This window comes from Microbacterium sp. K24 (assembly GCF_004794465.1).
GTDB lineage: Bacteria > Actinomycetota > Actinomycetes > Actinomycetales > Microbacteriaceae > Microbacterium.
The window spans coordinates 1-53,974 of the sequence record NZ_SSDJ01000068.1 but is presented as its reverse complement, the minus strand read 5'-3'; the positions used below and the strand labels follow the sequence as shown (position 1 = coordinate 53,974).

General features: G+C 63.9%; 60 protein-coding genes and 1 pseudogene. 29 read left to right on the top strand and 32 right to left on the bottom strand.

The window, feature by feature from the left end:
- From DW306_RS05500 to DW306_RS05485, 4 genes are all read left to right on the top strand, one after another.
- Window positions 1-615 (top strand): hypothetical protein (locus DW306_RS05500; protein ID WP_205814102.1); only part of this gene is annotated, 615 nt, incomplete at its 5' end.
- Between the two features lies 1 nt (window position 616).
- A complete protein-coding gene (locus DW306_RS05495; RefSeq protein WP_136054611.1) occupies window positions 617-1,018 on the top strand; it encodes a hypothetical protein in 402 nt (133 codons plus the stop codon).
- Between the two features lie 57 nt (window positions 1,019-1,075).
- Window positions 1,076-1,393, top strand: coding sequence for a metalloregulator ArsR/SmtB family transcription factor (locus DW306_RS05490; protein ID WP_136054610.1), 318 nt, complete (start codon window positions 1,076-1,078; stop codon window positions 1,391-1,393).
- Window positions 1,390-2,346: a hypothetical protein gene (locus tag DW306_RS05485; protein WP_240747073.1), complete on the top strand. Its 957-nt coding sequence runs from the start codon at window positions 1,390-1,392 to the stop codon at window positions 2,344-2,346. Before DW306_RS05490 ends, DW306_RS05485 begins: the two co-directional genes overlap by 4 nt.
- Here DW306_RS05485 and DW306_RS05480 read toward each other — a convergent pair.
- The 7 genes from DW306_RS05480 to DW306_RS05450 all read right to left on the bottom strand — a co-directional run bounded on the left by DW306_RS05480 (window position 2,328) and on the right by DW306_RS05450 (window position 8,419).
- A complete protein-coding gene (locus DW306_RS05480) occupies window positions 2,328-3,014 on the bottom strand; it encodes a winged helix-turn-helix domain-containing protein (RefSeq protein WP_136054609.1) in 687 nt (228 codons plus the stop codon). The two genes, DW306_RS05485 and DW306_RS05480, sit on opposite strands and share 19 nt — an antisense overlap.
- Entirely contained in the window at window positions 3,011-3,886 is an 876-nt protein-coding gene (gene pstB, locus DW306_RS05475) for a phosphate ABC transporter ATP-binding protein PstB (RefSeq protein WP_136054608.1), read from the bottom strand. Before pstB ends, DW306_RS05480 begins: the two co-directional genes overlap by 4 nt.
- 4 nt (window positions 3,887-3,890) lie before the next feature.
- Window positions 3,891-4,805, bottom strand: coding sequence for a phosphate ABC transporter permease PstA (gene pstA / locus DW306_RS05470; protein WP_136054607.1), 915 nt, complete (start codon window positions 4,803-4,805; stop codon window positions 3,891-3,893).
- Window positions 4,805-5,761: a phosphate ABC transporter permease subunit PstC gene (gene pstC / locus DW306_RS05465; protein WP_136054606.1), complete on the bottom strand. Its 957-nt coding sequence runs from the start codon at window positions 5,759-5,761 to the stop codon at window positions 4,805-4,807. Before pstC ends, pstA begins: the two co-directional genes overlap by 1 nt.
- 23 nt (window positions 5,762-5,784) lie before the next feature.
- Window positions 5,785-6,747 (bottom strand): PstS family phosphate ABC transporter substrate-binding protein, encoded by a 963-nt coding sequence (locus tag DW306_RS05460; RefSeq protein WP_240747072.1) that lies wholly within the window; start codon window positions 6,745-6,747, stop codon window positions 5,785-5,787.
- A gap of 161 nt (window positions 6,748-6,908) precedes the next feature.
- Window positions 6,909-8,042 carry an MFS transporter gene (locus tag DW306_RS05455; protein ID WP_168429241.1) on the bottom strand — a complete coding sequence of 378 codons (1,134 nt, stop codon included), beginning with the start codon at window positions 8,040-8,042 and terminating at the stop codon, window positions 6,909-6,911.
- Window positions 8,043-8,077: 35 nt separating this feature from the next.
- Window positions 8,078-8,419, bottom strand: coding sequence for a metalloregulator ArsR/SmtB family transcription factor (locus DW306_RS05450; RefSeq protein ID WP_136054603.1), 342 nt, complete (start codon window positions 8,417-8,419; stop codon window positions 8,078-8,080).
- 83 nt (window positions 8,420-8,502) lie between these two features.
- Here DW306_RS05450 and DW306_RS05445 point away from each other — a divergent pair, with 83 nt between their 5' ends.
- Entirely contained in the window at window positions 8,503-9,804 is a 1,302-nt protein-coding gene (locus DW306_RS05445; RefSeq protein WP_136054602.1) for an FAD-dependent oxidoreductase, read from the top strand.
- Between the two features lie 51 nt (window positions 9,805-9,855).
- Here the strand turns inward: DW306_RS05445 and DW306_RS05440 are convergent, their stop codons facing one another.
- The gene (locus DW306_RS05440; protein ID WP_136054601.1) at window positions 9,856-10,257 is read right to left on the bottom strand and encodes a low molecular weight phosphatase family protein; all 402 of its coding nucleotides are present in this window, start codon (window positions 10,255-10,257) and stop codon (window positions 9,856-9,858) included.
- A 126-nt stretch (window positions 10,258-10,383) separates the two neighbouring features.
- Here DW306_RS05440 and trxB point away from each other — a divergent pair, with 126 nt between their 5' ends.
- From trxB to DW306_RS05415, 5 genes are read left to right on the top strand one after another with little or no spacing between them, the layout of a single operon-like run.
- Window positions 10,384-11,361, top strand: coding sequence for a thioredoxin-disulfide reductase (gene trxB / locus DW306_RS05435; RefSeq protein ID WP_136054600.1), 978 nt, complete (start codon window positions 10,384-10,386; stop codon window positions 11,359-11,361).
- Window positions 11,358-11,684, top strand: a complete 327-nt coding sequence (gene trxA, locus DW306_RS05430; protein WP_136054599.1) for a thioredoxin — start codon at window positions 11,358-11,360, stop codon at window positions 11,682-11,684. The genes trxB and trxA overlap by 4 nt, the downstream gene beginning before the upstream one ends.
- On the top strand, window positions 11,681-12,781 hold the full coding sequence (gene arsB / locus DW306_RS05425; protein WP_136054598.1) for an ACR3 family arsenite efflux transporter: 1,101 nt from the start codon (window positions 11,681-11,683) through the stop codon (window positions 12,779-12,781). The genes trxA and arsB overlap by 4 nt, the downstream gene beginning before the upstream one ends.
- Before the next feature lie 2 nt (window positions 12,782-12,783).
- Window positions 12,784-13,776 (top strand): metalloregulator ArsR/SmtB family transcription factor, encoded by a 993-nt coding sequence (locus DW306_RS05420; protein ID WP_136054597.1) that lies wholly within the window; start codon window positions 12,784-12,786, stop codon window positions 13,774-13,776.
- Between the two features lie 25 nt (window positions 13,777-13,801).
- Window positions 13,802-14,209 carry an arsenate reductase ArsC gene (locus tag DW306_RS05415; protein WP_136054596.1) on the top strand — a complete coding sequence of 136 codons (408 nt, stop codon included), beginning with the start codon at window positions 13,802-13,804 and terminating at the stop codon, window positions 14,207-14,209.
- A gap of 25 nt (window positions 14,210-14,234) precedes the next feature.
- Here the strand turns inward: DW306_RS05415 and DW306_RS05410 are convergent, their stop codons facing one another.
- Both DW306_RS05410 and DW306_RS05405 read right to left on the bottom strand, forming a co-directional pair.
- Window positions 14,235-14,714, bottom strand: a complete 480-nt coding sequence (locus tag DW306_RS05410) for an HAD domain-containing protein (protein ID WP_136054595.1) — start codon at window positions 14,712-14,714, stop codon at window positions 14,235-14,237.
- 80 nt (window positions 14,715-14,794) lie between these two features.
- A complete protein-coding gene (locus DW306_RS05405; RefSeq protein ID WP_136054594.1) occupies window positions 14,795-15,397 on the bottom strand; it encodes a hypothetical protein in 603 nt (200 codons plus the stop codon).
- A gap of 234 nt (window positions 15,398-15,631) precedes the next feature.
- Between DW306_RS05405 and DW306_RS05400 the strand changes: the two genes are divergently transcribed.
- Window positions 15,632-15,991 carry a hypothetical protein gene (locus tag DW306_RS05400; protein ID WP_136054593.1) on the top strand — a complete coding sequence of 120 codons (360 nt, stop codon included), beginning with the start codon at window positions 15,632-15,634 and terminating at the stop codon, window positions 15,989-15,991.
- Window positions 15,992-16,135: 144 nt separating this feature from the next.
- Here DW306_RS05400 and DW306_RS05395 read toward each other — a convergent pair whose 3' ends face one another.
- On the bottom strand, window positions 16,136-17,740 hold the full coding sequence (locus DW306_RS05395; protein ID WP_136054592.1) for a DUF262 domain-containing protein: 1,605 nt from the start codon (window positions 17,738-17,740) through the stop codon (window positions 16,136-16,138).
- A 50-nt stretch (window positions 17,741-17,790) separates the two neighbouring features.
- Window positions 17,791-18,270: a hypothetical protein gene (locus DW306_RS05390; protein WP_136054591.1), complete on the bottom strand. Its 480-nt coding sequence runs from the start codon at window positions 18,268-18,270 to the stop codon at window positions 17,791-17,793.
- 297 nt (window positions 18,271-18,567) lie between these two features.
- On the opposite strand from DW306_RS05390, the gene DW306_RS05385 reads away from it, so the two are divergent.
- The 4 genes from DW306_RS05385 to DW306_RS05370 all read left to right on the top strand — a co-directional run bounded on the left by DW306_RS05385 (window position 18,568) and on the right by DW306_RS05370 (window position 22,348).
- Complete coding sequence (locus tag DW306_RS05385) at window positions 18,568-19,122, top strand: SLATT domain-containing protein (RefSeq protein WP_205814101.1); 555 nt, start codon at window positions 18,568-18,570, stop codon at window positions 19,120-19,122.
- Complete coding sequence (locus DW306_RS05380; RefSeq protein ID WP_136054589.1) at window positions 19,119-20,423, top strand: nucleotidyltransferase; 1,305 nt, start codon at window positions 19,119-19,121, stop codon at window positions 20,421-20,423. The genes DW306_RS05385 and DW306_RS05380 overlap by 4 nt, the downstream gene beginning before the upstream one ends.
- 597 nt (window positions 20,424-21,020) lie before the next feature.
- The gene (locus DW306_RS05375) at window positions 21,021-21,590 is read left to right on the top strand and encodes a TlpA disulfide reductase family protein (RefSeq protein ID WP_136054588.1); all 570 of its coding nucleotides are present in this window, start codon (window positions 21,021-21,023) and stop codon (window positions 21,588-21,590) included.
- On the top strand, window positions 21,587-22,348 hold the full coding sequence (locus DW306_RS05370; RefSeq protein WP_194239347.1) for a cytochrome c biogenesis CcdA family protein: 762 nt from the start codon (window positions 21,587-21,589) through the stop codon (window positions 22,346-22,348). Before DW306_RS05375 ends, DW306_RS05370 begins: the two co-directional genes overlap by 4 nt.
- Window positions 22,349-22,445: 97 nt before the next feature.
- Here the strand turns inward: DW306_RS05370 and DW306_RS05365 are convergent, their stop codons facing one another.
- From DW306_RS05365 to DW306_RS05300, 14 genes are all read right to left on the bottom strand, one after another.
- Window positions 22,446-23,804, bottom strand: a complete 1,359-nt coding sequence (locus DW306_RS05365) for a M23 family metallopeptidase (RefSeq protein ID WP_058631461.1) — start codon at window positions 23,802-23,804, stop codon at window positions 22,446-22,448.
- Between the two features lie 193 nt (window positions 23,805-23,997).
- Window positions 23,998-24,681, bottom strand: a complete 684-nt coding sequence (locus DW306_RS05360) for a copper resistance CopC family protein (RefSeq protein WP_168429240.1) — start codon at window positions 24,679-24,681, stop codon at window positions 23,998-24,000.
- Complete coding sequence (locus tag DW306_RS05355) at window positions 24,678-26,447, bottom strand: cytochrome c oxidase assembly protein (RefSeq protein WP_168429239.1); 1,770 nt, start codon at window positions 26,445-26,447, stop codon at window positions 24,678-24,680. Before DW306_RS05355 ends, DW306_RS05360 begins: the two co-directional genes overlap by 4 nt.
- 125 nt (window positions 26,448-26,572) lie before the next feature.
- Window positions 26,573-27,088 carry a DUF3515 family protein gene (locus DW306_RS05350; protein ID WP_058631458.1) on the bottom strand — a complete coding sequence of 172 codons (516 nt, stop codon included), beginning with the start codon at window positions 27,086-27,088 and terminating at the stop codon, window positions 26,573-26,575.
- Window positions 27,073-28,536 (bottom strand): apolipoprotein N-acyltransferase, encoded by a 1,464-nt coding sequence (gene lnt, locus DW306_RS05345; protein WP_232762584.1) that lies wholly within the window; start codon window positions 28,534-28,536, stop codon window positions 27,073-27,075. The genes DW306_RS05350 and lnt overlap by 16 nt, the downstream gene beginning before the upstream one ends.
- Before the next feature lie 124 nt (window positions 28,537-28,660).
- The gene (locus DW306_RS05340; protein WP_058631457.1) at window positions 28,661-29,611 is read right to left on the bottom strand and encodes a cytochrome c oxidase assembly protein; all 951 of its coding nucleotides are present in this window, start codon (window positions 29,609-29,611) and stop codon (window positions 28,661-28,663) included.
- Window positions 29,612-29,636: 25 nt separating this feature from the next.
- The gene (locus tag DW306_RS05335; RefSeq protein ID WP_045278974.1) at window positions 29,637-29,972 is read right to left on the bottom strand and encodes a DUF6804 family protein; all 336 of its coding nucleotides are present in this window, start codon (window positions 29,970-29,972) and stop codon (window positions 29,637-29,639) included.
- Window positions 29,969-30,475 carry a signal peptidase II gene (gene lspA / locus DW306_RS05330; protein ID WP_327036725.1) on the bottom strand — a complete coding sequence of 169 codons (507 nt, stop codon included), beginning with the start codon at window positions 30,473-30,475 and terminating at the stop codon, window positions 29,969-29,971. Before lspA ends, DW306_RS05335 begins: the two co-directional genes overlap by 4 nt.
- Before the next feature lie 19 nt (window positions 30,476-30,494).
- Window positions 30,495-31,163 carry a copper resistance protein CopC gene (locus DW306_RS05325; RefSeq protein WP_058631455.1) on the bottom strand — a complete coding sequence of 223 codons (669 nt, stop codon included), beginning with the start codon at window positions 31,161-31,163 and terminating at the stop codon, window positions 30,495-30,497.
- Entirely contained in the window at window positions 31,156-32,070 is a 915-nt protein-coding gene (locus DW306_RS05320) for a cation diffusion facilitator family transporter (RefSeq protein WP_058631454.1), read from the bottom strand. The genes DW306_RS05325 and DW306_RS05320 overlap by 8 nt, the downstream gene beginning before the upstream one ends.
- An 8-nt stretch (window positions 32,071-32,078) precedes the next feature.
- The gene (locus tag DW306_RS05315; RefSeq protein WP_058631588.1) at window positions 32,079-33,065 is read right to left on the bottom strand and encodes an NAD(P)-binding domain-containing protein; all 987 of its coding nucleotides are present in this window, start codon (window positions 33,063-33,065) and stop codon (window positions 32,079-32,081) included.
- Window positions 33,065-33,730: a thioredoxin domain-containing protein gene (locus tag DW306_RS05310; protein WP_058631453.1), complete on the bottom strand. Its 666-nt coding sequence runs from the start codon at window positions 33,728-33,730 to the stop codon at window positions 33,065-33,067. The genes DW306_RS05315 and DW306_RS05310 overlap by 1 nt, the downstream gene beginning before the upstream one ends.
- Window positions 33,731-33,800: 70 nt before the next feature.
- Window positions 33,801-34,274, bottom strand: coding sequence for a hypothetical protein (locus tag DW306_RS05305; protein ID WP_153002304.1), 474 nt, complete (start codon window positions 34,272-34,274; stop codon window positions 33,801-33,803).
- Window positions 34,275-34,340: 66 nt separating this feature from the next.
- Window positions 34,341-35,345: an acyltransferase family protein gene (locus tag DW306_RS05300; protein WP_058631452.1), complete on the bottom strand. Its 1,005-nt coding sequence runs from the start codon at window positions 35,343-35,345 to the stop codon at window positions 34,341-34,343.
- A gap of 129 nt (window positions 35,346-35,474) precedes the next feature.
- Here DW306_RS05300 and DW306_RS05295 point away from each other — a divergent pair, with 129 nt between their 5' ends.
- From DW306_RS05295 to DW306_RS05235, 11 genes and pseudogenes are all read left to right on the top strand, one after another.
- A complete protein-coding gene (locus DW306_RS05295) occupies window positions 35,475-35,834 on the top strand; it encodes a metalloregulator ArsR/SmtB family transcription factor (protein ID WP_058631451.1) in 360 nt (119 codons plus the stop codon).
- Window positions 35,831-37,747 (top strand): cation-translocating P-type ATPase, encoded by a 1,917-nt coding sequence (locus DW306_RS05290; RefSeq protein WP_058631450.1) that lies wholly within the window; start codon window positions 35,831-35,833, stop codon window positions 37,745-37,747. The genes DW306_RS05295 and DW306_RS05290 overlap by 4 nt, the downstream gene beginning before the upstream one ends.
- Window positions 37,747-38,355, top strand: coding sequence for a cadmium resistance transporter (locus DW306_RS05285; RefSeq protein WP_058631449.1), 609 nt, complete (start codon window positions 37,747-37,749; stop codon window positions 38,353-38,355). The genes DW306_RS05290 and DW306_RS05285 overlap by 1 nt, the downstream gene beginning before the upstream one ends.
- A complete protein-coding gene (locus DW306_RS05280) occupies window positions 38,352-38,885 on the top strand; it encodes a signal peptidase II (RefSeq protein WP_227751395.1) in 534 nt (177 codons plus the stop codon). The genes DW306_RS05285 and DW306_RS05280 overlap by 4 nt, the downstream gene beginning before the upstream one ends.
- An 8-nt stretch (window positions 38,886-38,893) precedes the next feature.
- Window positions 38,894-39,868, top strand: a complete 975-nt coding sequence (locus DW306_RS05275; RefSeq protein ID WP_240747071.1) for a bile acid:sodium symporter — start codon at window positions 38,894-38,896, stop codon at window positions 39,866-39,868.
- A 669-nt stretch (window positions 39,869-40,537) separates the two neighbouring features.
- Window positions 40,538-41,197 carry a TlpA disulfide reductase family protein gene (locus DW306_RS05265; RefSeq protein ID WP_307861170.1) on the top strand — a complete coding sequence of 220 codons (660 nt, stop codon included), beginning with the start codon at window positions 40,538-40,540 and terminating at the stop codon, window positions 41,195-41,197.
- Entirely contained in the window at window positions 41,194-41,943 is a 750-nt protein-coding gene (locus DW306_RS05260) for a cytochrome c biogenesis CcdA family protein (protein ID WP_058631446.1), read from the top strand. Before DW306_RS05265 ends, DW306_RS05260 begins: the two co-directional genes overlap by 4 nt.
- Window positions 41,944-42,067: 124 nt before the next feature.
- Window positions 42,068-43,642 (top strand): cytochrome c biogenesis protein ResB, encoded by a 1,575-nt coding sequence (locus tag DW306_RS05255; protein WP_307861169.1) that lies wholly within the window; start codon window positions 42,068-42,070, stop codon window positions 43,640-43,642.
- A 335-nt stretch (window positions 43,643-43,977) separates the two neighbouring features.
- Window positions 43,978-44,995, top strand: a pseudogene (gene ccsB, locus DW306_RS05245) (c-type cytochrome biogenesis protein CcsB).
- A 191-nt stretch (window positions 44,996-45,186) separates the two neighbouring features.
- A complete protein-coding gene (locus DW306_RS05240) occupies window positions 45,187-45,654 on the top strand; it encodes a signal peptidase II (protein ID WP_058631443.1) in 468 nt (155 codons plus the stop codon).
- 301 nt (window positions 45,655-45,955) lie between these two features.
- Window positions 45,956-46,147 (top strand): hypothetical protein, encoded by a 192-nt coding sequence (locus tag DW306_RS05235; protein WP_136054584.1) that lies wholly within the window; start codon window positions 45,956-45,958, stop codon window positions 46,145-46,147.
- A 646-nt stretch (window positions 46,148-46,793) separates the two neighbouring features.
- Here DW306_RS05235 and DW306_RS05230 read toward each other — a convergent pair.
- From DW306_RS05230 to DW306_RS05205, 6 genes are all read right to left on the bottom strand, one after another.
- Window positions 46,794-47,639, bottom strand: a complete 846-nt coding sequence (locus DW306_RS05230) for a F510_1955 family glycosylhydrolase (RefSeq protein ID WP_058631439.1) — start codon at window positions 47,637-47,639, stop codon at window positions 46,794-46,796.
- Between the two features lie 143 nt (window positions 47,640-47,782).
- Complete coding sequence (locus tag DW306_RS05225; RefSeq protein ID WP_136054614.1) at window positions 47,783-48,376, bottom strand: DUF305 domain-containing protein; 594 nt, start codon at window positions 48,374-48,376, stop codon at window positions 47,783-47,785.
- Window positions 48,377-48,462: 86 nt separating this feature from the next.
- Window positions 48,463-48,897 (bottom strand): DUF6153 family protein, encoded by a 435-nt coding sequence (locus tag DW306_RS05220; protein ID WP_058631437.1) that lies wholly within the window; start codon window positions 48,895-48,897, stop codon window positions 48,463-48,465.
- A 53-nt stretch (window positions 48,898-48,950) separates the two neighbouring features.
- A complete protein-coding gene (locus DW306_RS05215; protein WP_240747074.1) occupies window positions 48,951-51,005 on the bottom strand; it encodes a heavy metal translocating P-type ATPase in 2,055 nt (684 codons plus the stop codon).
- 139 nt (window positions 51,006-51,144) lie between these two features.
- On the bottom strand, window positions 51,145-51,468 hold the full coding sequence (locus DW306_RS05210; RefSeq protein WP_060921756.1) for a heavy metal-associated domain-containing protein: 324 nt from the start codon (window positions 51,466-51,468) through the stop codon (window positions 51,145-51,147).
- 30 nt (window positions 51,469-51,498) lie between these two features.
- Window positions 51,499-51,780, bottom strand: a complete 282-nt coding sequence (locus tag DW306_RS05205) for a metal-sensitive transcriptional regulator (protein ID WP_053095982.1) — start codon at window positions 51,778-51,780, stop codon at window positions 51,499-51,501.
- Between the two features lie 215 nt (window positions 51,781-51,995).
- On the opposite strand from DW306_RS05205, the gene DW306_RS05200 reads away from it, so the two are divergent.
- The 3 genes from DW306_RS05200 to DW306_RS05190 form a co-directional block, all read left to right on the top strand.
- A complete protein-coding gene (locus DW306_RS05200; protein ID WP_136054583.1) occupies window positions 51,996-52,397 on the top strand; it encodes a four-helix bundle copper-binding protein in 402 nt (133 codons plus the stop codon).
- Window positions 52,394-52,912, top strand: a complete 519-nt coding sequence (locus tag DW306_RS05195; protein WP_200838872.1) for a DUF305 domain-containing protein — start codon at window positions 52,394-52,396, stop codon at window positions 52,910-52,912. Before DW306_RS05200 ends, DW306_RS05195 begins: the two co-directional genes overlap by 4 nt.
- Window positions 52,913-53,305: 393 nt before the next feature.
- Window positions 53,306-53,974, top strand: a 669-nt coding sequence (locus tag DW306_RS05190; protein WP_136054582.1) for a VIT family protein, incomplete at its 3' end; no start/stop codon positions are given.

Sequence of the window (53,974 nt, the reverse complement as noted above, 5' to 3'; positions counted from 1 at the left end):
GAAGGCCATACGAAACAATCTCGTCCTCGTCGGATCGCTCCGCTCTTCCCTGCACGTGTGCTGCCCATCCCGATGACAGGCGGTCGCGTCGCGGGAAGGCCCGTGCGAGCGACCGCGATTGTGATGGTTGAGATGCCCGAGTCGTACCCGATCTGGTGGCAGGAAATCGACTCGCCGCCGCCAGCTGAGTGGGTGTTCATGTTCGAGGACTTCACCGGTGAAGACACCGCCGAGCAATGGGCGCTGGCCGCGGCGATCTTCATCGCCCAAACTCGCCGCCGCACGGCAGCCGGCCCCACCTTCGCTGAACTGTTCACCTACCTGCTGCCGGACACCGACGGACTCCCTGGCCCCCTGCCGCGGAACCTGGACTTCATCCAGCGGCGCCGCGCCGTCGCAGGTTTCCGCGGCCACGCGGCAATCGAGTGGCGCCGTCGGGGAATGATCAGCTTCGACATCGGCGTCATGCGCAGCCTTCGAGTTGGACGTGAGTTCCGCGAGCGGTCGCGGCGTCGCCAACAGGCCCGAGAAGCGACACGCCATCAGCGCGGAATCGAACGCGAACCAAGATTGGAACTCACGGACATTGCCGCCACCACGGAACGAGAGAGTTGACATGACCGAGGAATATCCGCCGGAACTCCGCGGCCTACTCAAGCGGATCGCTCCAGGCTGGCCAGAACTGCTGGAAGTCGGTGCCGGCTGGTACCCGCTGCTGGCGAGACTCGATGCAACGCTGTCCGTCATCGCCCCGAGCTACGTCGTGCAGCAGGTGAAGTCGAAGTTTGGTGCCCTGAGCTTCTATGCCGACCCGTCCGATGACCCGTCGAACTTCGATCAGGCGTTCGCGGACGCGGTGCGTGCGGCTGAGTGGGAAAGTACCGAGACGTGCGAGGTATGCGGGGCTCCGGCGAAGCAGTACGTGATCAGAATGTGGGTATCGACACTCTGCCAACGTCACGCCGCCGAGGCGGGAGGTGACGTGCTCGACCCAGATCCGCCGCCTTCGGCAGCCTGACTCGACGTCGCTGGCCGACACAGATTCGCACTCCTGCCGAGCCGTAGACTCGACTGCATGTCCTCTCAACCCGGAGCCAAGCCGCGCGTCGGCGCTGCTCTGGATCGGGGGGCCGCCGAGGAACTGGCGCGCACGCTGAGAGCGGTCGCTGACCCCACACGTCTGCAGATCCTCAGCATCATTCTGGGATCGGTCGACGAGCGCGCGACCGTCGGTCAGCTTGCAGATGTGCTGGGATTGCGGCAGCCGACAGTCACCCACCACGTCCGAATCCTGCTCGACGACGAATTCCTCACGCGGCAGCAGGACGGAAAGCTGGGCTGGCTGTCCGTCAGCCCCTCACGACGCAGCGCAGTTGAGGACTTCCTCCGGTGAACGATCGCTCGGCACACCGCGTCGGTCGGCCACTCGACGTGCAGTCAGCGCGAGATCGCGCGGCGCAGGTCTCGGTGCTGGGCAACCCCGACACCCTGCGAGTGCTCAGCGCACTCGCTTCCGACGTGCCGATCGGTGATATCCCTGCCGAACTGGCGCTCGATGCTGGAGTAGTCGAGGCGGCGCTCAAGTCGCTGCGGATGACAGGGCTGATTCGTGACTCTGCCGGGGCTGTGGCGCCGACGGTCGATGCCTGGGTGAGATTTGGGCGTCTGTTGGCGAGCGAGTCGATACAGCCCGCCGCGGCGGCGCCTGCAGCCACCGCGCTCCCACCGGGCGTAGCCACGATCGTCTCTGATCTCGCTTATCGGTTCAACTCGACGTTCAGTCGTGAGACGGTCGCCAGCTATGTCGCACAGAGCTATCTGCTTCTGAGCCAGCGGGCTCGTGTGCGCGAACATTTGCTGACGATGACGGCGCGGTATGCGGCTGATCGCCTCGACGCTCTCGCGACTGCACAGGGATTGATCCTGAGGGATACTCCGGAAGTGCTGTTCGTCTGTGTGCAGAATGCGGGGCGATCGCAGATGGCCGGGGCGTTCCTGCGGCATCTATCGGGCGGGAAGGTGCACGTGCGAACGGCAGGTTCGTCGCCTGCGGAGACCTCTCATCCGCGGGTGGAGGCGGCACTGGCCGAGGTGGGTGTCGAGCTCTGGGGTGAGTTCCCTAAGCCGCTCACGGAGGACGTGGTGCGCGCCGCTGACTACGTCATCACGATGGGTTGCGGGGATGCATGCCCGGTTTTCCCGGGCCGCCGATACATGGAGTGGGACCTCGCAGACCCGCTCGAACTCGATGACCAAGGGCTTCGCGTCGTGCGCGACGATATCCGCAGGCGCGTACTGGGGCTTCTCGTTGAGCTGGGTATTGAGCCTCAGGACGCGAGCCGGTAGCCGGCGACGCGGACCGTCTCGATGAGCGCCTGTGCAGGAGCGAAGTTTGCCAGACGCGCGCGCAGTTTCGTCATCGCAACCCGGACTGAGGCGTGAGGGTCCTCCAGATCCGATCCGAAGGCGAGAGCAAGCGTGTCGATGCTCACGCTCTCCGGATAGGCGCGGACGATCTGATGCAGCAGCTCGAACTCCCGCGGCGGAAGCAGGAGCGCATGGTCCCGCCAGCGGAGACTCCGGTGCGGGACATCGAGGGTCAGTTCTCCGAAGCGGAGCGAGCGATCCTGGGGCCCCGTTCTCGGGTGCAGGCGAGCTACTTCCCGCAGGCGATCGGGCGTGATGGGAAGGCGGATAGTGCCGCGCAATCCGGCCCGCATCGCGGCTTCGATCGTGGCGGTCTCGGTGTCGTCGGAGACTCCGAGGAAGATCGATCCACCACACACCGGTTCCGCGATCTGCATGATGGCTGCAAGCCTCTCGAACGACTCGCCACCGGCGAGGATGAGAGACGACTCGTAGTCGTGGGCCAAATCGGCCAGCGCGTCGACGATCTCGGCGTGAACCGTGATGGGGACTCCGGCATGGCGGAACTCAGCGAAGCTCCCGCGGAAGATCTCCGAACTTCGCCCGTGTAGGACGAACCGAGGATCGCCGCCAGACGGGGAACTCATCCGAACCGTCCGCTGATGTAGTCCTCCGTGCGCTGGTCCTGCGGCTGCTCAAAGATGTTCTTGGTGAGGTCGTATTCCACCAGAACTCCGGTGCGGTCCCCCGTCGTCTCGTCAGCCAGGGCGGTGAAGAATGCGGTCCGGTCAGCGACTCGAGCTGCCTGCTGCATGTTGTGGGTGACGATGATGATTGTGTAGTCCTTGCGCAGTTCGTGCATGAGGTCTTCGATCCGCGAGGTGGCGATGGGGTCGAGGGCCGAGCACGGCTCGTCCATGAGGATCACATCGGGCTGCACGGCGATGGTGCGCGCGATGCACAGACGCTGCTGCTGGCCGCCGGAGAGCCCGAACGCGGACTGCTTGAGCTTGTCCTTCACCTCGCCCCAGAGCGCTGAGCGTGTCAGTGCTTCCTCGACGAGGTCGTCCATGTTGTCGACCTTCATCCCGGTTACGCGAGGGCCGTAGGCGATGTTGTCGTAGATCGACTTCGGGAACGGGTTGGGCTTCTGAAACACCATGCCGATGCGTCGTCGAACCTCGATGGGGTCGACGCCCTTCGCGTAGATGTCCTCTTCCTGGAAGATGACGTTTCCTTCGACGCGGGCACCGTCGACGAGGTCGTTCATGCGGTTCAGAGAGCGCAGGAGCGTGGATTTGCCGCAGCCGGAGGGGCCGATGAGTGCGGTGATCTCGTTGCGTCCGAACTCGAGGTTCACGCCGGTGACTGCGCGGAAGTCCCCGTAGTAGACGTTGACGTCTTCGCAGCGGATGAGTCCGCTGGGGGTTTCAGCAACGTGACGCGATTCTGCGGCCTGGAAGTGGGTGTGCGCCGCCGGTGCGGAGCTGTCCTTCGAGGTGCTCGTGGAGGTGCTCATGGGTTTACCACCGTTTCTGGAACTTGTTGCGGATGAAGATGGCGAGGGCGTTCATCAGGATGAGGACGGCGAGCAGGAGGAGGCTTGTGGCTCCGGCGAGCTCGTGGAATCCCTCCTGCGGGCGTCCGGTCCAGTTGAAGATCTGGATGGGGAGCGTGGTGTAGCCGCTGAGCAGACCGTTCGGATCGAATGTGATGTATACGAGCGCACCGAGGACGAGCAATGGGGCTGCTTCGCCGAGAGCTCGTGACAGCGCGAGGATCGAGCCGGTCGCGATACCTGGGACCGATGCGGGAAGCACCTGCCTCCACGTTGTCTGCCATTGTGTGGCCCCCAACGCCAGCGAGCCGTCGCGGATCTCCCGGGGCACGGCGCGCAACGCCTCCCTGGTGGCGATGATGATGACCGGGAGGATGAGGAGCGTCAGCGCGAATGCTCCACCGATGACGATGTTCTTATTGGTGACTCCGAGCATCGACAGGAAGGCGAGGGCGAGGAGACCGTAGACGATTGAGGGGACAGCGGCGAGGTTTTGGACGTTGAGTTCGACGAACCGGTTGAACCAGCGTTTCCGGTCGGCGAACTCCTCGAGGTGCACGGCGGCGGCGATGCCCAGGGGGAGCGTCATCACCGCGGTGGCACCAATCGCCCAGACTGATCCGAGGATGGCCGGACGAGCGCCGGCCTCCTCCGGGTCAGCGGAGGGGAAGTTCGTCACGAGGTTCCAGCTGAGCTTGTTCTGCCCGGTGATGAAGATGGTGATGAGCAGTGTGACGAGCACGGCGAACGCGACGAAGAGTGACAGCCAAAGGAGCAGGAGGAAGATCAGCGCGGTGGGACGCAGTTCGCCGTTTCGGCCGGTATTCAGCGGCCGGGTCGCGTTAAGGACGCGGGACTCGGGAGTCGTGGGCGCGGACATCAGTAAGCCTCCCGGAATCGGCGAACGAATCGGATGCTGATGAAGTTGATGAGCAGGGTGATGAGGAACAACAGCAGTCCGACAGCGAAGAGGGTGTTGTACTCGAGGCTTCCGACGCGGGAGTCGCCGAGGGCGGCGTTCGCGATGAAGCCGGTCATCGTCTGCCCTTGCTCCAGCGGATTACTCACGAGCTGCGCCTGACTACCCGCAGCGATTGCGACAATCATCGTTTCTCCGACGGCTCGGGAGATTCCGAGAACCACGGCGGCGACGATGCCAGACAGCGCGGCCGGGAAGACCACGCGGAGAGTGGTCTGCATGCGGTTGGCGCCAAGAGCGGCACTTCCCTGACGGAGCGCGCTGGGGACAGCAGACATCGCGTCCTCTGCGATGGATGCGATGGTGGGGATGATCATGACTCCCATGACGAGGCCGGCGGCGAGGACGCTGAACGCCCCGGTGGGGAGCTGCAACCAGTCGCGGAGGACGGTGCCCTGCACGAACTGGAGAGCGAAGAACCCGTAGACCACGGTCGGGATACCCGCGAGGATCTCCAGCAGGGGCTTGAGCACCTTGCGCACTCGCGGTTTCGCGTACTCCGCGAGAAGGATCGCCGCACCGAGGCCGAAAGGAACGGCGACGAGGAGCGCGATGACGGTGGTCCACAGGGTTGCGGTGACCAGGGGGAGGACGCCGAAGGAGGCGTCCGCGAATCGGGGGGCCCAGCGCGTACCGAAGAGGAACTCGAACGGTGAGACCTCCGCGAAGAAGCTCAGGGACGGAACCAGGAGCGCGATGACGATGCCCACGGTCGTGATGACCGTGATGGCTGCAGCAAGGCGCAGACAGAGTTTGATGAGGAACTCACCGGGCCGGCGGCGGCCGGCGAAAGACGAGGAGGGGGCGGGGGCCCGGCCGGTAGCCGGGCCCCCGGGCCGCTCAGTGACGGTGGTCATGGGTAGCGTCCTGAGCGGTCGGGTCAGCCGAGCGAGGCGAGCTCGTCAGCAGCCGTGGTGACCTGCTCCTCGGTGAGGGGCACGAAGAGTGCGCGCTCTGCGATGTCGAGCGAGTTCGCGACGTAGAAGTCGATGAACGCCTTCACCGGCTCCTTGTCGACGTACGACGCGTTGTTGACGTAGACGAACAGCGGGCGGCCGAGCGGCGTGTACGTGCCGTCCTGAACGGTCTCGGTGCTCGGCATCACGCCGTCGACCGCGACAGCCTTGATGACGCCCTCGTTCTCTTCGACGTAGCTGAGTCCGAGGAACCCGATGGCGCCGACGTCACCCGCGACACCCTGGATGGTGATGTTGTCGTCTTCCGAGGGGCTGTAGTCGGTGCGGATCGCGCCCTCTTCGCCGTTGATGGCGTCGGTGAAGTAGTCGAACGTGCCCGAGTCAGTGCCTGCACCGAAGAGCGTGATTGCCTGGTCGGGGAAGCTCGAGTCGACCTGGTTCCAGTTGGTGATCTCGCCCTCGGCCTCGGGGCCCCAGATCTTGTTCAGCTGCTCGACGGTGAGGTCTTCAGCCCAGTCGTTCTCGGGGTTGACGACCACGGACAGGCCGTCGTTGGCCGCGATGATCTCGGTGTACTTGATGCCGGCGGCCTCGCACTCAGCGGCTTCTTCGTCCTTGATGGCGCGGGAGGCGTTGGAGATGTCTGTCTCGCCGGCGCAGAAGGTCTTGAAGCCTCCACCGGTGCCCGAGGTGGCGACGGAGACGTTCACTCCGGCTTCCTCGTCGCGGAACAGGTCAGCTGCGGCCTCCGTGAGAGGGGCGACTGTCGACGACCCATCGGTGTTCACGGAACCGGTCAATCCGCCCGATCCTTCACCGGAGCCGGCGGATTCGCCTGCGCTCGGCTGCCCGCCACAGGCGCTCAGCGCAAGAACGCCGATGACCAATGCTGTGGAGGCGAAGATCTTTGCTGTGGTCTTTCGCACGATTGCTTCCTTCATCTCAGACTCGTGACAGGCGGCCGATAGACCGCCTCGAATAGATGGTGATCTATTCGACGTATTGATAGAAGGTCATCTATGTGAACGTGAGGTTAACGGACTTGGAAGAGCGCCCGCGGATCGCAGGCAGTCGCTCGGCGGACCGTCTAGGAGAACCGGGCGAAGGCGAGTGAGATCGCCGCGAGCCCGACGGCGATGAGAGCCATGGCGGAGTAGGAACCGGTGGCTACTGCGAGAAGCGGACCGAGTGCGGGGCCGAATGCTCCGATGAGCGTTATCGGGGCAGCGAAGATCCCGTTGATGGCGCCGTAGTTGTGGGTGCCCCAGCGGTCCGCGATGGCGGAACCCTGGACAAGCGTCTGAGCGCCTCGCACGGCTCCGGCCACGATTCCGATGAAGACCAGTAACCACGGTGGCCCAGGAACCAACGCCAGGAGCGCGAGGGACCCAACGCTGAGGCCAGCCGTGACAGTCAAGGGGACCCATGGCGCGGCAGTGTGCGGGACGGCCACATAGAGCAGGCGGCCGACTACCTGCCCTGCGCCCAGGAGCCCGAGGGCCCAGGCTGCGAGCTCGTAGCTCATGCCCTTCTCAGTGAACAGAGGAATGAGAGCGAGTGTGACGCTGAAGAGCGCGGCTGCGAGAGCAAGCGTCGACAGCTCGAGCATCCAGAAGCGCCGGGTGCGCACGACCGTGCTCACCGTGTGAACCTCTGTGGCATCGTCATATCGAACGGGAGACCAGGTGCGCTCGAGGCTGAACCAGTGCAGAGGCACGGTGGTGAGGAGCAGAAAGCCAGCAAGTATCAGGAACATCGTGCGCCAGTCGATGACACCCAGGAGGCCGGCGACGACGGGAGCAAAGATCGTGGACGCGAGCCCGCCGGCCAACGTCAGAATCGTCATCGCGCTACGGCGTCGCGCCCCGTATCGCCGAGCGATGACAGTGAACGCGGCCTGATAGAGCACCGCCGATTGCGCAACACCCGCCACAACCCACCCAGCCGTGAAGATTACGAGATCCGGTGCGAGGGCGACGACCACGAGGCCGAGTGGACCGAGGATGCTCCCGGCGGTCATGATGAGGCGCGGGCCCCGCTCGTCGAGCCATTTGCCCACGAACACGCCGGCGGCCGCGGATGCGACAAGGCCAGAAGAGAATGACAGGGTTACCAGGGCCACGGGCCAGCCCGTGTCATCCGCGATTGCCGGAGACGCGACAATCAGCGCATAGAACAGGATCCCCCAACTGATGACCTGCCCCACCGAGAGCGCAGCCAACCGTCCGCCCAGGCGAGGCGGAGCACTAACTGCGCTCACACTGTGCGGAGAGCGTCGGCAGCAGCATCCATCGCGTCGCCGTTGAGAGCGAAGTACGCCCACTTGCCGCGCTGCTCCCGTGTGACCAGTCCAGCATCCGCAAGGAGCTTCATGTGGTGAGAGACGGTGCCCTGCGAGAGGCCGACTGGCTCGGTCAAGTCGCAGATGCACGCCTCCCCACCCGCGCCAGCAGCGATGAGGGACAGTAACCGGACCCGCGTCGGATCGCCGAGTGCTTTGAACACCCTCGCGACGCGCTCGGCTTCCTCGGCAGTCAGCGAGGATGTGATTCGCGGGACGCAACAGGTCGTCGCTTCGATTGTCGTTGGCAAGCTCACGGATCTAGTCTGACACGTATTGACAATCTTCGATAGATGGACGACAGTCGTTACATTGAAGAATTTCGATTTGAGGAGATGTGATGTCTGAGCTTCCTGTCGTCGTCATCGGTGCAGGGCCGCAGGGTCTCGCTGCAGCGGCGCATTTGGTCGAACGCGACGAGAACGTCCTCGTCGTTGAGCGCGGGCACGGCCCTGCCACTGCAGTCGCCGAGTGGGGGCATGTGCGGTTGTTCTCGGCATGGCCGGAGCTCACGGACGCAGCTGCGCGACGCCTGCTCGAGCCCACAGGATGGAGCGCACCCGCCTCCGGGTATCCGACCGGGGCGGAGTGGGTGAGCGGGTACCTGGCGCCGCTCGCAGGCGCCTTGGGCGAGCGAATCCGCTACGCGACGACCGTCACCGGGGTCGCCCGCCAGGGCCGCGACAAGGTCGTCGACGCAGGGCGCCGGAGCCAGCCGTTCGTCGTGCACACCGTCGACGCCGCGGGTAACGAGTCCCGCCTCCTCGCCCGCGCCGTCATCGACGCCAGCGGCACATGGGGTCTCCCGAATCCCGCTGGGGCGGATGGATTCCCCGCCCTCGGCGAAACCGCAGCGTCCGACCTGATCTCGTACCGCATCCCCTCCGACGTGTCAGAACTTGCCGGTTCGCATGTCGTCGTCGTGGGAGCGGGACACTCGGCCACGCATGCCGTGCTGCGCCTGAGCGAGTTGGCCCGCCGGTCGCCGGGAACGCGTGTGACCTGGCTGCTGCGCAGAGGGAGTGCCGCAAACGTCTTTGGTGGCGGAATCGGGGACGAGCTGCCAGAGCGCGCCGCGCTCGGCTCCCGCGCGCGCAAGGTAATCGACGACGGGGTCATCGACCTGGTGACAGGGTTCCGCGTCGCCGAGTTCCAGCGAGGCGTCGACGGTCTGACAGTCGTCGCCGAAGATGGGCGCGAGGTGACGAATGTCGGGCGAGTAATCGCGCTCACGGGCTTCCGCCCTGACACCGGGATGCTGCGGGAGCTCAGGATCGACCTCGACCCCACGCTCGAGGCGGTCGCAGGCATCGCTTCCGAGATCGACCCGAACATCCACTCCTGCGGATCGGTGTCGGCAACCGGAGCGAGAGAGCTGGCGCAGCCGGAGCAAGGGTTCTTCATCGTCGGAGTGAAGTCCTACGGGCGAGCCCCGACCTTCCTCGCATTGACTGGGTTCGAGCAGGTCCGGAGCGTCGCAGCGCACCTCGTGGGCGACCACGAGGCAGCCGCCCGTAACGAACTCGCTCTCCCTGACACCGGTGTGTGCGGTGGATCCGGTACCTTCGACGACAACGCGGGTAGCTGCTGCGCAGCCCCCCAGACCCTGCAGATCGGCGCGCGGCCTGTCACCGTCGGCTGATTGCAACTCATGAGGGGTGGGGCTCCCGAACCGAGCCCCACCCCTCAGTACTTAGCTGACGAGCCGAGCCGCCAAACCACGCACCTTCGCGTCGATGGCGTCGCGGAGTTCTCGCACGCCGTCGGCCTCCCAGTTCGACGGATCCGGGAATGACCACTCGACCAGCTCTCCACGCACCTCACCCGGGAGCGGGAGGCCCGGCTTCATCAGGACCACGACATCGGCCGCATCGAGATCTTCCACTGTCACCGCCCGCGGCGTGGCCGCTGACGTGTCAATTCCGAGCTCGTGCAGTGATTCCGCGATGGCAGGGTTGATCTTTTCCGCTGGGCTGATTCCCGCACTCCTCGCCACCAGTCGCTCATCGCCGACGTGCCCGAGAAGATGAGCGCCCAGTTGTGAGCGCCCCGCATTGTGCTTGCAAATGAACAGAACCGTCTTGGGCTGGGTCATTCGTCGTCCTCTGATTCGCTGGGTATCTTGATTGCTTCAACCGCATGATCCGTCCGGCAGGTGACGAACAGGTGAACTCCGCCAGGAGCAGTTGCAATCGGTATCGATGGATGTCAATATAGACACATGTCGATTCAAGAGGTTGAGCTGGTCATCATCGGGTCTGGCCCTGCGGGATACACCGCGGCCGTCTACGCCGCGCGTGCAGGTCTCGCTCCCGCAGTCCTCGCCGGTTCCGTGACGGCGGGCGGCGCGCTGATGACCACCACCGAGGTCGAGAACTTTCCCGGCTTCGTCAACGGCGTGCAGGGACCCGAACTAATGGAGTCGATGCGCGCTCAGGCCGAGCGCTTCGGTGCCCGCATCCTCCTCGACGACGCCATCCGGGTCGACCTCGACGGGCCTATCAAGACGGTCGAGACCGGCGCTGGAGAGACCTTCCTCGCCCGCGCCATCATCCTCACCATGGGCTCCGCTTATCGCAAGCTCGGGCTGCCGGATGAGGATCGACTCACCGGCCACGGCGTCTCCTGGTGCGCCACATGTGACGGCTTCTTCTTCCGTGATCAGGAGATCATCGTCGTCGGCGGCGGAGACTCCGCGATGGAGGAGGCACTGTTCCTCACCCGCTTCGCCTCGAAGGTGACCGTCGTGCACCGCCGGGAAGAGTTCCGCGCGTCGAAGATCATGGCACAACGCGTGCTCGACCACCCGAAGATCGAGGTCGCCTGGAACAGCGAGGTAGCCGGCCTCGTCGGCGCTGAGAAGGTCGAAGCCGTCACACTACGCGATACCGTCACCGGCGCCGAGCGGAAGTTGTCAGCCACCGGAGTGTTTGTCGCCATCGGCCATGACCCGCGGTCCGAGATCGTCACCGGCCTCGTCGACACGGATGCCGACGGCTACGTGCTCGTGGAGCACCCCTCCACCCGCACGAACCTTGCGGGAGTCTTCGCCGCCGGCGATCTCGTCGACCACACCTACCGCCAGGCCATCACCGCCGCAGGCACCGGATGCGCCGCAGCACAAGACGCGCAGCACTACCTCGCTGCCCTTGACGAGTCCGCACCAGTACCGACCGAGACCGAGGAGGTCTTCGCATGAGCGTGCCCATCACTGTCACCGATGCCACCTTCCAGGCCGAGGTCATCGACTCCGATATCCCCGTCGTCGTTGACATCTGGGCCACCTGGTGCGGGCCGTGCAAGCAGGTCGCGCCCCTCTTGGATCAGCTCGCCGCCGAGTATGACGGCCGAGTGAAGATCGTCAAGCTCGATGCCGACCAGAACCCCGAGACGGTGACCGCTGTCGGTGTCACATCCATTCCTACCCTCGGCTTCTACACGGCAGGCGCGCGCGTCGACATGCTCATCGGCGCCCACCCGAAGCCCATCATCGCCGAGAAGATGGAGGCGCTCCTCGCATGAGCACCACAACCGCCGACATCCCCACCATCGCCGCCCCGGCGACGCGCCGCCTGTCGAACCTCGACCGGTGGTTGCCGCTCTGGATCGGCCTGGCCATGGTCGGCGGCATCGTCATCGGTCGCTTCATCCCAGGAGTGTCCGGCCTCCTGGCCAGCCTCGAGGTCGGTGGAATCTCGATCCCCATCGCCCTCGGCCTCCTGGTGATGATGTATCCGGTTCTCGCGAAGGTCCGCTACGACAAGGTCGCCGCGGTCACCGGAGACAAGAAGCTCCTCATCTCCTCCCTGGTGCTCAACTGGGTCATCGGCCCGGCGCTCATGTTCGTTCTCGCCTGGGCGCTCCTCCCGGACCTGCCCGAGTATCGCACCGGGCTCATTATCGTCGGCCTCGCCCGCTGCATCGCCATGGTCGTGATCTGGAACGACCTCGCCTGTGGCGACCGAGAAGCCGCGGCAGTGCTCGTCGCCATCAACTCGGTCTTCCAGGTCTTCGCCTTCTCGCTGCTCGGCTGGTTCTACCTGACGGTTCTGCCCGGTTGGCTCGGGCTCGACTCGCAGGGCCTGGAGATCTCGGTCTGGCAGATCGCGCTGAACGTGCTGATCTTCCTCGGCATACCCCTCGTCGCCGGATTCGCCTCCCGCTTCATCGGGGAGCGCACGAAGGGACGCGACTGGTACGAAGACCGCTTCCTCCCGAAGATCGGCCCCTGGGCCCTCTACGGTCTCCTCTTCACCATCGTGCTGTTGTTCGCTCTTCAGGGCGAACAGGTCACCAGCCGCCCCTGGGACGTCGCTCGGATCGCGCTCCCATTGCTGGCGTACTTCGGGATCATGTGGTTCATCGGCCTCTTCACCGGCAAGGTGCTGGGGCTCGGATACGCCCGCTCGTCGACACTTGCGTTCACGGCGGCCGGCAACAACTTCGAACTCGCCATCGCCGTCGCCATCGGCACCTTCGGCGCGACCTCCGGCCAGGCCCTCGCCGGGGTCGTCGGCCCGCTCATCGAAGTCCCTGTTCTCGTCGGACTCGTCTATGTCTCTCTCTGGGCGGCCCGACGCTGGTTCCACACCGATCCATTCACCGCTGAAAGGATGTAGACATGAACGCCGTGCTGACCACCCAGGGCGACACCTGCAGTCCCGTCGCCAGCCACGCCATAGGCGTCGATGCGGCCACCTCGGTCGCCTCGACTCTGAAGGCGCTGTCGGATCCGCTCCGACTTCGAATGCTGTCCGCCATCGCGTCCGACCCTCGCGGGGAGTCGTGCGTCTGCGACCTCGCAGAGCTCGCCGACGTCGCCCAGCCGACGGTCTCTCACCATCTGAAGGTGCTGAAGGACGTCGATGTCCTCACCTCCGAGCGGCGTGGAACCTGGGTCTGGTACCGGATCAACCCGAACCGGCGCAGCGCCGTTACGGCCCTGCTGGAATCCTTCGCGCCCGCGACGCTCGCGCCGTGGAGTGTTCCCGACGGCCACGATGAGCCACGGCCCGACTTCGATGCGCGGGTGACCCATCTCGCAGATGAGCTCGCAGCGGAAGTCCCCGAGCTCGACCCCAACGTCGTGCTCACCATCGTTCGCGAGTCCTACACGGCCCTCGCCCGCACCGCACGAGTCACCTCAGCACTCGTGCCACTGACCGAGCGCTTCGCACGTCAGCGACTCGCCGACCTCACACGCGACCGCGACTCCGCTGTGCCCCAGGTGCTCTTCGTCTGCGTGGCCAACGCTGGGCGTTCGCAGCTCGCCGCCGCGCTCGTCAACAAGCTGGCGGCCGGCAAGGTCGTGGCTCGCTCGGCAGGATCGGCCCCCGCCGACGTCATCCACCCGCACGTCCGGTCGATTCTCGCCGAGATCGAAGGAGACGCTGCCGCCGAGCGCTTCCCGAAACCTCTCACCGATGATGCCGTCCGCGCAGCAGATGTCGTCATCACGATGGGCTGCGGAGATGTCTGCCCGATCATCCCGGGCGTCCGCTACGACGACTGGGCAGTCGGCGACCCTGCCCTCGCGTCGCGCGATGGTGTCGAAGCCATCCGTGACGACATCGCCGGACGCGTGCGCGCGCTCGTCGACGACCTTCTTTCTTGACCAACCCCTCGCACCAGGAGCAACCATGACTGACACGACCACCAAGCCCTCCGTCCTCTTCGTCTGCGTGCACAACGCCGGCCGCTCACAGATGGCCGCAGGCTTCCTCCGCGACATCGCCGGCGACCGCATCGAAGTACGCTCCGCTGGCTCCATGCCCGCCGACCAGATCAACCCGACTGCCGTCGAAGCGATGAATGAGCTCGGGATCGACATCACCGCCGAGCAGCCCAAGATCCTGACGACCGAGGCCGTGCAGGCATCCGACGTCGTCATCACGATGGGTTGCGGCGACGCCTGCCCGTTCTTCCCTGGCAAGCGCTACGAGGACTGGAAGCTCGACGACCCGGCCGGCCAGGGCATCGATGCCGTGCGTCCGATCCGGGACGACATCCGTGCGCGCATCGAGCAGTTGGTGAGCGAGCTGGTCTAAAGACCAGTCAGAACCAGCTGAAGCTTCAGCGGTTCTGATCTGTGCGCTCGAGGACGGCGGCGATTCTGACGACGTCTTCGAGCGTGAGACCCACATGCTTGTTCGGCCGCACGACGAACGAGGGAACCTCGGTCATTGCCGTGAGCCGTCGTGCGGCATCTTCTGGCGCACGGTCGTCCGCCCAGGCGACGGCGGAGGGCTTCACGTCGCGCACGTAGGAGATCAGGCTTTGCAGTCGCCAGCCCTGTTTCGGCCAGTTCTGCCAGGGCACGTAGGGGCCTGAAAGCTTGCCGCGAAGAGGCCCCTGGATGAGCCAAGCGACTTGATCGTGAGGCCACGTTGTCAGCCATGCCACGTCAATCTGAGAACCCTCGACGAGTTTGTGGAGTGCATCGACTACGTCATCATCAACGCTCATCCACGAACGCCATTGCGGCTGGTCTTCATGCAGAACGCGCTCTTCGTTTCGGTAGATCCGAGAAATGGTCCCGTCGACGTCGAGCACGAGAAGCTTGCGTTGGGGTTGCCGAGCTGACGGTGGCACTCTGTCGGCTCCTTGTGGTCATCGTGCGGCGAGTTGGACGCTTAGAGCGGAGCATCCCAGGTCGTGATCGCGAGCTCGACGCGCTCTTCCTCGAATGTGTTCACTGTAATGCGGGCATAGTTCCCGGACTGCAGGCGGATGCAGACGCGTCCATCCAGGCGATGAGGCTCGATCGTTTTCGTGGGGGCATACCCGGTGGCGACGGCGCAAGTCTCATAGGCGGCTTTTCCTTCGGGAAGTAGGAGCACATCGATATCCCACAGTGAGGTCAGAACTCCGTCCCGGGACTGGAGGGTGTCCTTCTGGATCCGATCAGCACCGTTCCCGAAGTTGGGGAGCGTGGAGTTCAGATCTATCGAATCGCCGCCGTCGGCCAAAGTTACGGTGCCGATGTTTCGTGCAGCAGGCACTTGCTCCGGCGGGATGCTCGGCGGGAGCGCAGCCAGGAGTTCCCGGTTCTCTGCGCGGAGGTCCTCGATGATCTCCTCGCGATCAGTGAGCAACGCCTCGGCGGACGCCACATCTTGGTGAAGCCCGTTGATCGTGGCGTTGAGATGAGCGACATCGGAGTTCAGGTTGGTCACCCATACGCCGAGCGCGATGCTCACGATAGGAGCAACGACGGCGAGCGAGTTCGCGATCACGCCGAGGACGCTAGAGTGTCGACCCAATCGAAGATTGCCGCGCTCGACGCGCGAAGAATTGAAGGACGTCTGAGGCATGAAATCGCATACTGGGGCGTGCCATCGACATCGTCGCACCACTGACCGCTTACGTATGAATCAGCTCACGGACACCGCAATCCGATTCGAATCGTTGCTCAGACAACCTCCCGCGCGCACCCGGATGGCGCAAGATGTAAGCGGGAGGCGATGCCCATGAATCTCTACCTCGTGAGGAACCCTGACGGCGTGCCTGTCTGGGTTGCGTTCGAGAGTGACCAGGAGCGCCTGTACACGTACGTGCAAAACTCCGGAAGATTCCATCTGAACCCGGGAATCTACAATGACTTCTACTTCGAACACAAGATGACGTACGAACCATTGGACGAGGCGGCCGCGGAGGAAGCGATCCTGAGCGGTCTCGGCCTCCTGGACGAACGCACGGTATCCCACATCATCGGGCGCTACCACCGGGATCCGGACGCCATCTCACCCGAAACGGTGTTCGTCCATGCCCTCGAATCATCGGGCACCACAGCCCAAGTCAGAAGCGAGGCGAAAATCCAAGACCCCTAGCGTCGAGCTTTCGCGCTAAGCGCCAATCTGGCGCGACCGCCCGCGATCGCGGAGTTCGGGTACGAACGTCTAGGCCCACGGACCGGGACGTGACGGGTCGAGACATGGCGCAGGATGCAAGAACCCGAACGGTGATGGACGAGCTCACGCGCCTGGCAGCGGCGGGATTCCTGTTTCCATCAGCGAGAGCGCATCAAGGATGAGATCCGCTGTCCGTTCCGTGATGAACTCAGTCCAGTCGTCCGTGAACAGCTGTTCTGGTATCAGTTGTGAATGAAGGATCGGGCCGATGTTCTTGCCCATCAAGCCTCGGTAAGAGGACGGAGCCTTATCGGAAATCTCACGGTTCTCGGATCTGCTTAGGAACGCGAAGTTTGCGAGGCAATCGATGCGAGCGCCCTTGAGATCGACGCCCTGCCTAACCAGGTATGCCTTTGGGAAGCAGTGATGATACTCACGGCGGTTTGGCTCGGCGAGCACCTTATCGAGGGCGATTTGGTTACCGCTCAATAGCGATCGGGGATGATGAGCGGCAAGCTGCAGGATGAACGCCTTCGTTGCAACCGTTCCCGTGTTGAAGCCGCGCGACGTGTAGAACGAGGGATCGATGCTCGAGGTGACGTCGTCCAGGGTGTGTGGCTGGTCTAGGCGGAGCTTGACGGCCTGCTGAACATCCGATTTCACGTTCCGCGACGGGTTGCCGCTGTACCGATGTGTAAACGACGTGCGCCAAAACCAACGTACGAGGGCGTCGCGGTGGTGGGCCGGAACCGATTTGCCTTGCCGCTGAGAGAAATATGCAGCAAGCGGGATCAGCAACGCCGAGTACGGCAAGAACTTCAGGTGCCGAACTTGGAGGTTGCTTCGTAGAAAGTCAATGGCCGCGTCCAGCGCCTTCGACACCGAGTCGAACTTGTCGCGCACCTCAGCACCGTTGACGTCAATGAGCGCCGTGGGAGAAGGGTCACCTCGAAGCACGGCAGCCGCGCACCGAAGCATCAGGTCGTTATCGGTGCCGACATCTTGAAAGCCGAACTCTTCAAATCGCTCCGCGAGTGCCTCGAACTTTGCCTGTAGATCGAAGTCTTCACTCCAGGTCCAAGCTGTCAGCAGTTGGAAGGTGTCGAGCTTGATCCCGAGCCTGTTCACACGTTCAAAGACGATAGCCACGCTGGCTCTGTTCTCTTCAACGAACGTCTCGACGGGGATAAGAGTGCCCGCGAACCGAGACTGGGCGTTGACAATTTCTGTCAATCGATCGTCATCCAGGCGCCGCTGTTCGAGAGCAAACTTCACCGGGTCGAAGAAAGTGCGCAGTGCGAAGTGGCGCTCTGGGTCAACTGCGGCGGAAGGGAGAGCGACAAACTTCGAGTCTTGGGCATCGGCCTGCGCTTCGAAGTCGTAGTAGATCGGAAGCCAGACCGCGGGGTCCTCCGCCTTTGCGGGCAGAGCGGTCTGGAAAGTTGCAAAGATGCTGGTTATTCGCTGCTGCCCATCGAGGACGTAGTCCAGCGGATAGTCCGCCTCAGGGTTTGGTAAGGCAAAGCCTCCAAGCTCCTTTTCGGTGCGTAGCTCCGTGCGAGTTCGCCAGAGCAACACGGATCCGAACGGATATTGCTTGTAGATCGAGTCCATCAAGAGTGCGGCGCGCTCGGGATCCCACACGAAGTTCCGCTGGAACCCCGGAACGCGTATTTCGCCGTGCATCACACGTTCGATCAGTCGTTGGATCTGCATGGGTTCACCCATTTCTTACCTCATCCGTTAGGGGGTACCGCGCCGTTTCAACCTGATGTTCTTCACCACTCGTAGACCGCTGCTCCGCCGATCGTGCGTGTGGGCCGCTTCACCGTTCCGCCGAGCAGATCGACAACGTCCCCGCCGTCGATGTGCTCCGAGCCGCCTCGCGTACCCATGTTCTCGATGACACCCGAGACGTGAAGGGACCCCGCCAGCCGTCCGCCACGTTTGACGATGACTCGTCCTCCCTTCGCAACGTGAACGCTTCCACTTTGCTTGCCCCGAACTGTGACCGTTGCCTCGCCTGCAACATGGAGCGAGCCGGTGTGGGAACCGCTGATGATGACCTGGGCGCCAGGCTCGACCTGCAGTGAACCACTGTGTGAAGCACTCGGACCGATCGTGAAGACGCCGGAGTGGACACATATGCCACCGCTGTGAGAGCTCCGGAGCGTCTCATCCGTCTCGACGATCTTCCGAGGAACCGTCGTCTGCGAGCCGTCAGGGCCGATACGGATGTCGTCGTCGTGTGAGTGCATCTGCTTCCTTGCAGTTCGAGGTGTGAATTTCCAGAATAGGGCGGTCGGTGCCGGCGCAGGGGCCATGAAACTCACATGACTAAGTGCCCGCACCAGCTCGGCGACTGCGCCCTGTGACTTCCGCCAACGTCGCCGACGTCATTTCTGGGGCTCTAATGGATTGAGGATGAGCTATCCGGAGAGATCCGCTCGTGATGTCGGTGGTCGCCGCTAGCATTCACATGCGGCGGGCTGCCGTCGGAGGCTGGGGGAAAGATGCGACAACGAACGGCAGAACCGTCAGTGGCGAATCGTTTGTTGCTTCTCAACCAGGTGAGGGAGCTGTACGGGCGGATCGCATACACCCAGAAGACGCATGAGAAGCAAGCTGACATCTGCGCGATGTCCTCGCGGAGGCAACGAGGGTGGAAGGTCGTCCTTACAGCGGTTGGGTCAGGGACGTTCCTTGCCTCCCTCTTCGGGGTGCTTCTGGAACCGCAGTGGGCATCGCTTGCTACTTCATTCATCGCTGTGCTGGTTACGGCGGCGAGCCTGGGCGACCGGACATTCCGGCACGGCGAGGAGATGCAGCAGCACCGCGATACAGCGGCCCAGCTTTGGGATTTGCGGGAGTCCTATCTGTCGCTGATTGTGGATCTGAAGTCGGAAACGGTGTCGCTCGGCCAAGCGCTGCACAGAAGAGACGAGCTACAGAAGGCCGCTCAAGCAGTGCTCAGGGATGCCCCGCGCACGACGCCACGGGCGTACACCATGGCTCAATCCGGTCTGAAGGACAACGAGGATCTCACCTTCAGCACGGAGGAGATCGATGTGATGCTGCCGCAGGCGCTCCGAGAGAATGGGGCGCAGTGATATCACAAACCGGCGATATCTTCGATGGTCTCCTAACCAATCTGAAGGTCAACACAGCTGAGAGCATCGCAGACCGGCGGGACGAAATCACGAAAGCGCTGAACAGCGAGTTCCGAGGTTTGACCGGCTCCACGGCGAACAAGCTGATGGTCGGTTCCTACGGTCGTTGGACAGCGATCAAAGGCATATCCGACCTCGATCTCCTGTATGTTCTGCCGGCGAGTCTGCGCGACACCTACGAGCAGGAAGGCGGGCCACTCAAAGCGCTGCAGCGCACGCGAGCCGCGATCCAGAAGCGGTACCCGACCACCACGGTCGGAGTCGACAGGCTCGTCGTCGTGGTGGAGTTCTCGAACTTCACGTTCGAGGTGCAGCCCGTGTTCGAAAATGACGACGGGTCGTTCGACTACCCAGACACTTACAGCGATTCATGGAAGCTGACAAAGCCCCGCGATGAGATTTCGGCGATCAGCGAAGAAGACACGTCGACTAGCGGCAACTTGCGAAGCCTGTGCAAACTCGCTCGAGCGTGGCGGAACAAGCACGGAGTCGTGATGGGTGGACTGCTGGTAGACACCCTCGCCTACAATTTCCTGACATCTACGACGGAACATCGCTCGGGCGCATCCGAAACCTACGGCGAGATGATGCGCGACTTCCTTCTGTACCTCGCGGACCAGGTGGACCACGATTTCTATCTGGCGCTCGGAAGCCGCCAGCGCGTTCGAGTCAAGAAGCACTTCCAGAAGAAGGCTGCGTCCGGCGCTGAGCTTTGCACTGAGGCCGTCAACGCTGCTGGTCAGAAGAACGAATACAAGAAGTGGAGAGCGGTATTCGGGAAGTCCGTCCCAGCAGTAGTGAGTGGAGGAGAGACGGCTCTTGCAGCCCGATCGTTCAACGACACAGAAGAGTTCATTGAGGACACTCATCCCGTAGACATCCGTTTCTCTGTCGAGATCAGCTGCACCGTGACCCAGGACGGATTCCGTCCTACCTCGCTGACCGCATTTCTCAACCTGTTCTCGCGACTGCCAGCAAAGAAGCAACTTGCCTTCGCGATCGACAACACCGACGTGCCGGGCTCGTACGAGGTGCGGTGGAAGGTGCTGAACCGAGGAGCCGAGGCTGAGCGGCGGGATCACATACGCGGTGAAATTATTCGTCCAACACACGGCACCGAGCGCCGCGAAGTGACTTCCTTCCGAGGGAACCACTACGTGGAGTGCTACGTCATCAAGCGCAACGTTGTCGTCGCTCGGGGGCACATCGACATTCCGATCGCAGCAGAGGCGGCTTCCTAGGCCGCCGCGCTCCGAGGGCGGCGGATGCGCATGCTCCGCCGCCTGCGGGCCGATCCATACTGCCAGGGTGGCTGGTTCTCACGCCTCTTGAGCGAGTAAAAGTGGCCGATCATGCTGATTCGCGCGGCGCTTCCGGCGAAAGGCGAGGCCGATGAAGATGTCCGTCGTCGAAATTCTGACAAGTGTCATGAGACAAAATCGCTCTATGTGCCAGCTGCAGCTGTCCCGGAAATTCGCGGGATCTGTGTCTCATCTCATGACAACTCCCGTGAGATCGGACAGCAGATTTCGACATGTCGTTTCTCATGAAACCTGTCGCATTCTCACGAAACCTGTCGCATTCTCACGAAACCTGTCGCTGTTCTCCTGAAAGGTGGCGGATTCTCGCGGATGTTGTCACACGGTCGTCCGGGATTGACGCCGTGTGTCAGCCACGCCGAGGTCGCCTACGCATCAACTTGCTCTGACGAACATCGAAAGTGGCAAGCGATCTCGTGGGGCGGTGGCACGGTTCGGCGGACGCATAGGGGATCTGCGTAAGGTGCGAATGTGCCTCGAGACCCACGTTTTAGTACCGTTCGCGGTGCGGCGGGAGTCATGCTCGCCGCAGTGTTCGCCATCGGTCTGAGCGGGTGTGCGCCGGATCCGGTCAGCGATTCCTACCTCAAGGGTGAGAACACCGGGTATGTGGCCGGCAACGGCGCTATTGTCGAGGTCCCGGTGGCCGAGCGGAGCGAGCCCGTGGTCTTCAGTGGCGTTACTGAAACTGGTGATGATTTCGACAGTGCGGACAACGCCGGCAAGGTCACGGTGGTGAACTTCTGGTACGCCGGGTGCGCGCCGTGCCGCATCGAGGCGAAGGATCTTGAAAGCGTCTGGCAGGAATACGGCGGCGAGGATGTGGCTTTCATCGGCATCAATACCCGCGACCAGGCTGACACTGCCCAGGCTTTCTCTGACGAGTTCGGCATCACCTACCCGAGCCTGATCGACGTGAACACGGCCGAGGCGAAACTCGCTTTCTCCGAGGCTGTGCCGATCCAGGCGACACCGACCACTCTCGTGCTCGACAGACAGGGCCGTGTCGCCGCCCGCATCATCGGGCCCATCGACGGCACCTCGATCCTCTCGACCCTCGTCAAAGACGCCCTAGCGGAGACGCCGTGAACGCAGACACCATCATCGGGTCCGGTGCGCTCTGGCTCGCAGTCCCCGTCGCGATGCTCGCCGGCCTCGTGTCGTTCCTGTCGCCCTGCGTGCTCCCGCTGGTCCCCGGCTTCCTCGGCTTCCTCGGCGGAGCGGTCGCGCCGCGCTCGAAGGGTGACGCGACGAACGCAGTCGCGCCTGAGCGCCGTCAGCTCGTTGTCGGCGTGCTTCTGTTCATCCTCGGCTTCAGTGTCGTCTTTGTTCTCATCACTGCGCTGAGCGGGACGGCCGGCGTGTTCTTCCTACGCTGGGGTGACCTGGTCACGCGCATCCTCGGAGTCGTCGTCATCCTGATGGGGCTCGTCTTCCTCGGGTTGTTCAGTTTCGCCCAGCGGGAGGTCCGCTTTCACGTTGGCTCCCGGGCCGGTGTCGTCGGGGCGCCGCTACTCGGAGTGGCACTCGGTATCGGCTGGGCGCCGTGTATGGGGCCGACGCTTGCCGCGATCATCGCGCTTTCGTTCAACGCCGGCGACCCTGTCCGGGCTGGCTTCCTTGGTCTCGCGTATTCGCTTGGCCTCGGCATCCCGTTCCTGCTGGTCGCACTGGGGTTCGGTTGGGCGGCGAAGACGGTCGAGTTTCTCCGTCGTCACATCCGGGTGCTGAATGTCTGCGGCGGTATCCTCCTGATCGTCCTCGGCCTCCTGATGGTGACAGGGCTGTGGACCGACATCATGTCGCGGCTGACGGCGGTGATGGGCAGCGTCATCCTCCCGCTCTGAGATCCCTAGCAAGGATGTCGGGAGTGACGACTGGAGCAGCCTTCTCTACCCAACTGTTCATGTCGACGGCGCCACTTCGTGATCCGGCGTCGGAACCTTAGATATAGACGCCACGGTCTTCCATGAACCGGACGGGGTTGGTGTAGCCACCGTTGATGTAGACCTCGAAATGCAGATGGCACCCGAAGGAGCGTCCGGTGTCACCCGCGTATGCGATGACCTGGCCGGAATTGACCCATTGCCCCCGGCTGACGGCGATGCCACCGGGTTTGATGTGGGCGTACCCGGTGCTGACGCCCCCGCCGTGTTGGATGCGGACGTAATTGCCGTAGTTGCCGTTGGCGGCGGCGTAGTCCACGGTTCCGGAGTTGGCGGCGTAGATCGCCGCTCCGCAGCCGTTGGCCAGGTCGGCGCCGTAGTGGTAGCTCGAGGAGCAGCCCTGCGAACCACAGATGGGGGTCCGCGGGCCGTAGCTTGAACTTCGGCCGCCCCCGTGGGGCCGAACCCAACCGCCGCTCCCGGCGGAGCCTCCGCCGCCACCGTTGCCGCCTCCGTTGGCTGCCGCTTCGGCGGCTTCGCGTTCGCGACGGGCGCGCTCTTCGGCCTCGCGCGCGGCTACACCCGCCTGGTAGCCGGCGACCGTCTGCGTGGTGGTGTCTTTCAGCGCGGCGAGCTGCGCCTGCATCGTCTCGAGGTTCGCGGCTTGCTCGTCGAGCGCGGCCTGTGCGGCGTCGGCCGCTTCTTGTGCGGCAATCATCTTCTGCTCCGCGACCTGCTGCAGGCGGTCTCGTTCGTCGCGGGCGACCTTCGCCTGATCGGTCAGCGATTGGGCGGTGTTGCGCGCCGAGATTGCGTCATCGTAGACCGACCGGTTGTACTCGAGCAGCTTGTCCATGGTGCCCAGCCGGGACAGGAGCTCATCGGCGTTGTCCGCGGAGCCGGAGAAGAACAGTTGCAGTGCTGAGTCGTCTCCACCGTTGCGGTACAGCTGTGCCGCAACTTGACCGGCCCTGCGCGCAGAGGTTTCGGCCATCGCTGATTGTTCGTCGGCCTGCGCCTGCAGGCTCTCGGCTTCCGTGATCGCAGCGAAGTATTCCTGTTGTGCTGCGTAGAACTCGTCGGAGGCTGTATCGGCGGCAGCCTGGGTCTCGGCGACTTTCTGCGTCAAGGACTGGATCAGCCCTTCGATTCGGGTGATCTCGGCGGCCTTGGCAGCTTCGTTGTTCTTGGCGCGTTGGACATCGTCCCAGCTCGGGTAGGACGCAGCGTACGCCGCTGAGACGCCGGAGCCGATACCGAATGCAGCGAATGCAGCGACGCCGAGGGCGCCGAGTCCGAAAGCGCCACGTCGAGTCACACTCAGCTTCCAGAATGAGTCGCGTTCGGCGGGCGTGGGTGCACACCCGCATTCTTCAGCCGCCTCCGTAGCAGCCGCGGAGACGCGTCGTTCGTTCACTGTGCCCTCTCCTCGAGTTCGGCTTCGTGGATTCTGCTGCCATGGGCGCGCCGATTGGCCATGCTCGCGTTGCCCGCTGTCTGGTCTATCGTCCGTTCGTGGGGGCCGAAGTCGCGCCGACTCGCCCGTGATCTCTGATCTGTGGCCCATATTTGACGCATCGAACTTGAGTTCGACTGTCCTGGCACGAGGCTCACTCTTTCGGGTCCGTGTGGACGTCGGCGCTCGACCGGTTGTGTTTTTTCTTCTTCACTTGCCGTACGACAACGGTGGCGGTGATCACCGCGGCACCGATGACAGCAACGGCGATGATGAGCGGGATCGCGATTGAAGCCACCTCGTTCTCGCCTGCAGATACCACCGGGGCAGGGGTGTCCGCTGCTGGCGGTTCGGTGGTTGGCGCGGTGGAGGGCGACGCCTTTGCCGGTTGGATCCGTGATTGTTCGTTCCCGCATGCTGGTTTGTCCCATCCCAGCCCTGGCTCGCTGCTGGTGGGAGCGTACGTGAACGTGAAGCTCTCGGAGATGGGGTGACCGTCGCTGGAGACGGCGTTCCACAGCACGGTGTAGACGCCCGGTTCTCCGAGTGCGACCGGGGTGGTGAGGATGTTGCGGTCGATGGTGGAGCAGCTGGATTCGTAGAAGAGGCCGTCGGGTCCTTGCACTTGGGCGAAGCTGGCCTGGCTGAAGTCAATGAGTTCCCCGCTGAACGTGAGAGCGACGTCGTCAAGTTGTGTGACGGTTTCGTCTGCCCCGGGCACGGTGTCCAGGAGGTTGTCGTGCGCGAGAGCTGCGGGGGCCGGTGCGGCCACGATTCCCAGTGTGATGAGAGCTAGAAGTGTGCTGGCGAGCCAGCGGGTGCGGTGGGTGGAGGTCACAGGTGCGGGTCCTTTCGTACGGCGGGCACGGGGGTGCTGTCGGTAGGTCGGTTGTTGCGTTTCGTGTGGAGGACGGAGAAGCCGGTGAGGATTGCGAGCATTCCCGCGATCACCAAGGTGGCGGCTCCGGCGAGGGCCTGGTCCTGGAGGGGGGTGGGTCCCCATGTCCGCCCCATGGCGCCAAACCATTCCGCGACGATGAGGTCGGAGCGAGTGATCGTGGCGATGCCGAAGAACGCTGCCACGCCTGTGAGCGCAGTGAGTGAGGCCACACGCCACCGCCCCTCGGGGGTTGTGGACGCGTTCAGGGAAAGCGATCGTATGAAAAGGCACCCGGTGACGAGGAGCTGGCTGATCATCCATTCCGCTCCGAGCTGGTCGTAGAGCGACCAGCGGAACAGGTCGGAGTAGTGGAACAACCACAGCGACGTGGCGAAAAGAGCCGCGGCGACGACGGGGCGCAGAGTAAATCTGGCCAGCGGGCTGTGGGCGGCCCAGAGAAGCCATTCCCGCGGTCCTCGGCTTCCATCGTCCCGTGGATGGATGACCAAGGCTGCGAGGGTGATCGGCGCCGCGAAGACAAGGAGCAAGGGGATCGCGAGGCTGAGGAGAGCGAAGGAGAGGAATCGCATACTGATGAGCGAGTCGTCGTAGGCGGCGAGCGGGCCACTGGTTGTCCACAGAAGCGCACCCATCCCCGCAATCCAGCTGACCGTCCGCCTGGCTGGCCACGGATACCCGCGGCGCCGTGCGCGTTGGACGCCGACGAGGTAGAAGACGATTCCGAAACCCGCGACGAGCACCCAGAGGAGGTCGGGGCTCCACGCCGTGAACCATCTCTGCAGGGTGAGTGCGATCGGGACGGGTGCGTCGGTGAGGATCTCCGCGGCGGTGTTCTGCGGCAGTGTGATCGTATCGGCGGGGGCGGCGGTGCGGGCGAGGGCGGCGGCCGCACCGCTCGCGATACCCATGAAACCGAGTTCGACGCTCACGATCATCCAGAAGGCGCCACGGCCCTCGCTGGCATTTGCGAGGAGTCGACGGCGGTAGGCGGCACCCAGGACGCCCATGACCAGAAGAGCGCCGATCTTTGTGAGAAGGATGAGGCCGTACGGTGAGGCCAAATCCTCCCACCGGCCGAGGGCAGTGAGCGCCCGCGCGTATCCCGAGACGGCGACACCGATGAACGCGATGAGCGCCACCGTCGAGTACCGGCGAAGCACGTTGTCGAGTTCGTGCGGAGAGCTGATCGGTCGCACGACGACGAGCAGGATGAGACCTCCGAGCCATATCGCTGCTGAAATGACGTGCAGGACGAGGGACATGACCGCGGGATCGTGGTTGGCGAGCTCACCCGAATGACCTTGGGTGGCCATGGGTATCAGGCTGATGATCGCAAGCATGGTTGTGATCAGCACCGCACCATAGCTGCGCACAGCGAATGCGAGGACTGTCACGACCGAGGCGAGGATCGCGGTGATAAGCCATGATCGTCCCAGTTCGGTGTCGAGGAGGAAGCGGCCCAGCTGCGCGCCGAACTCAGCGCTCAGGTTCACTTGCGGATTGAATGAGGACAGGAAGGTGAGGTAAGCCACCACCCCGCTTGTGATGGTGAGGGTCGCGGCGCCGGCGGAGGCTATATCGAGCGCGACGGTGAAGGGCTTCCCTGCCGAGGGGAGAGCGAACACCGCCAGTACCAGGGGCCCGAGCATCGCCGCACCGGAGAGATTGACGAACAGTTTCGCGGCCGGGAGTCCCCATCGCACGAGCGCTCCAGGGTCACTGGTGAGTCTTGGTGCAGCTCCTCCACCGATCGCGAGCCCGACGACCACAGCGATGAGTGCGGCGGCAACGAGGAGCGTCGGTCCAGCGATCCGGAGAACAACGGCATTCATGGAGTGGTATCCCCTGTCTCAGTGCCAGGAGCGTCCGGGTCTTCTGTCACAGGCGCCGTGCATTCACCGGTCTTGGTGAGCTGCTGGATCGCCCCGGCAAGAGATTCGAGAACCGCGTCCGCCGACAGGGTGGTGGTGTCCACGTACACCTGGGCAGCTGGCTCTCGGCCGTAGGTTGTGAGCCGCAGATTCGGGGTCTCCTCCTCGTCGACGATCCAATCGACGCCACCCAAGCTGACACATTGCAGGGTGGTGGGGGCCGGGGGCTCCAACCCGCAGGTGAGGAGCACGCTGCTGGGGGTACCCCATGCTGCGGTGGCCTGAGCGTCCGTCCAGACGCGAGCCTGGTCGCCAATTGAGTCCGGTAGTCGTACGGTGACCTCTGCGCACAGCGGGTCGTTCGCGTTTGCTGCGGGCTCGAGGTGGATGGTGGGTGCGCAGCTGGTGAGCACAAGCAGTGCGCACAGCGCCGCGACAGAGGTCAGAATCTTGAGCTTCACAACGTCATCCATCCGTCTTCCTGGGAGTCAGCACGAGTCCGTCGCGGTCGGATCGACATGACGAGCAGCGCTAGTACCGTTCCGATACTGAGCATCCAGTCGAGCCACGGCATCAGCACGACAGCGAGAGTCGTGCCGGTGCGGAGGGGGACCTCGGTGATCTTCGCCGCGGTCGTGTCCACCGCAACCTGCGCCAGCACCTTTCCATCGCGGCCGATGACTTGACTGGTCCCGGTGGTGGAGACGTTCACCGCAGTTCTCCCTGTTTCGAGCGCGCGCATGCGGGCGATGGCCAGCTGTTGGAGGTTCTCGTCGGTGCCTCTGAAGTCCGCGTTGTTGGTTTGAAACACGAACATTTGCGCGCCAGAGGCAGCGCTTTGGTGGATGACGTCGTCGTAGATGACGTCGAAACAGATCGCCAGACCGATGGGCACATCGTCAACGTTCATGAGGGGTGTGTTGGAGCCGGGCGTGTACTCGCGTTGTATCAATCCGATGAGGTCGGGGGCGATGGCTTCGTAGAACCAACGGTCCGGGACGTATTCGCCGAAAGGGACGGGGTTGACCTTGTCGTGGAGCTGCTGCGGCCCGGCGCTGGTCCACAGCATGGAGGTGTTGAACGTGTCGGCTCCGCGGGTGGTTGCCGCATTCACCAGTGCCGGAGTGCCGGCACTCTGCACGAGTCGATCAAGGCGGTCTGCGACGGCGGCATCGCGCAGGGGATCGGCGTCGACGGCCCCTTCTGGCCAGACGAGAAGGTCCATTTCACGCCCCAGGAGAGGAGATGTCGCTTCTTCCTGTGCGCGCAGGATGTCGCCTGGTGTCCTGGTGTCGAAGTAGCCGCTGGGTCCGTTGCCCTGTACCCATCCGACGCGCATCATTCCCGCTTGCTCGGTGGGGAACAGAGGGATGGCTATCGCGGCAACGACGATGACCACGGCCGTTGCTGCTGGCTCCCATCGGCGGAGGATGAGGGCTTCCACGACGCTCGCGCAGACGAGAACGGTCAGGAAGGACAGCCCCGTGGTTCCCACCCATGAAGCGGCTTCCGCGAGCGGGCTCTCGGCGAGGCTGAAACCGACGCGCGCCCATGGGAACCCGGTGTACGGCGTACTCCCCATCAGTGTTTCTCGCAGCATCCATACCCCGGCGACGAGCATGGGAGTGATCGCACGATACGCGTATCCCGCGCGGGTGGTGGTGACCCGATAGGCGAGTGCGATCAGCGCACCGCCGGCACCGAACAGCAGGGATTCCAAGCCAGCCAGCGCGACCCATGGGATGGGTCCCAGAAACCGGGTCACCCATACCAGGTGGGTGAAGTAGAAGGTCGCGCCGTAGACGAGGGAGATCAGGAACGCCCCGGGTAGAGAGCGTCCGCGGAGCGTCCACAGCCCGATGGTTACGCTCACGAACGTTGCGGGCCACCACCCGTTTGCGGGGTAGGCGAGATCCAGCATGCCTCCTGCGATGGCGGACGCGACGATCGCTACGGGAAACGGCACCCCAGCTGGTAGGCGCGCATCGTGCGCTCGGGGGTTCCCGCGCCGTGGTCGAACGGAGAGGGCGTGTCTCACCAATGGGTCAGCGGTCACGGTCATGAGAGCTCAGTTTTTTGAGGTAGGCGTTGTACATGTCGAGGTCGGTGTTCCCGTGCACGTCGGCGTACCGGTCGGCCGCGGCAGCCCGGGCGGTGTCGCTGCGGAACCAGCGATGCATCACGTAGATCAACATCAGCACGGTCGGGGCTTCACCGTAGGACCATGCCAGAGCGCCGGCTAGCTGCTGATCGGCGAGGGGATCGATGCCCAGTGCTTTGGTGGGGGCGACGAATGAGCCGACCAGGATCGTGCTGGCCATCATGAGGAACACCCCGAAGAACGCGTGGAGCGCGGCTTCAGCAAACACGTCCAGTGCACGGGCACCATGACCCAACCTGACCGGCAGCGGATCGGAGGACAGGATGGGGATGGTGAAGAGCATGCCGGCGAGGAGGAATCCGACCTCGAGTGCGACGTGGCCCCCGGGGAGAGCGAGGATGGCATCGGCAGCACCCGCAAGGTAGATGCCGTAGAACGCGAACAGGTACAGCGGGACAGTGGCCCACGGGCTGAGTATCCATTTCGCGGCCGGGCTTCGAAGAGCACTGTGGGCCGCTGTGAGGACTACCCGTCCCGCCCCATGGTGCGGTGTTGATCGCAGAAGAAGGGTTCCGGGTGAGCCGAGGACCAGTAGCGGCGGCACCATCATCATCAGAGTGAGCTGCTGGAACATGAAAACGGACACCAGCGCCTGGCCGTAGGTTTCAACACCCAGACCGGTGACCGCCGCGAGGAGAACGCACCCGAGCAGGAAGCTGACCGTGCGCCACACGGGCCAACGACGCCCGTGCGTCCACAACCGGATCGCGCCGACGAGATACAGCGCAGCGAGGATCCCCGCAACGATCGGTAGCACTGGAAGCGGAATGTCGGCCGGTGCGAGGAACGCCTGCAGAGATGGGGGGCTGTCGGGGATCTCGCCGCTCATACGCATGGTCGTGACAAGAAGATCGCGCAGTTCACTTCCGGATCACCTTGATCGTCGCCCCCGCTGCCAGGAACACCACGGCCGCGATGGGTTGTGCTGTGGTCCACACGACACCGGAGAAGGGGAAGGGCATCACCGGATTCCAGAGCACGGCAATGGCGAGGAAGACCGGGATCCACCACCAGTGGCGTGCCTGGAGCGCAAACCACGCGACGATCAGCCCGAAAATTGAGGCAATGAAGAGGACGAGCGGCGCCCAATTCGCCTGGAAGAGCGCCGGGGCCAGAAACAGGATCGCGGCGGCGACGAGGCTGGGGGCCAGGGCGTTCCGCTGGTAAGTGGAGGGGACGCGTTCTTTGGGACTCATGGGTGAACCGTTTCTTCGGCGGGTACAGGGTCGTCGGGGCGGGACGTGGGGTCTGGCCGGCGACGGCTCGTGCGCAGACCCGCGACGATGAGGAACACGGCACCGATGCCGAGAGCGATATCGGCGAGGTTGCCGATGAACAGGTTCCCGTAGGCGAGGAAATCGGTGACGTGCCCGATCCCGAACGCGGGCGGCGAGAATAAGCGATCGATGAGGTTCCCGATCGCACCGCCCACGATGAAACCGAAACCAACCGCCGACCACACGTTCCGGGCTCGGGTGGCGGCAACGATGAGGACCGCGGTGACAGCGACCCCGATGACGGTGATGACCCATGTGGAGCCTTCCCCGAGCGAGAAGATCGCCCCGGGGTTGAAGGCCAGTTGAAGACCGAGCCAGTCACCGATCAGCGGTATACGCGCATCCTGCCGCAACGTGTTCAGAGCAAGAGTCTTGGTGCCTTGATCGATCAGGATGACGATGGCGGCGACGATGAGCATCACGGCCGACCGGCGGACTCGATCACGCATCGGCGTCTTTCTCCTTAGCTGCAGCATCCTTGGCGGCCTGTGCGCGGTCGCGCTGGTGACGCTGGCGCCCGGCCATAACCACTCCCACAACGCCGATCCCCAGAATCAGTGCCAGACCCGAGAGGAAGAACAGGGGGAGCAGTTCGAAAGCACCGCCACCGGATGCCGTGCCACCGTATGTTTGCGCGGGTCGGGCCGGTTCCGGCTCCTCCGTTGGGGAGGTTTCAGGGGTGGGGCTTGTGGTCGGAGTGCTGGGTTCCGTGTCCGTCGCGGGCGTGACGGTGTACACATACTCCCCGTTGATCGGGTGTCCGTCGGCGGAGACGGTCTTCCAGCGGACGGTGAAGATGCCGGTTGCGGCGTCGGGGGAGAGGTGTTGAGTGATCGAGTCACCGCTCACCGTTGGCGGGTCGACGGCGACGTTTGCTCCGCTTTCATCGATAACCTCGACGACCGTTGCATCGTCACCACCGGTGAGGGCCCCGGTGAACATCAAAGAGATCTCGTCGGGGGAGCCGTTGATGGTCGAGTCGGCGGTGGGGTACGACGAAACGAAGTCGTCGTGAGCGGCCGCCGGAGATGCAGTCCCAAGGACGACGGATGCCGACAACAACAGGGTGGTGAGGACGGCAGCGGTGCGTGCCGAGAGGCGTTTATGCATGGGTGTCGTGCTCTCCGGGGTGGGATTCGGGTTCGATCTGAAAGGTGGAGTGTTCGATGCTCACGGCGAAATGTTCGCTGACGCATTGCTGAAGTGATGTCAGCAGTGCGGCGGAAGCTTCCATCGTGACGGTGTCATCGACCACGACATGGGCGGTGAGCGTGGGGAGGTCGGTCGAGACCTGGGTCGCGTGGAGGTCGTGCACAGCGACCACGTGCGGCAGGGCAAGGATGTGGCGGCGGACATCCTCGAGATCGAGGCCGGCAGGTGTGGACTCCATCAATACCCGGCCGGATGCTCGCAACAGGATGAGGGTGCGGGGGATGATGAGGAGCGCGATCAAGACGCCCGCGACGGCGTCCGCCTGATACCAACCGAAAACGGCGATGAGGATGGCGCTGGCGATGACGCCGACGGAACCGAGGGCATCGTTGACGACCTCGAGGAACGCGGCGCGCATGTTGAGGTTGCGTCCGCGGCCGCTGAACAATACGAGCATGGAGGCGATGTTGGCGACGAGACCGACGATGCCGAAGAACAGCAGACTTCCCGATGCGATCTCAGGGGGCTCGAACAGCCGCCGTACGCCTTCCACGAGCGCGAAGATACCCACCCCGAGCAGCAGAGCTGCTTGAGCGAGCGCACCGAGCACCTCCGTGCGTTGAAGACCGAAGGTGTACCTGGGAGTCGGGGGACGATTCATCAGATGCGCGGCGGTGACGGCCATCGCCAACCCGACGACATCGGTGAGCATGTGCGCCGCATCAACGAGCAGTGCGAGGCTGCCTGTGATAATCGCCCCGATCACTTCGACGATGAAGACCGAAGAGGTGATCGCGAACGCGATGACCAGGCGATTGCGAGGAGTGGCGTCACCAATACCGTGACTGTGCCCTGCTTCTGTCATGGTGCTCCTTACGGCCGTCCAACGATGAGTCGGGCGACGGTCGCCGCATCACGACCCGCCCCAACGAGGGTGTCCGCATCCGCCCGGGAGTAACGGGGCATGCCAACAGTGAACAGTCCCGGGATGCGTGCACTGACGTGCAAAGGCTGACCGGGCGGCTCCGAATCGGGCAGCCATGCGTCTGCCGGCCTGTACCCGGTCGCAAGGATCACGGAATGCGGCTTCACGGACGCCCCATCGGCGAACATCACGGTGTCTCCGTGAACCTCCGTCACGGCGACGGCATGAGTGACGTCTGTCGAAGCTACGCGGGGGCGTGCCTCGGAGAGCGCACCCTTACGTCGCAGCCTCGACCAGATAGGCCGCTCCGACACCCCTGAGGGTTCCGCTCGAGTGGAGAGGGTGACGTCGTGGGAGGACGCGAGCTCCTCAGCAATCTCCACTCCGCTGAATCCGCCGCCAACGATCAACACGTGGCCGGGAGGTATCTGGGCGGGGTAGAGGTACTGGCTGGAATGCAGCACAACACCGGGTACGGCCAATCCCGGGCGCCAGCCCGGTATGCGCGGCACCGCGGCAGCTCCCGTTGCACAGACCACATTTCGGGTTTGCACTTCCCCGGCGGAGGTCGACAGATGCAGCGTGGATCCGTCGCCCAACCGGTTGATTCCAAGAGCACGAGTGCCCCACACGGTCTTCACACCGAGGGCTTTCTCCACCGAAGACAGGTAATCGGACATCTCATCCACACTCGGATGACGGTCTCCATCGCCCGGGAAAGGGAACCCGCGGACGACACTGTGGCGTGCCGCGCTGCGCAGTTTCATCGACTGCCACCGTGTGGCCCAGCTTCGTCGACCGGGGGGTGCAGAATCGATGATCACGAAGTCTTTCTGTGGCTCAAGCCCAGAGGACCTGAGCGCGGCGGCTGTCGCCAATCCGGAGTGCCCGGCACCGACGATGATGACTCGACGGTGCGATAGCGAACGCGCCATCATTCAGCACCGTTCACGGCGGCTTCAATGCTGTCCTCCAGATCGGTCCACGTTTCCAGCACGACAGGCTCCCCATCGATGAAGAACGAGGGGGTACTGCTGACACCGAGCTGCTCACCCTCGTCGAGATCGAATTGAACCCGTTCCGCTGTCGCCGGATCAGCGACCGCATCATCGAACGCGGCCATGTCCAATCCGAGTTCCTCCGCAAACCCCCGGAACAGGTCCGCACGAGACTCTTGAGCCTCACCCCATTGAGACTGCGTCTCGAACAGGCGGTGATACATGTCTTCGAGCCGTCCCTGCTGCGCTGCGGCTTCGGCAGCGATTGCGGCGTTCTTTGAGTTGAGGTGACCAGGCAGCGGGAAGTAGCGGATCACGTAGGTGATCTCGCCATCGAACTTGCCGCGGAGATCCTCGACGAGGGGATAGAAAGCACCGCAGGCCTCGCACTCGAAATCGAGGAACTCGACCACCGTCACCGCCCCTTCTCCTCCGTCATCGAGGACGTGCGAGTTCTCACGGACGACTTGTGGACCGTCAGCGGTCCCCGTCTCGGGTGCGGCAGCTTGATTCTGATTAATCAGGACGAAGACCAGTGCGACGACCAGCAACACCACGGCGAGAGACACGGTGACAAGTACCGCTTTCACGGAAGATTTCATAACACTCCAGACACACACAACGAACGGGGACGACCAGTGGAGCGCCATCGAAGAGATGGCGCCGCCGGAGTCAGGTCCGCGACAGAGAAAGCTGTGTGAGAGAAGGAGGCAATGCGAACAGGCGCCCCGTCATAGCTGCCAGTGATGGTGCGCGCGGCAAACGTTCGCGAATGTGAGAAGAGGGGACGTGACGGCGGAAGTTCCGCGTGACGATGAGCACCAAGAAGCAGCAGATGATACCCAAGAGGCACCCGGCAACGCCGATCACGATGTCGTTCGCGCTATCCCCGGCCAGGAATTGTTCCGCGGTCGCGCCGACAACGCTTTCACCCGAACCCGCCGAAAAATGACCAGCAGAAGGCGTCCCTAGTGACGACGAGGATGTGGTGCTCAGATACGGAGTCGCATCTGTCGCATCACGATGGCCGCCCGGCCACGCTCCAACAACGAGAAGAAGCGCCAGCCCGAGGGCTGTAATGATCTTCGTTATCAGGAACTCGTCGGCTCGGCTAACGCATTTGTGAGCGCGACCGTGGACGACCATGACCTCAGGATGGTACCAGCCCGACCAATCAAGTCTTCTTGCGAGCCCCAGAGCCACGCACCCGCTCTACCGGCGAAGCGAGGAAGACTTGGGACGTCCGCTGAGCCAGCCCATCACCCATTCAACTGGGCCAGTTCCAACGAACCGCCACCACAACCAACCCACCACGATCATGCCCGGAACGATCACCAGCCAGCCCAAGTAGAAGTTCTCGGCAGGGCGGCCATACGCGTTACTCCAAAATGCGATGAGACTGCCGTGCAGCAAGTACAGAGACAACGCCACCTGACCGCAGGCGCACAAGGGAACAAAGACAGCACCCCAAAAACGTTCTGCGTGCTCCCGCCGCACCGTAGCCCCCAGCACAACGCAGACGTAGACGGCGAACACCAAGCCAATATCCCTCAGAGAGTCCAGGTAGTCCCCCGATAACACCGTGCCGAAGCGCTGCCCGAAACCCCAGGCAAGATACGCCAACAGCGCCACAGCCGCCATGATCCACAACAAGCGATCGCGTTTCAAGCCGTGACGGATCAACAGGGCACCGATGAGGAACACCGGCAACAGGTTGACCACCCGATACTGAGGGCCCAGGAACATCCAGGTCGTGACCTCACGCACGGGCGGCGGCGCGGTGTAGACCCAAATCCAGGTGCGTGCGACGCTCAGCAATGGCTGACTGGCCAGGACAAGGACCGCTGTCGCGGCAATCACGACCGAGCTGCGCAGGAGTAGAAGGGGCGCGCCGATGATGATCAGCAGCCCGAGATAGCTCAGGATGACCGCCAGCCAGGAGCCCCACGTGGCCATCCAAACACCCAGGACGATGAGGAACAGGCCACGCAGAGTCTGTTGCAGCAACGTCACCCCCACAGCGCCGCCGCGTCTCCACACAAGCTCCGCCGACATGCCCATGACAAGAGCGAAGAGCGGCGACGCGACACTACTGAAGTTCGCCGTGACGAATTGCACCGCCCACGGTGCGTTCGGCACGAAAGGAGCCGCGTGCGCGATGAGCATCGCGACAATCGCGAACCCGCGGAGCGCGTCCGGAACCAGAAGACGGCTCATGTCAGAGACGCGTCGAGCTCGCCTGTGCATTCTGGGCGGCAGCGTTCTTTCGGGCTCGAAGACCATGCCCTGAGGGCATTGGCTTGACCGCATAGGAAATAGGTCAGCGGAGACTGTATAGTTCAGCTTATGCTGACCATTGCTTCTCGTCTCGACGTCATGAACCGGCTCGGCCGCGCCATGGCTGATCCTACGCGTTCTCGGATTCTCATGACTCTGCTCGGTGGCCCGAGCTACCCCGCAGTCCTGTCCCGTGAGCTAGAGCTGACGCGCTCCAACGTGTCGAACCATCTCACCTGCCTGCGTGACTGCGGGATCGTTGTCGCCGAGCCTGAGGGCCGCCAAACCCGCTACGAGATCGCCGACCCGCATCTTGCGGCTGCGCTCGTCGCGCTCGTGGACGTGACACTGGCGGTCGATGAGCACGCGCCCTGCGTGGACTCAGCGTGCATGGTGGCTGGCTGCTGTGGGACGGGGGCTGACGCGTGAGCGAGGCGTGTGGCTGCGAGCACGAGCCTGCCGCGACGGCAGGCGAAGAGATCGAAGAGGCCGAGCGGCCCTGGTGGAGAGACCGCGGGGTCATGGTGCCGGTGTTCTCCGGCGTTGCGTTCCTGGCCGGTCTGATCTTCGAGTGGTCCGGGCTCGAGATCCCGGCACTGGTGCTGTTCTGGGTCGGACTGCTGCTGGGCGCATCGACGTTCACGCCCGGCGCGATCCGGAAACTGTTCAAGGGCAAGCTCGGCATCGGGCTGCTGATGACGATCAGCGCGATCGGTGCCGTCATCCTCGGGTACGTGGAGGAGGCTGCAGCTCTGGCGTTCTTGTACTCGATCGCGGAGGCGCTTGAGGACAAGGCGATGGACCGCGCCCGCGGCGGACTGAGGGCACTACTGAAGCTCGTGCCGGAAACAGCGACCGTGCTTCAGAGCGGTGTCTCCGCGCAGGTGCCGGCGAAAGAGTTGACGGTCGGCCAGGTCATGGTGGTCCGCCCGGGTGAGCGGATCGCGACTGATGGGGTCGTGCGTTCTGGTCGCTCCAGCCTGGATACCTCGGCGATCACCGGGGAGTCGATCCCGGTCGAAGTTGAGCCCGGGAATGCGGTGTCGGCCGGTGCGATCAACAGCGCCGGTGTCCTGGAAGTCGAGGCGACCGCTGCGGGCACCGATAACTCGCTCACGACGATCGTGGAGCTGGTAGAGAAAGCGCAGACCGAGAAGGGCGAGCGTGCCCGTCTGGCGGACAGGATCGCCCGCCCGCTCGTACCCGGAGTACTGATCCTCGCTGCGCTCGTCGCGATCATCGGGTCGCTGCTGGGCGACCCGGAGGTGTGGATCACTCGCGCACTCGTCGTGCTGGTCGCCGCTTCTCCGTGTGCGCTGGCAATCTCGGTTCCGCTGACGGTCGTCGCGGCGATCGGTGCGGCGAGCAAGTTCGGCGTGATCATCAAGTCCGGCGCCGTTTTCGAGCGCTTCGGCACGGTCCGCCACGTTGCCGTCGACAAGACCGGCACCCTCACCCGCAACGAACCGGCGGTCACCGCCGTGCTCACCACAGATGGCGTTACGGAGGCTCAGGCGCTGGCGTGGGCGGCCGCGTTGGAGCAGCACAGCACCCATCCTCTCGCCTCAGCGATCACTGCCGCAGCCCCGGGGACACCGGGAGCTGCAGATGTGACCGAGCAGGCCGGGCACGGCATCGACGGCACCGTCGACGGATCGAGAATCACCGTCGGCAGTCCCCGCTGGCTGAACGCCGGCGACCTCGCGGAGCGGGTCGGCGAGTTGGAAGAGCAGGGCATGACCGTCGTGATCGTCCACCGCGACGGGTCACCGGTCGCCGCGATCGGCGTTCGGGACGAGCTGCGCCCGGAAGTCCCCGAGGTCGTCCGGACACTCACCGGCCAGGGCGTCGGGGTGACGATGCTCACCGGCGACAACGCCCGGACCGCTCGTGCACTGGCGGCACAGGCAGGGATCAGCGACGTGCGCGCGGAGCTGCGCCCGGAGGACAAGGCGACCGCGATCGGGGAACTGTCGACGGCGGGACCGGTCGCGATGATCGGCGACGGCATTAACGATGCCCCGGCCCTCGCTGGCGCGGACATCGGTATCGCGATGGGCGCGACCGGCTCCGACGCAGCGATCGAATCCGCCGACGTGGCCTTCACCGGCCATGATCTGCGCCTCATCCCGCGGGCGTTCGACCACGCCCGGCGCGGTCGACGGATCATCAACCAGAACATCGTCCTGTCGCTGCTGATTATCACCGCACTGCTCCCGCTCGCGCTCTTTGGCGTGCTGGGGCTCGCCGCGGTCGTCCTGGTCCACGAGGTTGCGGAGGTCATCGTGATCCTCAATGGTCTGCGTGCCGCCCGCACCCGCACGCCACGGTTGGGAAGCTGATGCTCGCCACCATCGGTTCAGCGATCGGCCTGTTCGCGGCGACCAACATCGACGACATCGTCGTGCTTACCGTGCTGTTCCTCGCTTCCAGTCGAGGGAAGCCCCGGCCGTGGCAGATCGTCGCGGGCCAGTATCTCGGGTTCATCACCCTCGTCGTGATCAGCGTGATCGCCGCTCTCGGTCTCACCATCGTTCCGGACGAATGGGTCGGTTTCCTGGGTCTGATCCCGCTCGGCATCGGCATCTGGACGCTCATTCGCGGCCTGCGCCGTAACGGCGATGACGATGATGACGACTCCAAGATCACCGCGGTCGGACTATGGGGTGTCGCGGGTATCACGATCGCCAACGGGGCCGACAACATCTCCCTCTACACGCCGATCTTCCGCACCAGCGCCCCCAGCGACGTCGCGATCATGATCGTCGTGTTCCTGGTCCTCGTCGCGGTCTGGTGCGCGGCCGGCCGGCTGATCGGCACCAACAAGGCTGTCACCGAGGGGCTGGAGCGCGTCGAGCACTGGCTCGTACCGGCCGTGTTCATCGGCCTGGGCCTGTTCATCCTGATCGAATCTGGGGTCATCGTCCGTCTGATCGAGGTGCTCGCATGACCTCCTCCCAGGCAGAGGCTCATCCGCCCGCTGCGAGCAAGCTGTCGTCGACCCGGCGGCGGCAGCTCACTGGTGGAGCGCTCTTGATCGCCGTGGTCGTCGTGCTGATCGATCAGGGAACCAAGGTGTGGGCCGAAGCGACCCTCACCGAGCGTGAGCGCATCCCGCTGATCGGTGACCTGCTGGGTTTGCAGCTCGCCTATAACCCCGGAGCGGCATTCTCCTTCGGGGAAGGCTTCACCTGGGTGTTCGCACTGCTCGCTGTCGCAGCCACCATCACAGCGATCGTGTTCGCGTTCCGAGTGCAACGCGTGGGATGGGCGATCGTCATCGGCGCGCTCGGCGGCGCTGCCGCCTCACACGCAGGCGACCGCCTCTTCCGCGACCCCGGATTCGCCCGGGGGCACGTCGTAGACTTCCTCGCCTACGGCAACTGGTTCATCGGGAACATCGCCGACATCGTGATCTTCGCCGCAGCGATCACCGGAGCAGTTTTCATGATCCGCACAGGCGATGAGACCACCGAGTGAGATCCGTTGTGCGGTGGTGGGATATCCGTCAACTGGCTCTCTACATCGGCGCGATCGCCGTGGGGGCGGCCGTCGGGCTGATAACGCCGCAACTTGCTCCGAGCCTCGAGCATTCGATTGAACCGGCACTGATGCTGCTGTTGTTCGCGACGTTTCTCGGCGTCCCGCTCATCGAGGTGAAACGCGCGTTCCGCGATATCAGGTTTCTAGGCACGGTGCTGGTGGCGAACTTCGTCATCGTGCCGATGCTCGCCTGGGGCCTCTCGCGCTTCGTGGTCGATGACCGGGGACTGTTGCTCGGGGTGTTGTTCGTCCTGCTGACCCCGTGCATCGATTACGTCATCGTGTTCGCCGGTCTCGCAGGTGGCGCTGGCGCACGACTGCTCGCAGCCGCGCCACTGCTGATGTTGGTCCAGATCCTGCTTCTGCCGGTGTTCCTGTTCCTCTTCGCGGGCGGCGCTGCGCTCGATGTGGTCGACATCGGCCCATTCATCCGGGCATTCCTGTTGCTGATCGTGGTCCCCCTCTCCGCAGCAACGGTGGTGCAGGCTGTTGCGCGTCGTCACCGGGGAGGCCGCTTCATAGAGAAGATCATGGCGGGCGCGATGGTGCCGCTGATGATGGTGACCCTCGCTGTGGTCATCGGCTCCCAGATCGCCGCTGTTGGATCGCAGATCACCGCCCTCCTGCGCGTCGTACCGCTCTACATCGCCTTCGTCATCCTCGCCGTCGCGATCGGGAAGCTCGCCGGCCGGGTCGCACGACTAGAGGTCCCCGCCACCCGCGCGGTGATGTTCTCCGCCGCGACGCGCAACTCGATCGTCGTCCTACCGCTCGCTCTCGCTCTCCCTGCCTCGATGAGCATCGCCCCGCTCGCGGTAGTCACACAAACCCTTGTCGAACTGGTCGCGATGATCATCCTCGTCCGTGTCGTCTCCCTCCGCGGGCGCGAACCGCGGCCCAGCCTCCCGGGAAACAGCTAGGGGCCAAGAAGCGACAAGAGAATCCGAAAGTGATCGGGTCGGGCATCGTGTGAACGTGAACTATCACCCCCGCTACAGCAACCGTCAACATGCGCTGACTGTACAGCTGGTAGTGTCTAATCGTCGGCTACCCTGATTCCACTTCGAACGTAGGACCGTCCAATGATCCGCCCCGCCCTCACTGAGCGCGCTACCGCTGCGCGCACGAGTGGGCTAGCGGCGAGGCTGCTGATCGGCCTGGGGCTAGCATTGACGCTCCTGGTCGGATCGTGGGTGGCGACGCACGCGGGGACCGAGGACCTGCAGGTAGCGCCTATCGCGGAGCTGATCGCCACGAACGACTTGGGTGTCGTGCCCGGCGTGATGGCAGACGGTCATGCTGGCGAGGCTGAAGACCTTGGTGCCGCCCTATGTCTTTTGGGAGTGGCGTGCGTGCTGGCGCTCGTCATCTCTGCCTGGCGAGCACCGTCTCGCACATGCAGCACTGGACGTGTGACGCGGAGGGTGCGAGAGACAGTCGCGCGCCAGCCGTCCCAATCACCGATGCTCACACTCACGCAACTGCGCGTTTCCCGAACCTGAATCACGATCAACTCCCTCTCATCCGTGAAAGCACGCGGATTCTCGCGCTATCAAGCGCGTTTACTGAGTTCCCAATTTGGAGTAGTCGTGACCAACCCGTTCGGGGTGGCTTCCACCACCCGCGCCACACCATCTGATCCCCAGCGAAAGTTTGAACACACGTTTCGTGCCGTCGCCGCGATGGTCGCCGTCGCCACCGTGCTTACAGTCACGGGCTGCACGTCCCAAAGTGACCTCGCTGATGCGATGAACAACGGCACCGGTTCCACCAGCGTCGACGAGCGCGTCGTCGAGATACCTGCGGACGAGCGCGGCGAGACGGTGGTATTTGCCGGCGTCGACGAGCGCGACAACCCGATCAGTAGCGGCGAATTCGCTGGCGAGGTCTACGTCGTGAACTTCTGGTATGCGGCGTGCGGGCCGTGCCGGGTCGAGGCGCCGCTGCTGGAGGAGGTGTGGCAGAGCTATCAGACCGAGGGGGTGGGTTTCATCGGGGTGAATATCTACGACCAGCCTGCCACCGCGTTGTCCTTCACGGAGGACTACGGGATCACGTACCGCAGCGTGATCGACATCGTCGACGGGAAGACGAAGCTCGCGTTTGCGGCGGTCACCCCCATTCAGGCGACGCCGACGACTCTTGTTATGGACCGCGAGGGTAGGGTCGCCGCGCGAATCATCGGTCAGCTACCGGCCGCGTCTATCCTGTCCACCCTGATCGCAGACGCGCTGGCGGAAAGCGAATGAATGCCGAGGGGCTCATTTTCGACGGTGCGCTGTGGGTGGCTGTGCTCATCGCCATGCTGGCGGGGCTGATCTCCTTCGTCTCCCCGTGTGTGCTCCCGTTGGTGCCCGGCTACTTCGGCTACCTCGGCTCTTCCCTCTCCAGCTCGCCGACACGGACTCCCGCTTCTGGTCGTGGACGACTGTTCGGTGGGGTGGCATTGTTTGTGGCAGGGTTCACGCTCGTGTTCATGACCGTCACGGTGCTCGGTGGGGTCGCGGGGATGTTTTTCCTCGAGTACGCCAACATCCTCACTCGGGTGCTCGGAGTGGTCGTCGTCGTTCTGGGTCTGGTCTTCATCGGGGCATTCCCCCGCACGCAACGCACCCTCCGACCCCGTTTCCGCGGCAACCTAGGCCTGCTCAGCGCGCCGCTGCTGGGAATAGCGCTCGGGATCGGGTGGACGCCCTGCATCGGACCGACGCTCGCGGCGATTATGTCGGTGTCGTGGAATCTCGGGGACCCCGGCCGTGCTGCGCTGCTGGGGCTGGCGTACTCACTCGGCCTGGGCATTCCGTTTTTCCTACTCGCGCTCGGACTGGGCTGGGCCACCCGATCGGTTGCTTTCCTCCGCCGTCATATCCGGGTAGTCAACATCATTGGCGGCAGCATGCTGATCGCGCTGGGTGTGCTGATGGTCACGGGCATCTGGGGCATGCTGATGTCAGTTCTGCAGGGGGTGATGCTCAGTGTCACGCTCCCTCTCTGACCAGCTTCCTGCCGACCCCTCTCGACCCGCCGATCACATCGATCAGGAAGAGCCGGACACCGTCACGTCCCCGACGCTGGGAGCCGTCGGGTGGCTGCGGTGGGGGTGGCGGCAGCTGACCAGCATGCGCACCGCCATCCTGCTGCTGCTCCTGTTGGCCATCGCATCAGTTCCCGGGTCCATTTTCCCTCAGCGCACTGCGGACCCCAACGGGGTCGTCCAATACTTCCGGGACAACCCGGACCTGGCGTCTTTCCTCGACGGCATCCAGGTGTTCGATCTGTACAACTCTGCCTGGTTCTCAGGTATCTACCTGTTGCTTTTCATCTCCTTGATCGGCTGCATCATTCCTCGCACCCGACACCATTGGAAGGCGCTCCGCTCCCGTCCACCACGCACCCCGGCGCGGCTCAGTCGGCTGGGCACCCACCTCCACGTTGACGTCCCGCCGAAAGCTGAGGACATAGGCGCGGACGCGGACGCGGCGATCACCGCCGCGACAACAGATCTGCGTCGACGCGGATACCGTGTTCAGCGGTATGACACCGCCCGCTCGTGGTCGGTGTCGGCCGAACGCGGGTACCTTCGAGAAACCGGCAACCTTCTCTTTCACGCATCTCTCGTTGGGGTGCTGGTCGCTGTGCTCGCCTCCAGCGGGTTTTCCTACACCGGGCAAAGGGTCATCGTTGAGGGGACCACCTTCGTCAACACCCTCAACGACTACTCCTCGTTCAGCCCCGGCAGGTTCGTGAACGGTACACAGCTGGACCCATACTCGCTGACCCTCGACAGCTTCGAGGTCAACTACGTGCCCTTGGGGTCTGCCGGGGCCGGCCAAGCAGGCGACTTCGCCGCCAACCTCACTATCCGTGATGCCCGCGCCGGGACAGAGGGCACGGAGAAGGTGCGCGTGAACCACCCCATCACTGTCGGCAGTGAACGGGTTTACCTGCTTGGAAATGGCTACGCACCCACCATCACCGTCAGAGATCCTGAGGGGACGATCGTGTACAGCGAGTCGCAGCCCTTCCTCCCGCAGGACTCCATGATGACCTCGCTCGGCGTCATTAAGGTGCCGGATGGGCTTGCCGAACAGATCGGGCTCATCGGGTTCTTCTACCCAACCCAAGGTGTTCTTGACTCCGGGGCGTTCACCTCGGTGTATCCCGACCTGCTGAATCCGGTCGTCACGTTTAACGTGTTCTCCGGCAGCCTCGGCATCGACGACGGCGTACCCCGGTCGGTGTACACCCTCGACACCACCGACATGACCCAGCTCACGGGCGGCGGTAGCGGCACGGAGTCGATCGAGCTCACGCCCGGGCAGACCGCAGACCTTCCCAACGGGTGGGGAACTGTCACCTTCGAGGATGCGTCCGACGGCTCGGATCCGCTGGCAGCAGTGAAGAGGTTCGCGTCGTTGGATATCAAACGTGACACGGGTGGAACATGGGTGCTCGCCTTCGCCACCCTCGCCACCCTGGGCCTAATCATCGGCCTTCTCGTTCCCCGACGGCGGGTGTTCGTCAAGGCATCCGTCGTCGGCTCCCCGGTAGCACCCTCCCTGCACCTGGAATTCGCCGGCCTCGCGCGAGGAGAGGACCCGCAGCTTCCGGACGAAATAGCCCACCTCCGCGACAACCACATGGCCCGCCGCGGAGGCTCAAGCCCACAGATGCCCCGCCGAAGGAAGCCATGATGAAGTCCTCCCGGAAAGTCACCCTCATCACAATCGCTACCGTGATCGCGCTGTCACCGGCGCGATTATCTACACGATCGCCACCCGTCCAAAAGCGTCCACAGACGACAATGCCGCCGCACTTATTGGTGCTCGCGCCAACTCGCACGTGTTGGACAGCGCTGGACCCGATCCCCCGACACTGGTGGAGTTTCTCGACTTCGAATGCGAGGCCTGCGGGGCGTTCTACCCGTTCACCACGGTGATCGCACTTGGTGCGATCACCGGTTTCGCGATGGCTGGAATCAGCCATCGGCACTTCCACTCCAGCCCCCGTTCCGCCCGAGGAGAAACTGATGCCTGAACCCGAATCCCTGACCATGGACGGCATCGCTCTGCTGTTGGTGTGGACCGCAATTGCCGTATATCTGCTCGCGTTCGTCGCCTACGCAATCGACCTTGCCCAACGCTCAGTGCGCCGCGATGAGGTCCAACGGGTACCCGCGCTCGTGGCCGCCAACGGCGAAGCAAAGGCGCACGATACCGACGACGAACGCCCAACACTGAACGAAGTCCGTACCCGGCCAGGCCAGCGGCAACGTCTGCTCTGGGCGCGCATCGGCACTGTCCTGACCGGGTTCGCGTTTATCTTTCACCTCGCTGGCACTTTAGGGCGAGGGATCGCCGCAGACCGGGTCCCGTGGGCGAACATGTACGAGTTCGCCCTCACCGGTACCCTGCTGGTCGTCGCGGTCTACATGGTCGTACTCCGCCGGTACGACCTACGCTTCCTAGGCTCGTTCCTCATCGGCATGGTCGCGCTACTGCTCGGGGGAGCGACCCTTGCCTTCTACGTCGAGATAACCCCTCTGATGGATCCACTCAAGAGCGTATGGCTCGTCATCCACGTCTTCGTCGCCTCCCTCGGCACCGCCCTCTTTCGCCATCTCCTGCGGACTATCAGCCACACAACTCATGCAGGCCCGACGCGAGCGACGGATCGCGGCGAAAGGCGAGGCGGCGAAGATGGCCGGGGCGGGATATCTGCGCACGCTCCCGACCGCCGAAACGCTGGAGTCCCTCGCCTATAGGTTCGCGATCGTCGGGTTCATCTTCTGGACGTTCACCTTGGTCGCCGGATCAATCTGGGCCAACGATTCCTGGGGACGATACTGGGGATTCGACACCAAGGAAGTTTGGACGTTCGTGATCTGGGTGCTGTACGCAGGCTACATCCACGCGCGGGCGACCCGCGGCTGGCGGGGCAACCCGTCGGCATGGCTGTCGATCGTCGGCTTCACCGCAGTGCTGTTCAACTTCACGATCGTGAACGTGTTCTTCAAGGGCCTGCATGCATACTCCGGCCTCAACTGACGATCAACGCCGCTTCACTAACAAAGGACGCACCGCTCCGTGTTCACAGCACTGCTAGATCCCGGCCGGCCTCCACGGTCGCAGGCGGGTACGGGTACCCTCCACCGTCGCAATAACTTCTACGTGTGGGACCCACGTTGAGGGGCGATCGTAGTCGAAGATTGGTAACCGCGTGCCTGGTTGCACTCTCGATGGCTGTCATCGACCAGGGCACGAAGGCCCTGGCGCTTGCGCAACTGAGCGAGCAAGAGCGCACTCCGCTAGTCGGTGATCTGTTCGGCATGCAGCTCGCTTTCAACCCCGGCACCATTATGTCTTTCGGCTCAAGCAGCACCTTTGTGTTCACGGTGATCGGAACCGTAGCCGTAATTGCGTTGTTCTACGCCGCATGGCGGGCGACATCCACAACGTGGGCAGTCGCCATCGGATTTGTTTGGGGTGGAGCGGCCGGGAACCTCATCGACCGCCTCTTCGCCCCTCCCGGGTTCGCCCGCGGTCACGTCACCGATTTCCTCGCCTATGGCAACCTCTTCATCGGAAATATCGCCGACGTCGCCCTCGGAATCGGTGTCGGACTCGGCATCCTCCAGATGCTCCGCAGCCGCCAACCGCAACCGTCCAGTGAACATGCAACGGAGATCTCCGCCGACGAGAAGTAACCTCGGTTTATCAAGGTGAAACGCGCATTCCGTGACATCTACGCTTATGGCACGACGTGAGGAGGAGATATGGCGGCTGTGCGCCTGATCTACAAGCGGCCCGATGGTAAGTGGGCATGGAAGCTCACATCCCAGGGCCACGTCATCGCCACCGACGGGGGACGAGGCTATAGAAACGAAGCGGATTGCCGGCGGATTGCCGACGCCGTCATCGGGGGAGCCTTTTCCGACGCTGAGACGAGAGTTCTCCGCTAGCTCACATCAGGCAGACATCCTTAGTAGCACTCAACGAGGGGTGTTCATGTTCAGTCTCGGCAGTGGCAGCGTTGATGAGGCACTCGCGGTCGGCGATCCGCTCCGATATGAATTCTTTGACGCGGCGACCACGCCGGAAACGATCGTTTCCGGCGAACTCGCGTTACACGTCACCGGACGCTCGCCGCTAACGCCCGCCGGTATCTGCTTTCGGCAGGCGTTTCCGGCGTTCAGGTAGCTGATCTGGCTGCCCTCGCTCGTCGTCTGTCGATGCGAGTTGGCGTGGTTGGTTTCGTTCCGCGCGGAGTTGTTGCTCGATCTTGGCGTGTGCTTATCGCTCGCTGCGGTCGGCTCTGACGATGGACCGCAGGACGAACCAGAATGCCGCGACGACGGCGATCGTGGGGATGACGGACCAAAAGGCGTTGGTCCAGTAGTCATTGAGATTCATCCGCGCCTCCCGGGGGGTTCACGCAGCACGAGCGCCAGTCCGACGATCGCGAGGATGAACGCTGTTTCGTAGCTTCCAAGCGTGTATGCCCAGAATGACCATTGGTCTGGGACGGTTGTGTCGATGAGGAGATGAGCTGCGATCAGTGCGACGGCGACCAGGAGGAGGATGGCCCCGCCACGTACGAGACGATCGTGACGCAGCCGCGGGGACAGGCGGCTGGTGGGCGTGACTGGTTGAGCAGGAACGTCTCGTTGTGGTCTGAGAGGAGCAGGGTACGGGTGGCGGGTCATCTGAATATGGCTCCGATGAGGTAGAAGCTCGCAAGGGCGAGAAGTAGGGCGAGGACTGTGGCGCACGCGACGAAGACGGATATGCGTCGGAAGGGATTGCGGCGGGGGACCATGGGTGGCCGTTCTGGTGGTGGCTTTCTCTACCGGGCGGGGGCGAGGATGGTTGTGTCGTCTGCTGTGATCTGGACGATGCCGCGGTCGTCGACAACGATGAAGCGTTCGTCATCGATCGCGGTGAAGGCCTGAGCGGCCCCTTGAAGCGCGTCGAGGCGTTGCCATGTTCCTTCGGTATTCTGTGACCAGAGGGCACCGTCGGTTCCGACTCCTGCGAGCGAGCCATTGGGTTTGGCGTCGAGTGTGTAGAGCAGGGGGGCGTCGGCGATGGGGGTGAAGGTGGCGCCGTTGTCGGTGCTGAGGAGCAGTCCTTCTTCTGAGGCCGCGTAGAGACCGTCGCCGTTGGCGGCGAGGTCTGCCGCGGCAAGCGTTGCGCCGCGGGTCCATTCGAGACCGTCGTCAGTGCTGATGAGCAGATCGACGCCATCGGACGCGATCCCGTAGAGAGTGCCGTCCGGTCCGGCGGTGAGGACATGGAAGTCCGTGCTGCCAGTGAGCGCGATCGGTGACCACGACTCGCCGAAGTCGTCACTGCGAATGACACCTAGGTTCGGGGAGCCGAGCTCTGCGGGTGTCTGTGTGCCCGGGTGTCCGGATGCGAAGAGGGCGTCGTCGAGGACGGTAAAGCCCATCGCATCGAAATCGTGGCCTCCGATGGGACCGGCGATCGCACCTTCGGGTGTGAGGGTGAAGAGCCCTCCGTGGGTGGCTACGAAGAGGTCCTCACCGCGGGGGTCAGCGGCAACACCGTGAATGTGTTGGATGACGGGGGGGACCGCGTTGGTGCCGGAGGCCTGCGGCACGGCGCAGCCGGTGAGGGCGACGGCTACGAGAGCGATCGCGAAAGCGGGTAGGGGCGAGTGGCGGTTCATGAGACTCCGACTTGAAGAAATGCATGCGGGTGCGCGAGCGGTACGCGAATGAGAGTCGCGACAGGGCACCAGCGCGGTGGCGTGGGTTACTGCGAGATGGCCAGTTCGGGGGTGCGGGCGAGCGCCGCACCCCCGAAGGTAGATCAGAGTGTGGCGAGGAGATCTTTCATCGTGGCGATCTCCGTGGTCTGCGCCTCGATGATCGTCTCGGCCAGAGCGACCGCGTCGCTGTTCTGGCCGTTGTCGACCTCTTCTTGGGCCATCTCGACGGCACCCTCGTGGTGCTGAATCATCTGCTCGAGGAACAGGCGGCTGGCGTCCGCACCGGTGGCATCCTCGAGAGCCTGCATGTCATCCTCCGACATCATGCCACCGCCGTGATCCATGCCCTCCATGTCGGAGGTATCAGCGCCCCACTCTTCGAGCCACTGGTCCATCTTCTGGATCTCGGGCTCCTGCGCGGCCTTGATCTCTTCCGCAAGAGCGACGACACGTTCGTCGACACCCTCCTTGCTAAGGAGTATGTCGGACATGTCGATGGCCTGGGCGTGGTGCTCTTTCATCATGCTGGCGAACATGATGTCGGCGTCGTTGGCGTCCGCGGACGCCGGGGCCGAGGTGCTGCTTTCGTGGTTCATGCCGGGCATGTCGCCGCCGGAGGTGGTACCGGCGCAGCCGGCGAGTCCAAGCACTGCGGCGAGGGTGAGTGCGGCTGTCGCCGCAAACCGGGTCTTCATGATGGGGTTCTCCAAGAGTCGATGATGGTGCCCAGCGAGAGAGGCTGGGCGAGGGCGTTACCCGCGGAAAGCGGGCGCGCCTGCCATCACGTGCGACTGATGCAGAGAACGGTGAGAGACGGAGGCCGCAGCGGATGCAGCGCATCCCGGAGATGTAGGCGGGACACGGGCGTTCCCGGGGAATGTGCGACGGTTCGCCACCAGGCGGACGGCCGGGCGAGCAGCACGACAGCGATGAGGAGCGCGAGAACGCAGGCCATCCACGCCATGCCGTGATCGTCAGAACACGTGGCGCACCCCGCCTCGTCCACCGCTGCGGCGTCGCCAGAGGCGTGTGCGGGGTGAGCATCGGCATGCGCGGGTGCGACGGCGATGGTCTCACTGTGCCCGGAGGGCATGGTGTGCGTGTTCATCGAGTGCATCGCCAGAAGCCCGAAGATCACGGAAAAGGCGACGGCGACGACGGTCAGGAGGGTGCGGGTGAGGGTGCGCTGGTCATGCACGCGCCGTGCGATCGTCATCAACACTGTCCCACCTCCCTTTCTTCCAGGGTACGTCGCCGCCGCCCATGCGCCTACTTGTCGACGACGGCGTCCGGGCTGAGGTTCAGCCGTCGCAGCAACTGCGCATTCAGCGCGACAACGATCGTGGATAGTGACATCAACACCGCACCGACCGACATCGGCAACACGAACCCGACGGGGGCGAGCACACCGGCAGCCAACGGCACCGAGAGAAGGTTGTACCCGGCGGCCCACCAGAGGTTCTGTTTCATCTTCCGGTAACTGGCCCGCGACAGCTCAATCACGGAGATCACCGATCGGGGGTCGTCGCTGGCGAGGATGACACCTGCGGAGGCGATCGCAACGTCCGTTCCTGCACCGATCGCAATCCCTACGTCTGCCTGGGCGAGGGCGGGGGCGTCGTTCACGCCGTCACCGACCATCGCGACCTTGCGGCCTTCGTTTTGCAGTTCTTTCACCTTGGAGGCTTTGTCCTCCGGACGGACCCCGGCGAAGTACCGGTCGATACCCAGCTCGCCGGCGACGGACGCGGCGACCGCATCGGCGTCACCGGTGATCATCACCACCTGCACGCCCCGTTCGTGGAGCGCATCGACCGCGTTACGCGACTCGGACCGGATCTCATCCGCCAGGCGCAGCGCGCCCGTCACCTGACCGTCAACGAGCACGTGGAGGATGATCGCACCCTCACCGCGCCACTCGTCGGCCACCGGCAGCTCGGTGGCGTGTTCTTGCTCGAGCATGTACGGGCCGCCGACCTGCACGACGTGTCCGTCGACACGGGCACGCACCCCCACGGCGGGGGAGGATTCAAAATCGGTCGATCGCGGAACGGTGAGGTTCTTCTCTTTCGCTGCGTTGACGATCGCACGGGCGAGGGGGTGCTCGGAGTCCGCTTCCGCGGCCGCCGCCCACGCGAGCAGCTGATCGGCGTCGGCCCCTGTGACGGGATCGATCGCGGTCACGGCGGGGGTGCCCTTGGTGAGCGTGCCGGTCTTGTCGAACAGGATCGTGTCGACGGTGCGCATGCTCTCCAGGGCGAGACGATCCTTGATCAGCACACCTCCACGGGCGGCGCGTTCGGTCGCTATCGACACGACCAGTGGGATCGCGAGACCCAGCGCGTGCGGGCAGGCGATGACCAGCACGGTGATGGTGCGGATCACGGCTGCCTCGGGCTGGCCGACGAGAGTCCACACAATCGCGGTGATCGCGGCAGCGCCGAGCGCGAACCAGAACAGCCACCCCGCTGCCTTATCCGCGAGTCGTTGCGCCCGCGACGATGAACTCTGCGCCTCCGTGACCAGTTTCTGGATGCCCGCGAGTGCGGTGTCTTCACCAATGGCGGTGATCTCTACCCGCACCCCGGAATCGGTGGCTACGGTTCCAGCGATTACCGGGTCACCATCGCTGCGGCGCACCGGCCGAGACTCTCCGGTGATCATCGACTCGTCCATGCTGGCCGAACCCTGCACGATCCGCCCATCCGCGGGGACCCGCCCGCCCGGACGCACCACCACCACGTCTCCGACCTGCAGATCAGCCGGTGCGACGGTGACAGTGGTGTCTCCGTCGACCTTCTCCGCCTCGTCGGGCAGCAATGCGGCGAGGGAATCCAACGCCGACGTCGTCTGGGCGAGGGAACGCATCTCGATCCAGTGGCCGAGCAGCATGATCACGATCAGCAGCGCCAGCTCCCACCAGAAATCCAGCTCGTGGTGCAGCAGCCCGATGCTCGCCCCCCAGGAGGCGAGGAACGCCACGGTGATCGCGAGGGCGATCAGCAGCATCATCCCCGGTTTGCGGGCACGAAGTTCACCGACCGCACCGGTCAGGAACGGGGCACCGCCCCACACGTACATCACCGTTCCGAGAGCCGGTGACACCCACGCGACCCACGCCGCGTCCGGCAGCGGGTACCCCAGGATCATCGAGAACATCGTCGAGAATCCGACCACCGGCACGGCGAGGAGCAGCATGATCCAGAACAGGCGCCGGAACTGCCCCACATGATCCCCGTGGCCGCCATGCCCGCCGTGACCGGCGTGATCTTCGTGGCCGCCGTGCCCGGTGTCTTCGTGCGGTGCAGCGTGATCGTGGCTCATCGCCCCATGGTCGTGCTCCGTCGTTGCCGCCGCCGTGTGGTTGCGGTGCGCGGTGTGATCGGTGTGTTCGTCGTGCTGGCTCATCGGAGACTCCTTGCTCAGGTGCGCCCGGGGTAAGCCGGACGCCGACAGATGCAACTCAGGGCTGGCTGGTCGCGAGAGCGTAGCCGGCCTCCTCCACCGCAGCCTTCACAGCGGCGGGGTCAACCGGGGCGGTGCTGCGGATGGTCACCCGGGAGGTGCCACCCGCGTTGAGATCCACGGTGACGGACTCGACACCGTCGACAGCGCCCAGCTCCTCACTGACGCTCGATGCGCAATGCGAGCATGTCATCCCGTCGACGAGCACCTCCGATGTGACCGCAGAATCGTCGTGGACGGCTGTCTCTGTGTTCGATGGGGCAGCGCAGCATGCGCAACCAGCGTTCGCATCCGTCAGTCCCAGCTCGATGCGATCAGTCATGGTGTTCTCCTTTACTAAACAGACGTGTGGTCATGAACGAACCAGGCGGGCGATGGCTTCGTTGGCCTCACGAACCTTCTCCGCTGCGAAGTCGCCACCCTCAGCACTTGCCTGAGCGACGCAGTGACTCAGATGATCGCTCAGCAACGACAACGCCACCGTCTCCAGGGCCTTCGTCGCCGCAGAGACCTGCGTAAGGATGTCGATGCAGTACTTGTCCTCATCAACCATCCGGGAGATCCCCCGCACCTGGCCTTCGACGCGATTCAACCGCTTGCGCAGGTCGTCCTTGCTTCCGTCGTACCCGTTCATGCCTCGAGCATACCCCCTGGGGGTATCTAACTCAATGTTTTCGCTTCTATTCCCGCTAGGCGAACGTGGTCGCCGACTCTGTTCAGCTCACAGGCTGATCTGCGCAGCGCGGCGGCTTATCAATACCGGGTTACCAGACCCCAGCGGGGTATTCAAGGGCCTCAGTGCGCGGGCGATGCGAGCGTACTTTCGTGGCTCACGAAAGGAGTTCTCTCATGACCGTCACCGAAGAAATGCTCAGCACGTATCCGAAAGATCTGGGCGGAATTGATCAGAAGAAGCTCGTCGACTGCATCGACGCGTGTCTCGCGTGCGCGCAAGCCTGCACCGCATGTGCCGACGCTTGCCTCAGCGAGGACATGGTTGCTGACCTAATCAAGTGCATTCGCGCGAACCAGGACTGTGCAGACCTTTGCGTAACCACCACCCGGATCCTCTCCCGTCGCACCGGGCACGACGCCAGCGTCACCCGTGCCGCGCTCGAAGCTTGCCGAGCGGCGTGCCTGAGCTGTGCTAACGAGTGTGAACAGCACACCATGCACGAACACTGCACGATCTGCGCTGAGGCATACCGACGCTGCGAACAGGCGTGCGTTGCACTGCTGGAGTCGCTATGACAAGCCAGCACGCCGACAACGGTTCACGCCCGCCGGCCGGCCACTCCCAGGGGAAGAATCAGGGCGGGATGTCGAGCTACCTTAAGCTCGCCGTCTCGCTATCGCTCAGCTTCGTTGTGATGTACTTCCTCACGTTTGCGATGATCAACGTCCTGGACGATCTCTTCCTCAACATCAGCAACCTCTACATGGCACTGATGATGGTCTTCCCCATGGGCATCATCATGGTCATCGTCATGTGGAAGATGTTCCCGAACAAGGCCGCGAACATCAGCTTGCTCGTAGGTTTCGCCGCGCTTTTCCTTGTCGCCTTCTTCATGGGACGCTCGGAAGCGTTCGTCGGTAACGACCAGTTCCTCCGTTCCATGATCCCGCATCACTCTCGAGCGATTCTGGTGTGTGAGCAATCAGACATCAGCGACCCGGAGATCCAAGATCTCTGTGAGCAGATCATCTCGTCACAGCAGGAAGAGATCGACCAGATGAATGAGATTCTCGACCGTCTCGACGATTAGTGGGGCGTCGGCACCACCCTTGCGACGAGTGGACCGGCTACCGCGCTCATGACGAGCGGACCGGATCACCGCCGTCGACAGGGTCCGGGTCGACCAGGCAACCTTACGCCTCAGCCTTACGCGAGAGCTGCCGAAAACGATCGTTTCCGGCGCGGTATCACTTGGTTGCCGGGGCGGTCGCCGCTAACGGGAGCCGGAACCCCGTTCTGGCATGGGCCTTCGGTTGGTGCCGCGACCGGACTTGCTAGCGGTCGAGCTGCGGAGGGCGCGTTTGTGGCGGGCGTACTCTTGTCCGATGACTCGACCTCTCACGAAGTGGCATTCCGCGCACGCAGAGCTCGACCTACGTCGGGATGTGCCTTCCATAGCCGCGCCGGGAGAAAGAACGGGGCGATGATGTTGGCGACGCATCCGGGTGAACCCCACCGCGGCGATCTCGCTGGGCGGCTCAACTGGCTCAGAGCCGGAGTGCTCGGCGCGAACGACGGCATCGTGTCGGTCGCGTCGCTCGTCGTCGGTGTCGCGGGGGCGACGACCGATTCCGCGACGCTGCTCGCCGCGGGTGTCGCCGGTCTCGTCGGCGGTGCGATCTCGATGGCGCTCGGGGAGTACGTGTCGGTGAGCAGCCAGCGAGACAGCCAACGGGCTCTGATCGAGAAGGAACGAGGAGAGCTGGCCGATAATCCTGCGACCGAGCTCGAGGAGCTGGCGGGCATCTATCAGGCGAAAGGTCTTAGCCCGGCGACCGCACGCCTCGTTGCGGAGGAGCTCACCGCGCACGACCCGCTGACCGCGCACCTCGAAGCGGAACTAGGCATCACGGAGAATCAGGTGGTCAGTCCGTGGGCGGCGGCGGGGGCCTCCGCACTTGCCTTCGCACTCGGAGCGCTGCTTCCGCTCTTGGCGATACTGCTCCCGCCTCCCGAGATCCGGGTGCCGGTCGCTTTCGCGGTGGTGCTGCTGGCGCTCGCGCTGACCGGATTCCTGAGCGCGAGGATCGGCGGGACGGAATGGGTGTTCCACGCCGCCAGCCAGGATCTTCCGTCGCTGCGCGAGCCTCCT

Coding starts and splice junctions, on each gene's coding strand:
- DW306_RS05495 (WP_136054611.1), top strand. CDS start 617: ATGACCGAGGAATATCCGCCGGAACTCCGCGGCCTACTCAAGCGGATC.
- DW306_RS05490 (WP_136054610.1), top strand. CDS start 1,076: ATGTCCTCTCAACCCGGAGCCAAGCCGCGCGTCGGCGCTGCTCTGGAT.
- DW306_RS05480 (WP_136054609.1), bottom strand. CDS start 3,014: ATGAGTTCCCCGTCTGGCGGCGATCCTCGGTTCGTCCTACACGGGCGA.
- pstB (WP_136054608.1), bottom strand. CDS start 3,886: ATGAGCACCTCCACGAGCACCTCGAAGGACAGCTCCGCACCGGCGGCG.
- pstA (WP_136054607.1), bottom strand. CDS start 4,805: ATGTCCGCGCCCACGACTCCCGAGTCCCGCGTCCTTAACGCGACCCGG.
- pstC (WP_136054606.1), bottom strand. CDS start 5,761: ATGACCACCGTCACTGAGCGGCCCGGGGGCCCGGCTACCGGCCGGGCC.
- DW306_RS05445 (WP_136054602.1), top strand. CDS start 8,503: ATGTCTGAGCTTCCTGTCGTCGTCATCGGTGCAGGGCCGCAGGGTCTC.
- DW306_RS05440 (WP_136054601.1), bottom strand. CDS start 10,257: ATGACCCAGCCCAAGACGGTTCTGTTCATTTGCAAGCACAATGCGGGG.
- trxB (WP_136054600.1), top strand. CDS start 10,384: ATGTCGATTCAAGAGGTTGAGCTGGTCATCATCGGGTCTGGCCCTGCG.
- trxA (WP_136054599.1), top strand. CDS start 11,358: ATGAGCGTGCCCATCACTGTCACCGATGCCACCTTCCAGGCCGAGGTC.
- arsB (WP_136054598.1), top strand. CDS start 11,681: ATGAGCACCACAACCGCCGACATCCCCACCATCGCCGCCCCGGCGACG.
- DW306_RS05420 (WP_136054597.1), top strand. CDS start 12,784: ATGAACGCCGTGCTGACCACCCAGGGCGACACCTGCAGTCCCGTCGCC.
- DW306_RS05415 (WP_136054596.1), top strand. CDS start 13,802: ATGACTGACACGACCACCAAGCCCTCCGTCCTCTTCGTCTGCGTGCAC.
- DW306_RS05400 (WP_136054593.1), top strand. CDS start 15,632: ATGAATCTCTACCTCGTGAGGAACCCTGACGGCGTGCCTGTCTGGGTT.
- DW306_RS05395 (WP_136054592.1), bottom strand. CDS start 17,740: ATGGGTGAACCCATGCAGATCCAACGACTGATCGAACGTGTGATGCAC.
- DW306_RS05390 (WP_136054591.1), bottom strand. CDS start 18,270: ATGCACTCACACGACGACGACATCCGTATCGGCCCTGACGGCTCGCAG.
- DW306_RS05375 (WP_136054588.1), top strand. CDS start 21,021: ATGCTCGCCGCAGTGTTCGCCATCGGTCTGAGCGGGTGTGCGCCGGAT.
- DW306_RS05350 (WP_058631458.1), bottom strand. CDS start 27,088: ATGGATGACGTTGTGAAGCTCAAGATTCTGACCTCTGTCGCGGCGCTG.
- lnt (WP_232762584.1), bottom strand. CDS start 28,536: ATGCTGGATCTCGCCTACCCCGCAAACGGGTGGTGGCCCGCAACGTTC.
- DW306_RS05340 (WP_058631457.1), bottom strand. CDS start 29,611: ATGCGTATGAGCGGCGAGATCCCCGACAGCCCCCCATCTCTGCAGGCG.
- DW306_RS05335 (WP_045278974.1), bottom strand. CDS start 29,972: ATGAGTCCCAAAGAACGCGTCCCCTCCACTTACCAGCGGAACGCCCTG.
- DW306_RS05325 (WP_058631455.1), bottom strand. CDS start 31,163: ATGCATAAACGCCTCTCGGCACGCACCGCTGCCGTCCTCACCACCCTG.
- DW306_RS05320 (WP_058631454.1), bottom strand. CDS start 32,070: ATGACAGAAGCAGGGCACAGTCACGGTATTGGTGACGCCACTCCTCGC.
- DW306_RS05315 (WP_058631588.1), bottom strand. CDS start 33,065: ATGGCGCGTTCGCTATCGCACCGTCGAGTCATCATCGTCGGTGCCGGG.
- DW306_RS05310 (WP_058631453.1), bottom strand. CDS start 33,730: ATGAAATCTTCCGTGAAAGCGGTACTTGTCACCGTGTCTCTCGCCGTG.
- DW306_RS05305 (WP_153002304.1), bottom strand. CDS start 34,274: ATGGTCGTCCACGGTCGCGCTCACAAATGCGTTAGCCGAGCCGACGAG.
- DW306_RS05300 (WP_058631452.1), bottom strand. CDS start 35,345: ATGAGCCGTCTTCTGGTTCCGGACGCGCTCCGCGGGTTCGCGATTGTC.
- DW306_RS05295 (WP_058631451.1), top strand. CDS start 35,475: ATGCTGACCATTGCTTCTCGTCTCGACGTCATGAACCGGCTCGGCCGC.
- DW306_RS05285 (WP_058631449.1), top strand. CDS start 37,747: ATGCTCGCCACCATCGGTTCAGCGATCGGCCTGTTCGCGGCGACCAAC.
- DW306_RS05280 (WP_227751395.1), top strand. CDS start 38,352: ATGACCTCCTCCCAGGCAGAGGCTCATCCGCCCGCTGCGAGCAAGCTG.
- DW306_RS05260 (WP_058631446.1), top strand. CDS start 41,194: ATGAATGCCGAGGGGCTCATTTTCGACGGTGCGCTGTGGGTGGCTGTG.
- DW306_RS05255 (WP_307861169.1), top strand. CDS start 42,068: ATGCGCACCGCCATCCTGCTGCTGCTCCTGTTGGCCATCGCATCAGTT.
- DW306_RS05240 (WP_058631443.1), top strand. CDS start 45,187: ATGGCTGTCATCGACCAGGGCACGAAGGCCCTGGCGCTTGCGCAACTG.
- DW306_RS05235 (WP_136054584.1), top strand. CDS start 45,956: ATGTTCAGTCTCGGCAGTGGCAGCGTTGATGAGGCACTCGCGGTCGGC.
- DW306_RS05230 (WP_058631439.1), bottom strand. CDS start 47,639: ATGAACCGCCACTCGCCCCTACCCGCTTTCGCGATCGCTCTCGTAGCC.
- DW306_RS05225 (WP_136054614.1), bottom strand. CDS start 48,376: ATGAAGACCCGGTTTGCGGCGACAGCCGCACTCACCCTCGCCGCAGTG.
- DW306_RS05220 (WP_058631437.1), bottom strand. CDS start 48,897: ATGACGATCGCACGGCGCGTGCATGACCAGCGCACCCTCACCCGCACC.
- DW306_RS05215 (WP_240747074.1), bottom strand. CDS start 51,005: ATGAGCCACGATCACGCTGCACCGCACGAAGACACCGGGCACGGCGGC.
- DW306_RS05210 (WP_060921756.1), bottom strand. CDS start 51,468: ATGACTGATCGCATCGAGCTGGGACTGACGGATGCGAACGCTGGTTGC.
- DW306_RS05205 (WP_053095982.1), bottom strand. CDS start 51,780: ATGAACGGGTACGACGGAAGCAAGGACGACCTGCGCAAGCGGTTGAAT.
- DW306_RS05200 (WP_136054583.1), top strand. CDS start 51,996: ATGACCGTCACCGAAGAAATGCTCAGCACGTATCCGAAAGATCTGGGC.
- DW306_RS05195 (WP_200838872.1), top strand. CDS start 52,394: ATGACAAGCCAGCACGCCGACAACGGTTCACGCCCGCCGGCCGGCCAC.